This is a genomic window from Nocardiopsis sediminis, from assembly GCF_042650565.1.
GTDB lineage: Bacteria > Actinomycetota > Actinomycetes > Streptosporangiales > Streptosporangiaceae > Nocardiopsis_B > Nocardiopsis_B sediminis.
Genome location: NZ_JBHSBH010000013.1, coordinates 114718 through 170962 on the forward strand (window position 1 = coordinate 114718; position 56245 = coordinate 170962).

The 56245-nt window shown below is 72.9% G+C and carries 53 protein-coding genes and 1 pseudogene (1 of these 54 cut by a window edge); 27 read left to right on the forward strand and 27 right to left on the reverse strand.

The features are described 5' to 3' along the window. Positions 1-727 (reverse strand): YidC/Oxa1 family membrane protein insertase (locus ACFOVU_RS20700; RefSeq protein WP_378536143.1); only part of this gene is annotated, 727 nt, incomplete at its 3' end. 172 nt (positions 728-899) lie between these two features. Next, positions 900-1199: a DUF6412 domain-containing protein gene (locus ACFOVU_RS20705; protein WP_378536145.1), complete on the reverse strand. Its 300-nt coding sequence runs from the start codon at positions 1197-1199 to the stop codon at positions 900-902. A 271-nt stretch (positions 1200-1470) separates the two neighbouring features. On the opposite strand from ACFOVU_RS20705, the gene ACFOVU_RS20710 reads away from it, so the two are divergent. From ACFOVU_RS20710 to ACFOVU_RS20735, 6 genes are all read left to right on the forward strand, one after another. After that, the gene (locus ACFOVU_RS20710) at positions 1471-1785 is read left to right on the forward strand and encodes a phosphatase (RefSeq protein WP_378536147.1); all 315 of its coding nucleotides are present in this window, start codon (positions 1471-1473) and stop codon (positions 1783-1785) included. Between the two features lie 368 nt (positions 1786-2153). Beyond that, positions 2154-4064 (forward strand): methylmalonyl-CoA mutase family protein, encoded by a 1911-nt coding sequence (locus ACFOVU_RS20715; RefSeq protein WP_378536148.1) that lies wholly within the window; start codon positions 2154-2156, stop codon positions 4062-4064. Further along, positions 4061-6310, forward strand: coding sequence for a methylmalonyl-CoA mutase (scpA, locus tag ACFOVU_RS20720; RefSeq protein WP_378536150.1), 2250 nt, complete (start codon positions 4061-4063; stop codon positions 6308-6310). The genes ACFOVU_RS20715 and scpA overlap by 4 nt, the downstream gene beginning before the upstream one ends. A 73-nt stretch (positions 6311-6383) precedes the next feature. Further along, positions 6384-7403 carry a methylmalonyl Co-A mutase-associated GTPase MeaB gene (gene meaB / locus ACFOVU_RS20725; RefSeq protein WP_378536152.1) on the forward strand — a complete coding sequence of 340 codons (1020 nt, stop codon included), beginning with the start codon at positions 6384-6386 and terminating at the stop codon, positions 7401-7403. 338 nt (positions 7404-7741) lie between these two features. Next, positions 7742-8113, forward strand: a complete 372-nt coding sequence (locus ACFOVU_RS20730; RefSeq protein ID WP_378536153.1) for an STAS domain-containing protein — start codon at positions 7742-7744, stop codon at positions 8111-8113. 99 nt (positions 8114-8212) lie between these two features. Continuing rightward, a complete protein-coding gene (locus ACFOVU_RS20735) occupies positions 8213-8845 on the forward strand; it encodes a class I SAM-dependent methyltransferase (RefSeq protein ID WP_378536155.1) in 633 nt (210 codons plus the stop codon). Positions 8846-8868: 23 nt separating this feature from the next. On the opposite strand, the gene ACFOVU_RS20740 is transcribed toward ACFOVU_RS20735, so the two are convergent. After that, positions 8869-9318 (reverse strand): GNAT family N-acetyltransferase, encoded by a 450-nt coding sequence (locus ACFOVU_RS20740; protein ID WP_378536157.1) that lies wholly within the window; start codon positions 9316-9318, stop codon positions 8869-8871. A gap of 71 nt (positions 9319-9389) precedes the next feature. Between ACFOVU_RS20740 and ACFOVU_RS20745 the strand changes: the two are divergent. Continuing rightward, positions 9390-9851, forward strand: a pseudogene (locus ACFOVU_RS20745) (NUDIX hydrolase); the annotation flags it as partial. A gap of 214 nt (positions 9852-10065) precedes the next feature. On the opposite strand, the gene ACFOVU_RS20750 reads toward ACFOVU_RS20745, so the two are convergent. The 3 genes from ACFOVU_RS20750 to ACFOVU_RS20760 all read right to left on the reverse strand — a co-directional run bounded on the left by ACFOVU_RS20750 (position 10066) and on the right by ACFOVU_RS20760 (position 12751). Continuing rightward, positions 10066-10659, reverse strand: coding sequence for a snapalysin family zinc-dependent metalloprotease (locus ACFOVU_RS20750; RefSeq protein ID WP_378536159.1), 594 nt, complete (start codon positions 10657-10659; stop codon positions 10066-10068). Between the two features lie 227 nt (positions 10660-10886). Beyond that, positions 10887-12365: a C4-dicarboxylate transporter DctA gene (gene dctA, locus ACFOVU_RS20755; protein ID WP_378536161.1), complete on the reverse strand. Its 1479-nt coding sequence runs from the start codon at positions 12363-12365 to the stop codon at positions 10887-10889. A gap of 215 nt (positions 12366-12580) precedes the next feature. Further along, positions 12581-12751, reverse strand: coding sequence for an LPXTG cell wall anchor domain-containing protein (locus ACFOVU_RS20760; protein ID WP_378536163.1), 171 nt, complete (start codon positions 12749-12751; stop codon positions 12581-12583). A 191-nt stretch (positions 12752-12942) separates the two neighbouring features. On the opposite strand from ACFOVU_RS20760, the gene ACFOVU_RS20765 reads away from it, so the two are divergent. After that, the gene (locus ACFOVU_RS20765) at positions 12943-13875 is read left to right on the forward strand and encodes a TAXI family TRAP transporter solute-binding subunit (protein WP_378536164.1); all 933 of its coding nucleotides are present in this window, start codon (positions 12943-12945) and stop codon (positions 13873-13875) included. A gap of 28 nt (positions 13876-13903) precedes the next feature. Here the strand turns inward: ACFOVU_RS20765 and ACFOVU_RS20770 are convergent, their stop codons facing one another. From ACFOVU_RS20770 to ACFOVU_RS20780, 3 genes are all read right to left on the reverse strand, one after another. Beyond that, a complete protein-coding gene (locus ACFOVU_RS20770) occupies positions 13904-15313 on the reverse strand; it encodes a sensor histidine kinase (protein WP_378536166.1) in 1410 nt (469 codons plus the stop codon). Between the two features lie 3 nt (positions 15314-15316). Beyond that, entirely contained in the window at positions 15317-15997 is a 681-nt protein-coding gene (locus ACFOVU_RS20775) for a response regulator transcription factor (protein ID WP_378536168.1), read from the reverse strand. Between the two features lie 99 nt (positions 15998-16096). Further along, entirely contained in the window at positions 16097-16366 is a 270-nt protein-coding gene (locus ACFOVU_RS20780) for a DUF6504 family protein (protein WP_378536170.1), read from the reverse strand. Positions 16367-16647: 281 nt separating this feature from the next. Here ACFOVU_RS20780 and ACFOVU_RS20785 point away from each other — a divergent pair, with 281 nt between their 5' ends. Continuing rightward, positions 16648-17271 carry a TetR/AcrR family transcriptional regulator gene (locus ACFOVU_RS20785; protein WP_378536172.1) on the forward strand — a complete coding sequence of 208 codons (624 nt, stop codon included), beginning with the start codon at positions 16648-16650 and terminating at the stop codon, positions 17269-17271. Between the two features lie 90 nt (positions 17272-17361). Here the strand turns inward: ACFOVU_RS20785 and ACFOVU_RS20790 are convergent, their stop codons facing one another. From ACFOVU_RS20790 to ACFOVU_RS20805, 4 genes are all read right to left on the reverse strand, one after another. After that, entirely contained in the window at positions 17362-18150 is a 789-nt protein-coding gene (locus ACFOVU_RS20790) for a DivIVA domain-containing protein (protein WP_378536173.1), read from the reverse strand. A 4-nt stretch (positions 18151-18154) separates the two neighbouring features. Continuing rightward, on the reverse strand, positions 18155-18835 hold the full coding sequence (locus ACFOVU_RS20795; RefSeq protein WP_378536175.1) for a DivIVA domain-containing protein: 681 nt from the start codon (positions 18833-18835) through the stop codon (positions 18155-18157). An 88-nt stretch (positions 18836-18923) separates the two neighbouring features. Continuing rightward, positions 18924-19121, reverse strand: a complete 198-nt coding sequence (locus tag ACFOVU_RS20800) for a hypothetical protein (protein WP_378536177.1) — start codon at positions 19119-19121, stop codon at positions 18924-18926. Between the two features lie 106 nt (positions 19122-19227). Then, a complete protein-coding gene (locus ACFOVU_RS20805; protein WP_378536179.1) occupies positions 19228-20133 on the reverse strand; it encodes an N-acetylmuramoyl-L-alanine amidase in 906 nt (301 codons plus the stop codon). Positions 20134-20268: 135 nt separating this feature from the next. Here ACFOVU_RS20805 and ACFOVU_RS20810 point away from each other — a divergent pair, with 135 nt between their 5' ends. From ACFOVU_RS20810 to ACFOVU_RS20825, 4 genes are all read left to right on the forward strand, one after another. Continuing rightward, complete coding sequence (locus tag ACFOVU_RS20810) at positions 20269-20628, forward strand: YkvA family protein (protein ID WP_378536180.1); 360 nt, start codon at positions 20269-20271, stop codon at positions 20626-20628. 169 nt (positions 20629-20797) lie between these two features. Continuing rightward, on the forward strand, positions 20798-22381 hold the full coding sequence (locus tag ACFOVU_RS20815; RefSeq protein ID WP_378536182.1) for an ABC transporter substrate-binding protein: 1584 nt from the start codon (positions 20798-20800) through the stop codon (positions 22379-22381). A 23-nt stretch (positions 22382-22404) separates the two neighbouring features. Then, positions 22405-22794 carry a VOC family protein gene (locus ACFOVU_RS20820; RefSeq protein WP_378536184.1) on the forward strand — a complete coding sequence of 130 codons (390 nt, stop codon included), beginning with the start codon at positions 22405-22407 and terminating at the stop codon, positions 22792-22794. 109 nt (positions 22795-22903) lie between these two features. Beyond that, on the forward strand, positions 22904-23902 hold the full coding sequence (locus tag ACFOVU_RS20825; RefSeq protein WP_378536185.1) for an ABC transporter permease: 999 nt from the start codon (positions 22904-22906) through the stop codon (positions 23900-23902). A gap of 24 nt (positions 23903-23926) precedes the next feature. Here the strand turns inward: ACFOVU_RS20825 and ACFOVU_RS20830 are convergent, their stop codons facing one another. Continuing rightward, entirely contained in the window at positions 23927-24628 is a 702-nt protein-coding gene (locus ACFOVU_RS20830; protein WP_378536187.1) for a S1 family peptidase, read from the reverse strand. A 636-nt stretch (positions 24629-25264) separates the two neighbouring features. Between ACFOVU_RS20830 and ACFOVU_RS20835 the strand changes: the two genes are divergently transcribed. Continuing rightward, a complete protein-coding gene (locus ACFOVU_RS20835; RefSeq protein ID WP_378536189.1) occupies positions 25265-25561 on the forward strand; it encodes a hypothetical protein in 297 nt (98 codons plus the stop codon). A gap of 74 nt (positions 25562-25635) precedes the next feature. On the opposite strand, the gene ACFOVU_RS20840 is transcribed toward ACFOVU_RS20835, so the two are convergent. Next, positions 25636-27789 (reverse strand): beta-galactosidase, encoded by a 2154-nt coding sequence (locus ACFOVU_RS20840; protein ID WP_378536190.1) that lies wholly within the window; start codon positions 27787-27789, stop codon positions 25636-25638. Positions 27790-27983: 194 nt separating this feature from the next. On the opposite strand from ACFOVU_RS20840, the gene ACFOVU_RS20845 reads away from it, so the two are divergent. After that, positions 27984-30281, forward strand: coding sequence for a glycosyl hydrolase family 95 catalytic domain-containing protein (locus tag ACFOVU_RS20845; protein ID WP_378536191.1), 2298 nt, complete (start codon positions 27984-27986; stop codon positions 30279-30281). A gap of 39 nt (positions 30282-30320) precedes the next feature. Here ACFOVU_RS20845 and ACFOVU_RS20850 read toward each other — a convergent pair whose 3' ends face one another. Beyond that, entirely contained in the window at positions 30321-31166 is an 846-nt protein-coding gene (locus ACFOVU_RS20850) for a MerR family transcriptional regulator (protein WP_378536192.1), read from the reverse strand. Positions 31167-31220: 54 nt separating this feature from the next. After that, positions 31221-31610, reverse strand: a complete 390-nt coding sequence (locus tag ACFOVU_RS20855) for a tautomerase family protein (protein ID WP_378536193.1) — start codon at positions 31608-31610, stop codon at positions 31221-31223. 140 nt (positions 31611-31750) lie between these two features. On the opposite strand from ACFOVU_RS20855, the gene ACFOVU_RS20860 reads away from it, so the two are divergent. Then, positions 31751-33307 carry an MFS transporter gene (locus tag ACFOVU_RS20860; protein ID WP_378536194.1) on the forward strand — a complete coding sequence of 519 codons (1557 nt, stop codon included), beginning with the start codon at positions 31751-31753 and terminating at the stop codon, positions 33305-33307. A gap of 4 nt (positions 33308-33311) precedes the next feature. Continuing rightward, positions 33312-33881, forward strand: a complete 570-nt coding sequence (locus tag ACFOVU_RS20865; RefSeq protein ID WP_378536195.1) for a TetR/AcrR family transcriptional regulator — start codon at positions 33312-33314, stop codon at positions 33879-33881. 101 nt (positions 33882-33982) lie between these two features. Here ACFOVU_RS20865 and ACFOVU_RS20870 read toward each other — a convergent pair whose 3' ends face one another. Further along, positions 33983-34582 (reverse strand): TetR/AcrR family transcriptional regulator, encoded by a 600-nt coding sequence (locus ACFOVU_RS20870; RefSeq protein ID WP_378536196.1) that lies wholly within the window; start codon positions 34580-34582, stop codon positions 33983-33985. An 84-nt stretch (positions 34583-34666) separates the two neighbouring features. Here ACFOVU_RS20870 and ACFOVU_RS20875 point away from each other — a divergent pair, with 84 nt between their 5' ends. Next, on the forward strand, positions 34667-35944 hold the full coding sequence (locus ACFOVU_RS20875; protein ID WP_378536197.1) for an oxidoreductase: 1278 nt from the start codon (positions 34667-34669) through the stop codon (positions 35942-35944). Positions 35945-35969: 25 nt separating this feature from the next. Here ACFOVU_RS20875 and ACFOVU_RS20880 read toward each other — a convergent pair whose 3' ends face one another. Next, positions 35970-36371, reverse strand: a complete 402-nt coding sequence (locus ACFOVU_RS20880) for a winged helix-turn-helix transcriptional regulator (protein WP_378536198.1) — start codon at positions 36369-36371, stop codon at positions 35970-35972. Between the two features lie 116 nt (positions 36372-36487). Between ACFOVU_RS20880 and ACFOVU_RS20885 the strand changes: the two genes are divergently transcribed. From ACFOVU_RS20885 to ACFOVU_RS20900, 4 genes are all read left to right on the forward strand, one after another. Further along, positions 36488-37126 carry an NADPH-dependent F420 reductase gene (locus tag ACFOVU_RS20885; protein WP_378536199.1) on the forward strand — a complete coding sequence of 213 codons (639 nt, stop codon included), beginning with the start codon at positions 36488-36490 and terminating at the stop codon, positions 37124-37126. Between the two features lie 382 nt (positions 37127-37508). Then, positions 37509-38420, forward strand: a complete 912-nt coding sequence (locus tag ACFOVU_RS20890; protein ID WP_378536200.1) for a CPBP family intramembrane glutamic endopeptidase — start codon at positions 37509-37511, stop codon at positions 38418-38420. A gap of 5 nt (positions 38421-38425) precedes the next feature. Continuing rightward, complete coding sequence (locus tag ACFOVU_RS20895) at positions 38426-39610, forward strand: sensor histidine kinase (protein WP_378536201.1); 1185 nt, start codon at positions 38426-38428, stop codon at positions 39608-39610. Further along, positions 39607-40212: a response regulator gene (locus ACFOVU_RS20900; RefSeq protein WP_378536202.1), complete on the forward strand. Its 606-nt coding sequence runs from the start codon at positions 39607-39609 to the stop codon at positions 40210-40212. The genes ACFOVU_RS20895 and ACFOVU_RS20900 overlap by 4 nt, the downstream gene beginning before the upstream one ends. Positions 40213-40644: 432 nt before the next feature. Here the strand turns inward: ACFOVU_RS20900 and ACFOVU_RS20905 are convergent, their stop codons facing one another. The 3 genes from ACFOVU_RS20905 to ACFOVU_RS20915 all read right to left on the reverse strand — a co-directional run bounded on the left by ACFOVU_RS20905 (position 40645) and on the right by ACFOVU_RS20915 (position 43440). Further along, positions 40645-42345, reverse strand: a complete 1701-nt coding sequence (locus ACFOVU_RS20905) for a polymorphic toxin-type HINT domain-containing protein (protein ID WP_378536203.1) — start codon at positions 42343-42345, stop codon at positions 40645-40647. A gap of 80 nt (positions 42346-42425) precedes the next feature. Next, the gene (locus tag ACFOVU_RS20910) at positions 42426-42788 is read right to left on the reverse strand and encodes a hypothetical protein (protein WP_378536204.1); all 363 of its coding nucleotides are present in this window, start codon (positions 42786-42788) and stop codon (positions 42426-42428) included. Positions 42789-43014: 226 nt separating this feature from the next. Next, positions 43015-43440, reverse strand: coding sequence for an ATP-binding protein (locus ACFOVU_RS20915; protein ID WP_378536205.1), 426 nt, complete (start codon positions 43438-43440; stop codon positions 43015-43017). 272 nt (positions 43441-43712) lie between these two features. Here ACFOVU_RS20915 and ACFOVU_RS20920 point away from each other — a divergent pair, with 272 nt between their 5' ends. The 3 genes from ACFOVU_RS20920 to ACFOVU_RS20930 all read left to right on the forward strand — a co-directional run bounded on the left by ACFOVU_RS20920 (position 43713) and on the right by ACFOVU_RS20930 (position 47168). Further along, complete coding sequence (locus ACFOVU_RS20920; protein ID WP_378536206.1) at positions 43713-44537, forward strand: helix-turn-helix domain-containing protein; 825 nt, start codon at positions 43713-43715, stop codon at positions 44535-44537. Next, the gene (locus tag ACFOVU_RS20925; RefSeq protein WP_378536207.1) at positions 44518-44694 is read left to right on the forward strand and encodes a DUF397 domain-containing protein; all 177 of its coding nucleotides are present in this window, start codon (positions 44518-44520) and stop codon (positions 44692-44694) included. Before ACFOVU_RS20920 ends, ACFOVU_RS20925 begins: the two co-directional genes overlap by 20 nt. A 245-nt stretch (positions 44695-44939) precedes the next feature. Beyond that, the gene (locus ACFOVU_RS20930) at positions 44940-47168 is read left to right on the forward strand and encodes a WD40/YVTN/BNR-like repeat-containing protein (RefSeq protein ID WP_378536208.1); all 2229 of its coding nucleotides are present in this window, start codon (positions 44940-44942) and stop codon (positions 47166-47168) included. A 140-nt stretch (positions 47169-47308) separates the two neighbouring features. Here the strand turns inward: ACFOVU_RS20930 and ACFOVU_RS20935 are convergent, their stop codons facing one another. The 3 genes from ACFOVU_RS20935 to ACFOVU_RS20945 are packed head-to-tail and all read right to left on the reverse strand — an operon-like array spanning position 47309 to position 50917. Then, complete coding sequence (locus ACFOVU_RS20935) at positions 47309-48214, reverse strand: carbohydrate ABC transporter permease (protein WP_378536209.1); 906 nt, start codon at positions 48212-48214, stop codon at positions 47309-47311. Then, entirely contained in the window at positions 48211-49263 is a 1053-nt protein-coding gene (locus ACFOVU_RS20940; RefSeq protein ID WP_378536476.1) for an ABC transporter permease, read from the reverse strand. Before ACFOVU_RS20940 ends, ACFOVU_RS20935 begins: the two co-directional genes overlap by 4 nt. Continuing rightward, the gene (locus tag ACFOVU_RS20945; protein WP_378536211.1) at positions 49259-50917 is read right to left on the reverse strand and encodes an extracellular solute-binding protein; all 1659 of its coding nucleotides are present in this window, start codon (positions 50915-50917) and stop codon (positions 49259-49261) included. The genes ACFOVU_RS20940 and ACFOVU_RS20945 overlap by 5 nt, the downstream gene beginning before the upstream one ends. A gap of 200 nt (positions 50918-51117) precedes the next feature. Here ACFOVU_RS20945 and ACFOVU_RS20950 point away from each other — a divergent pair, with 200 nt between their 5' ends. Next, on the forward strand, positions 51118-52467 hold the full coding sequence (locus tag ACFOVU_RS20950; RefSeq protein WP_378536213.1) for an ROK family transcriptional regulator: 1350 nt from the start codon (positions 51118-51120) through the stop codon (positions 52465-52467). Next, a complete protein-coding gene (locus ACFOVU_RS20955; protein WP_378536215.1) occupies positions 52464-55292 on the forward strand; it encodes a glycoside hydrolase family 3 C-terminal domain-containing protein in 2829 nt (942 codons plus the stop codon). The genes ACFOVU_RS20950 and ACFOVU_RS20955 overlap by 4 nt, the downstream gene beginning before the upstream one ends. A 37-nt stretch (positions 55293-55329) precedes the next feature. Here ACFOVU_RS20955 and ACFOVU_RS20960 read toward each other — a convergent pair whose 3' ends face one another. Together ACFOVU_RS20960 and ACFOVU_RS20965 are read right to left on the reverse strand one after the other, a co-directional pair. Beyond that, positions 55330-56016 carry an alpha/beta fold hydrolase gene (locus tag ACFOVU_RS20960; RefSeq protein WP_378536217.1) on the reverse strand — a complete coding sequence of 229 codons (687 nt, stop codon included), beginning with the start codon at positions 56014-56016 and terminating at the stop codon, positions 55330-55332. 143 nt (positions 56017-56159) lie between these two features. Continuing rightward, positions 56160-56245 carry the final stretch of an ROK family protein gene (locus ACFOVU_RS20965; RefSeq protein WP_378536219.1) on the reverse strand. Its footprint extends 1177 nt past the window's final position, so 86 of the gene's 1263 nt are visible here — the last part of the coding sequence; the start codon falls outside the window, past its right edge; the stop codon is at positions 56160-56162.

Here is a 56245-nt window from a genome sequence, read left to right on the forward strand (position 1 = left end):
ATCCGGCGATGAGCCGCCGCAGGACCAGGCGCTCGGCGACGGTCCACGCCGTGCTGGTCGCCAGGTACAGCCCCGCGGCCAACGGGACGAACGCCGCCACGGCCACCGTCATGAACGACAGGTAGGTCATCACCTGCGCACCGGGCAGCGCGGGGCCGCCGCTCTCAGCGGCGGCCGCCATCGACGGCAGCACGAGCCAGCGCCGTGAGGCCCACGCCACCGCGGCGATGACGGCGAGCAGCGCCGCGAAGACCGCAACGGAGCCCGGGCCGGCCGCCGCCGCATCGCCCAGGGTGGCGCCGAGCGGCACCCCGCCCAGCGTCCAGCCGAGCAGCGCATTGGGCGCGCCGCCGATCTCGGGGGTGATGAACACCCCGTAGAGCACGATGAACACGGGCGACTGGGCGAGCATCGGCAGGCAGCCGGCCAGCGGTGAGGTCCCCTCCTCGGTGTAGAGGCGCTGCTGCTCGGCCACGAGGCGCTGCGGGTCCGCGCCGTGCTTCTTCTGGAGGGCGACCAGCCGCGGCGCCAGCCGGGCCCGGGCCTTCTCCCCACGGACCTGCGCGACGCTCAACGGCACGAGCGCGAGGCGGACGGCGGCGGTCAGGCAGACGACGGCGACGGCCGCGGCGGCCGTCCCCGCGAATGGGCTGAGCAGCGTGGTCAGCCCGGTGACGACAGAGGCGATCAGCCCGAGGGCGGTCGCGATCGGCGGAAACGTGTACATGGTGATGGTGCCCCTCGTCCGGCGGAAAGGAAGAACTAAAAACACGGCCGGGACGGCGACATGACGACACGGGCAGCGGGCGGCCCCGCGTGAAGGAGACACCCCGCAGGCCACGGCCGGGACGGCCCGTTCCAGGACCGGCCCTGCTGCGCGAGCAGCGACGACGCGTGTGTCAGGCGGCCGTCGGGGCGGCGCCCGGCGCTCGGGGGCGGGGCTTGCCGGGGGCGTCGGGGTCGCGCAGGGGAGGGGCGGCGGCGCGGTCGGAGCGGCGCCGCATGGCGTCGGCGCGGCCGCCTTCGGAGTCGGGAACGGGCCACGCGGCGACGCCGCGCACCGCGATCCAGGCGAGCGCGGCGCCCACGGCCACGAGGGCGAGCAGCGCGAACGACCCGGTGATGGGGCCGGCCGCATCGGTGAGCAGAACGTCGGCGGCCGGGAAGAGGAACTGAAGGAGGACGTACACGTGCACCACGGCGGCGCCCCTCCTTCCTCCGGCCGGACCCGGGCCGCGACCGCGGCCCCGACGCCACCCTATGCGGCCGGCCGCCCCGGTCGCCGCCGGCCGGCGGGTCCTCCCGTGGCGGGGCCGGGAAAGGGTGCCCGGAACGGCGACTCGGGGCTTAGGGACGGATCCTGCGACACACCCTCCCAGCTGTGGTGTTTCACGATCCGTTGTAGCTAAATGACAGGAAGTTCAAGATCATTCCGATCTCCGGCCCCGCTGAGAAGAGGGAACGAACGCCGTGCCGATCCGCCCCGCGAACCTCGCCACCATGTCCGCCACCATCGCCGGTGCGCTGGCCGGCATGTCCGGGCGGGACCGGACCCGGCCGGTCACGGTCACCTTCGAGAGCGGGCACCGCCAGGTGGTCGAGGGCGGGGGGTGCCGGGTGCTCGACTCCGACCAGGGCGGCGTCGTCGCCATCGAGACCGAGTCGCCCACCAAGTTCGCGCTGTACGCGGGCAACTCCTGCCAGGGCGCGCGGGCCGTCGCCTCCGGCAGCGGATCGGTCACCTTCGGCGACCCGCTGCTCGCCGGCGCCATCGTCCTGGGCTGAGGCCCCGCGGGCGGCGGAGCCCCTCGCCACCGTCGCGTCAGGGTTCCGCCTCCGTCGTCGAGCCCCTTCCTCGCGGGCGAGGCGGCGGACAGGCCGGCGGCGTCCGCCCCGCTGTAGTCGCGTCGGGCCTCCGCCCCGGCCGTCGAGCCGCGTCCCCTGCGGGGGACGCGGGACGGGCGCCGTAACGGACCGGCTGGAACACGCCAAGCGGTAGGTCCGATTCACAGGCCGCCGCCGCGCCATCGCACGGGAACGGGCGCGGACGCGGGGAAACGCCGACACCGGCGCGGCGGCGGGGGCGATCCGGGGTCGGACTGGGGCGCCCCGATTCAGCGGCCGTCCAGCGCGGTTATCTACCATCTCGGAATATGGGCACGACGGAGAGTGGCGCGGGACACCTCGCCCTGGGTGCGGAGTTCCCCCAGGCGACGCGGGAGCACTGGCGTGAACTGGTCACGGGTGTCCTGCGCAAGAGCGCCGCCGAAGCCGGCGCCCCCGCTCCCGACCCGGAGCAGGCGCTCTCCTCGGTGACCTACGACGGCATCGCGATCGCGCCGCTCTACACCGCTGCCGACGCCGCCCCGGGCGGCGGCGACCTCGACTCCGGCCACCCCGGCCTGCACCCCTTCACCCGGGGCGGGCGCCCTGAGGGGGCGGTGGCGGCCGGCTGGGACATCCGCCAGCGGCACGCCGGCCCCGGCCCCGCCGCAGCCCGCCGCGCGGTCCTCGCCGACCTGGAGAACGGGGCCACCTCCATCTGGCTCGCCGTGGGCGACGGCGGTGTGCCGGTCACCGGGATCGGCGACGTGCTCGCCGACGTCCACCTCGACCTCGCCCCCGTCACCCTCGACGCCGGCGCCGAGCACGCCGCCGCGGCCCGAGCCCTGCTGCGCGCCTGGGCCGACCGCGGCGTCCCCGACGCCGCTGTCACGGGCGGCCTGGGCATCGACCCCCTCACCGCCGCCGCCCGCACCGGCGCCCCCGCCGACCTCGCCCCCCTCAGGGAGGCCGCTGCCGCCTACGCCGCCCGCCACCCGGCGCTGCGGCTCGCCACCGCCGACGCCACCCCCTACCACGACGCCGGCGGGTCCGAGGCGCAGGAGCTCGGCGCCGCCATGGCCGCCGGCACCGCCTACCTGCGCGCGCTCACCGAGGCGGGGCTCGGCCTCGCCGACGCCGCGGCGCGGCTGGAGTTCCGGTTCGCGGCGACCGCCGACCAGTTCCTGACCATCGCCAAGCTGCGCGCCGCCCGCGCCATGTGGGCCCGGGTCACCGAGGCGTGCGGCCTGCCGCCGGAGCGACGCGCGATGCGCCAGCACGCCGTGACGTCCGCCGCGATGATGACCCGCCGCGACCCCTACGTGAACATCCTGCGCACCACCCTGGCCTGCTTCGGCGCGGGGATCGGCGGCGCCGACGCCGTGACCGTCCGCCCGTTCGACGACGCCCTCGGCGTCCCCGACGACTTCGCCCGCCGCATCGCCCGCAACACCCAGACGCTGCTGCTGGAGGAGGCGCACCTCGCCCGGGTGATCGACCCCGCGGGCGGGTCCTACTTCGTCGAGCGCGCCACCGCCGACCTCTACGCCGCCGGGTGGGCGTTCTTCCAGGAGCTGGAGGCCGCCGGCGGGATGGCGGCCGCGCTGTCGGCCGGCCTGGTCGCCGAGCGCGTGGACGAGGTGTGGCGGCGGCGCCGCGACGCCATCGCCCGCCGCACCGACCCGCTGACCGGCGTCAGCGCGTTCCCCGATCTCGACGGCCCCGTCCCCGACCGGCCCGCCGCCCCCGCTGCGGGCACCGCGCCGGGCGCCGCGCCGGCCGCGCTGCCGCGCCGCCGCTACGCCCACGACTTCGAGGCGCTGCGCGACCGCTCCGACGCCCACCTCGCCGCCACCGGCGCGCGGCCCCGCGTCTTCCTGGCGACCCTCGGCCCGGTCGCCGCGCACACGGCGCGGGCCGCCTTCGCCGGCGACCTCCTGCGCGCCGGGGGGATCGAGCCCGTCGGCGGCGACACCGCGGCCGGCGCCGGCGAGGCGGTCGCCGCGTTCCGCCGCAGCGGGGCCCGCGTCGCCTGCCTGTGCGGCTCCGACGCCGGCTACGCCGAGCAGGCGGCCGGCACGGCGGCCGGGCTGAAGGCCGCCGGGGCCGAACGCGTCCTCATGGCGGGCCCGCCCGTCCCCGCCTACCGCGACGCCGGGGTCGACGCCTTCTGCTCCACCGGGTCCGACGCGCTCGCCCTGCTGGCGGACCTCCACGACACCCTGGGAGTGGGCCAATGAACGACTCCACGGCGTCCGGCACCGCACGGGCGCACATCCCCGACTTCAGCACGGTCGCCCCGGGCGGCACGGCCGCGGCGCCGGGCGGCGCCGGCGCCTGGGCGCGCGCCCTCGAACAGGCCACCGGCAAGGGCCCCGACGCCCTGGAATGGGAGACCCCCGAGGGCATCGGCGTGCGCCCGCTGTACACGCCGGCCGACCGCGACGGCTTGGACTTCCTCGCCACCTACCCCGGGATCGCCCCGTACCTGCGCGGCCCCTACCCGACGATGTACGTGACCCGGCCGTGGACGATCCGGCAGTACGCCGGGTACTCCACCGCCGAGGAGTCCAACGCGTTCTACCGGCGCAACCTCGCCGCCGGGCAGAAGGGCCTGTCGGTCGCCTTCGACCTCGCGACCCACCGCGGCTACGACTCCGACCACCCGCGGGTGGCCGGTGACGTCGGCATGGCGGGCGTGGCGATCGACTCCATCCACGACATGCGGCGGCTCTTCGACGGCATCCCGCTGGACCGGATGACCGTGTCGATGACGATGAACGGCGCGGTGCTGCCCATCATGGCGCTCTACATCGTCGCCGCCGAGGAGCAGGGGGTCCCGCCCGAAAAGCTCGCGGGGACCATCCAGAACGACATCCTCAAAGAGTTCATGGTCCGCAACACCTACATCTACCCGCCGCAGCCCTCGATGCGGATCATCTCCGACATCTTCGCCTACACATCCCAGCGGATGCCGCGCTTCAACTCCATCTCGATCTCCGGCTACCACATGCAGGAGGCCGGGGCGACGGCCGACCTGGAGCTGGCCTACACGCTCGCCGACGGCGTCGAGTACATCCGGGCCGGCAACCGCGCGGGGCTGGCGGTCGACGCGTTCGCGCCGCGGCTGTCGTTCTTCTGGGCCATCGGGATGAACTTCTTCATGGAGGTCGCCAAGCTGCGCGCGGCCCGGCTGCTGTGGGCGAAGCTGGTCAAGGGGTTCGCGCCTGAGAACGCCAAGTCGCTGTCGCTGCGCACCCACTGCCAGACCTCCGGCTGGTCGCTGACCGCCCAGGACGTCTTCAACAACGTCGTCCGCACCTGCGTCGAGGCGATGGCCGCCACCCAGGGCCACACCCAGTCGCTGCACACCAACGCCCTCGACGAGGCGCTGGCCCTGCCCACGGACTTCTCCGCGCGCATCGCCCGCAACACCCAGCTCGTGCTCCAGCAGGAGTCGGGGACCACCCGCGTCATCGACCCGTGGGGCGGCAGCCACTACGTCGAACGCCTCACCCACGAGCTGGCCGAACGCGCGTGGGCGCACATCGGCGAGGTCGAGCGCGCCGGCGGCATGGCCGCCGCCATCGACGCCGGGATCCCCAAGATGCGCATCGAGGAGGCGGCCGCGCGCACCCAGGCCCGCATCGACTCCGGCCGCCAGCCGGTCATCGGGGTGAACAAGTACCGGCCGGAGAGCGACGAGGAGATCGAGGTCCGCAAGGTCGACAACTCGCGCGTGCGCGCCGAGCAGCTGGCGGGCCTGCGCCGGCTGCGCGCCGAGCGCGATGACGACGCCGTCCGCTCCGCCCTGGACCGGCTCACGGCCGCCGCGGCGGGCGCCTCCCACGGCACCACCCTGGAGAACAACCTGCTGGCCGCGGCGGTCGACGCCGCCCGGGCCAAGGCCACCGTGGGCGAGATCTCCGAGGCGATGGAGCGGGTCTTCGGCCGCCACTCCGGCCAGGTCCGTACCATCCAGGGTGTGTACCGCGAGGAAGCGGGCGCGTCCGGCGACGCCGCAGCGGCCATGGCCGCCGTGGCCGGCCGGGTGCGCGCGTTCGAGGAGAACGAGGGCCGGCGCCCGCGCATCCTGGTCGCCAAGATGGGCCAGGACGGCCACGACCGCGGGCAGAAGGTGATCGCCACGGCCTTCGCCGACCTCGGCTTCGACGTCGACGTCGGCCCGCTGTTCCAGACCCCCGAAGAGGTGGCGGCGCAGGCCGCGGAGGCCGACGTGCACATCGTCGGCGTGTCGTCGCTGGCCGCCGGCCACCTCACCCTGGTCCCGGCGCTGCGCGCGGCGCTCGCGGACCTCGGGCGCGAGGACATCATGATCGTGGTCGGCGGCGTCGTCCCGCCCGCCGACACCGCCGAGCTGCACGCCGCCGGGGCCGCCGCGATCTTCCCCCCGGGGACCGTCATCGCCGAGGCCGCCGCCGGGCTGCTGGACCGGCTGGCCGAAAGCCTGGGGCACGCATCCTGACCCCGCCCGACCGCCACCGCACCGGAGGGGGCCGCCGCGGGGCGCTCCCGCACCGCCGCCCGTCAGGACCCCGATGAGCCGACGCACCATCGACATCGACGCCTACGCCGAAGGCGTCCGCGCCGGGCACCGGCCGACCCTGGCCCGCGCGATCACGCTGGTCGAGTCGCGCCGGGCCGACCACGCCGAGCTGGCGCAGCGCCTGCTGGTCGAGCTGCTGCCGCACAGCGGCACGGCGCACCGCGTGGGCATCACGGGGGTGCCGGGGGTCGGCAAGTCCACCTTCATCGACGCGCTCGGCACCCGGCTGACCGGGCGCGGGCACCGGGTGGCGGTCCTGGCCGTCGACCCGTCGTCCACCCGCACGGGCGGCAGCATCCTCGGCGACAAGACGCGCATGGCGCGGCTGTCGGTCGACCCGGCCGCGTTCGTGCGCCCCTCTCCCACAGCGGGGACGCTCGGCGGTGTGGCCCGCGCCACCCGCGAGACGATGGTGCTCTTGGAGGCCGCGGGCTTCGACGTCATCCTCGTCGAGACGGTCGGGGTGGGCCAGTCGGAGGTCGCCGTGGCCGACATGGTCGACTGCTTCTGCTTCCTCGCTCTGGCCCGCACCGGCGACCAGCTTCAGGGCATCAAGAAGGGCGTGCTGGAACTCGTCGACGTCGTCGCGGTGAACAAGGCCGACGGCCCGCAGGCCGACGACGCGCGCAAGGCAGCCCGCGAGCTGTCGCGGGCGCTGCGCCTGCTCCAGCCCGTCCACCCGGCCTGGCGCCCGCCCGTGCTGACCAGCAGCGGGCTCACCGGCGAGGGCCTGGACGAGGTGTGGGAGGCGGTGCTGGCCCACCGGCGGGCTCTGGAGGAGGCCGGCGCGTTCGCCGAGCGGCGCAGCGGCCAGCAGGTGGGGTGGATGTGGTCACAGGTGCGCGACCGGCTGATGGACCGGCTCACCCGGCACCCCGGTGTGCGGGGCCTCACCCCCGGGGCCGAGGAGGCCGTGCGCGCGGGCGACCTCACCGCCACGCTCGCGGCGGAGCGGCTCTTGGCGGCGTTCTTCGCCGACCCCGGAGCATCGGGTGACCGCGACTCCGCGTGACCGGGGCCACGTCCCCCGGGGGCGCAACACCCCGATTCGGAGCGTACGTTCGGGAGATTGGGTCCGACCGCAACGAATCCTCGTCGCAAATGACGTGTGTGGGGGAAAATATCTTGCGCATCGGCATTCCCGTCGGGTGAATCGCCTAATACCGTGAGTGGTCAAAGCCCTACGGCAGCAGGCGGCCGGAGCCCGTCGGCGCGCCGGACGTCCCCGCCGTCGCCCGCCGGACGCCGCCGCACGGGGAGTGCGAGCGGACCCCCTACCGGAATCCGCCGTTTTCCGTATGGTTAGCAAGGGGAACCCCTCATCTACACGTGGGGCTGGGAGGAGTGAACGTGCACAGGCTTGGGCTGAGCACCCGGGTCGAGAACCACAGCGTGATCGTGAGCGTCGAAGGTGATCTCGACATCGCGACCGCAGGCGACCTCCAAGAGCATGTCCTGTCCGCTGTCGACGAGAACGGCCCGTGGCTGATCCTCGACTTCTCGCAGCTGGAGTTCATGGACTCCAGCGGGCTGAACGTCGTCATCAACGCCTACCGGACCGTCAAGGAGCACGGTGGCAGCCTGGCGCTCGCGGCACCGAACGAACGCGTCACCAAGGTCGTGCGCCTCGTCGGTCTGCACCGCCAGGTACCCGTGCACACCACGGTGCCGGCCGCCGTCAACGCCATGGAGGCGTTGGAGCAGAAGCAGCAGGCCGGCTGATACCGCCGCCGTCCGGCAGCCCTGCCGCGGCGATCGTCCGGGCCCGTCGTCGCGACGGGTCCGTTCGCCGTTTCCACGACCCGATGGAGGAGCACCGCCGTGCCCCTGTGGTGGAACCACAACAGCCACTACCACGACCACCTGCTGCGGCACGTGCCGCCGGGGTGCGGCCGCGCGCTCGACGTGGGCTGCGGCTCGGGGCGCTTCGCCCGGAGGCTGGCGGGGCGGGCGGCGGCCGTCGACGCGATCGACGCCGATGAGGGCATGATCCGCCGCGCCGAGGCCACCACCCCGCGGCGCCTGAACATCCGCTACACGCGGACCGCCCTGGACGACGCCGGCATCGAGCCGGGCGCCTACGACTTCATCTCGGCGATCGCCTCCATCCACCACATGCCGTTCGCGCCGGCGCTGCGCACCCTGGCCGCGGGGCTGGCGCCCGGCGGCGTGCTCGCCGTCGTCGGGCTCTACCGCGAGGAGACCCCCGCCGACCTCGCCGTCGCGGCGGCCGCCCTCCCGCCGCAGGTGGCGATCGGCGCCGGGATGCGCGTCGCCCGCGCGCTAACGGGGGTCGCCGACCCCTCCGTCCCGGACCTCTCGGCGATGCCCATGCGCGACCCCGAGATCGGCCTGCGCGAGATCAGGACCGCCGCGGCCGACACCCTCCCCGGGGCGCGCGTACGGCGCCTGCTCTTCTACCGGTACTCGCTCACCTACACGCGCCCGGCGTAGCGGACGAGGGGCGGAAGGGCCGGTCAGCCCCGGCGCTCGAACACCATGCGGTCCAGCCCGGGGCCGTCATAGTCGGCGACCGGCCCGGTGACCGCGAACCCCATCGCACGGTGGAACGCGATCGACCCGGTGTTGACCGGTGAGGTGACCGCCCGCACCACAGGGCGTCCCCTCTCGGCCGCACCGGCCAGGAACCGCCCGTACAGCCCGGCCGCCAGGCCCGATCGGCGCAGATCGGGGCGGACCGCCACCATGTGGATGTAGGCGGCGTCCGCCGCAGCGGGGGAGTCGAAACCGACCAGGAACCCGGCCGTGCCCGCGGTGTCCTCGGCGAACAGGCTCGTGGGCGCGAAGTGGTCGAGGAAGAGCCGCGGCAGGATGTGGGAGATGGGGCGGCCCCACCAGGCGTCGGCCACGGCGACGATGGCCGCGTGGTCGCCGGGGCGCGCGGTGCGGATGGCGGCGGATGTCATGGGGCCATCATCGCGCCCTCGCCGTCGTGGCACGGGGCGGGGAGGGGGTCCGGGGTGAGTAGGGTCGGACCATGCCGACACCCGACTTCGTCCTCCGGCTGCGCGACCACGTGGGCCACGGGCCCCTGTGGCTGACCGGGGTGACCGCCGTCGTGATCGACGACTCCGGCGACATCCTGCTGCACCGGCGGGCCGACGACGGCCGGTGGTCCACCCCCGGCGGGATCCTCGAACCCGGCGAGCAGCCCGCCGAGGCGCTGGTCCGCGAGGTGTGGGAGGAGACCGGGGTGCAGGTGGTGCCCGAGCGCATCGCCAGCGTGTTCACCGAGCCGCCCTTCACCTACCCCAACGGTGATCAGGTCCAGTTCCTCGACATCGCGTTCCGCTGCCGCCCGACCGGCGGCGCGCCGCGCCCCGACGCCGAGGAGTCCCTGGAGGTCCGCTGGTTCCCGCCCGGGGACCTCCCGGAGCTGGACGACCGGGTCCTGCGCCGGGTACGGCTGGCTCATGGTGAAGGGGCGGCCTGGTACGTGACCAGCGGTGCGGAGCCGCGAGCCGACGAACGAGCGGAGGCGGCGCCGCCCCAGGCCGCAGGCCCTTTCCGTGGGGCCGTTGGAGCGGAGTGAGGAAGCGGGGCGACCCGGGGGCACAGAGCCCGAACCGGAGCCGCACCCAGCCGGTCCTTGAATTCCGCGGTGCCGGGGGTGCAGGCCACGCCGCACCCCCGGCACCGGACGGACTCGCAGGTCAGGGGCCGTCGACGACCATGGTGCCGGCGGCGGGGACCTGGCCCAGGGCGCCGGTTCCGTAGTTCTGCTCGACGCGGGACCGCTCGGCCGAGTTGGGGACCGCGTTCGTGCACGACGTGCCCGCGGTCGAGCCCGACATCAGCGACGAGCACGGGCCGGGCTTGATGTCCGGCAGGCCGAGGCTGTGCCCCAGTTCGTGCGCTGCGATGCGGGTGACGTCGTGGCCTTCGTCCACCGCCTGGCTGCCCATCTCCACGCGGGCCGATCCGCCGGGGCGCACCGGGCCGAGGGTGGCCTGCGGCCACCCGTCGGTCGCGATGATCGTGATCTCGGCCCGCTGGCCCGGGGCGGCCTCTTCGATCTGGACGTTGGCGACGCTGTCGTTCCAGACCTGGACGCCGGCGGCGATCTCCGCCTCGTACTCGGTGGCCTGGTCGGCGTTGTAGGTGATCGTGGTCGCCGCCTCCGCCGCCGGAGCCGCGTCGGCGGGGGCGGTGGTGGTCGACGCCGAGGCGGCGGGCAGCCCGCCGGCCAGTGACAGCGCCGCCGCTGCGGCGGCGGCGAGGGCGCACGCGGAAGTGCGTCGCAGCATTCGTGTCTCCTTGGGGGTGGGGGAGGATCCTCAACTGCGGGGGACCCTGTGGGGTCTCGGAGAGAGTACGCGCCGCTACATATCGCTACAAGAGGGGTAAGGGGTATCTGACCCTTCCGGTCGGCACCGGGCGTGCCGGCCTTCGCTCGGCCGGCCCCGCTGCCGATAGAAACGGCACGGCACCCGCGCAAGAGGGGAGCGCGGGTGCCGTGCCGGGGTGTCCGGGATCAGCCGGCCGCGGACGGAGCGGCCTTCTTGTCACCGGAGGTGTCCGCCTCGGAGTCGTCGCCGGCCGGGTCCGCCGTATCGGCGGCGGCACCCGCGGCCTCGCCGTCGCCCTGCGGGGCGGCCTCGGCGCCGCCGTCGACGCGCATCAGCTCGTCCATGTTGATGGAGTTCGGGTTGTCGAGCACGTGCGCCAGCCGCTCACGGTCGAGGTCGCCGGTCCAGCGGGCGATCACCAGCGTGCCCACACCGTTGCCGATGAGGTTGGTCAGCGCGCGCGCCTCGGACATGAACCGGTCGATGCCGACGATCAGCGCGATGCCCGCCAGCGGGATGACGCTGTCGAACGCGGCCAGCGACGCCGCCAGCGTCACCAGCCCGGCGCCGCTCACGCCCGCCGCGCCCTTGCTCGACAGCAGCATGAACAGCAGCAGGCCGACCTGGGTCCACACGCCCACCTCGACGCCGGTCGCCTGGGCGATGAAGATGGCGCCCATGGTCATGTAGATGGCCGTGCCGTCGAGGTTGAAGGAGTAGCCGGTCGGGATGGTCAGGCCGACCACCGACTTCTTCGTGCCGGCCGCCTCCAGCTTGGTCATCATCCGCGGCAGCACCGACTCGCTGGAGGAGGTGCCCAGGACGATCAGCAGCTCGTCGCGGATCAGCCGGATGAACTTCAGCAGGCTGAACCCTGCGACGCGGGCGACCAGGCCGAGGAACCCGACGATGAACAGCACGCAGGTCGCGTAGAAGCTGAGCATGAAGTAGGCGAGGCTGCTCAGGATCTGGCCGCCGTATTCGCCGACGGTGTAGGCCATGCCGCCGAAGGCGCCGATCGGGGCGGCGTACATCACGATCTTGATGACCCCGAACATGACGTCCTGGATCGTGGTCAGGCCGCGGATGGCCCCCTCGGCTCGCTTGCCGAGCATCGTCAGCGCGCAGGCGACCAGGATGGCCACCACGAGCACCTGGATGAGCTGGCCGTCGACGAAGGCCCCGAAGAACGACTCGGGCACCAGGTGCAGGATGAACCCGGAGATGCCGTCGGCCTCGGTCGAGGTGGCCTCGCTGATGGTGTCGGCGGCGGCATCCTCGTCGAAGGACATGCCCAGGCCCACACCGGGGCGCAGGACGTTGATGGTCACCAGGCCGATCGCCAGGGCGATCAGGGTGGTGGCGATGAAGTAGGTCACGGTCCGCAGCGCCAGGCCCCCGGCCTTGGCGAGGTTGCCGAGGCCGGCGATGCCGACCACGACGGTACAGAAGATCGTCGGCGCGATGACGACCTTGACCAGCTTGATGAACAGGTCGGCCAGCCACTTCATCTGCGACGCCTGCGCCGGGAAGAGGATGCCCACCGCGATGCCGAGGGCGATGGCCACCAGGACCCAGAAGTACAGCTGTCGGGTGAAGCGCTTGCGCGGTGCTGGTGCGGCGGCGTCGCCGGCGGGCGGGTCGGTGCGTCGCAGAGACGGCACGGGGACCTCCTTCATCACGGAACTGCGGGGGATGTGCGGGGCATCACGTGATGCTCGCCACTGGCCGCCGTAACAGGCAAGCCACGGGGGTGAAACTTCAGATTCACCTGACATTTCGCGCCGGTGGGTGAACGAAGATCACCGGATGTGACCGGGAGCACGGCGGTGCGGCGGCGCCGCACCGGCCCCCGCGCAGGCTCCGCGGAGCGTCTTGATCAGACGCAGGAGTGCCGCTTGCGCGCCAGCACGAGCCCGCCGCACGACGCCAGGACCACGATGCCTGTGGCGATGTTGACGATGACCTGTGACCCGGCATCGGGGAGGAACGCGGCGATGACGTTGCCCATGACGGCGACGGCGAGCACGGTCCAGAGCAGAGCCCTCATGATGATGTCCTTCCAGGCGGAGGCGTCGACCTTCACCTGCAACGATGCCGTCCGGGGCCAGGCGGGGCCATGGCGCCCATGACCGGATCGGGGGTGTAGCCCGCTCCACCCCCGGCCGCGGCCGGCGCCGGGACGGCCCGGGGTGCGAGCGCCGGACGGGGTGCCGCGGCCTGCTGATCTAAGCTGCGGGTGTGAGTGGACACCCGGACGTGGCGCGCCGTTCCGTCCTGGTGGGCGGCATGGCCGTGCTGGCCGGATGCGGCGGGCGCGCGGTGCCCGACCTGCCCGAGCTGGTGCTCGCCACCGGCCCGCCGGGGGCGGTGTTCCGAGAGATCGGCGCCACGCTGGCCCGGCTCCTCGACCGCGCGCTCCCCGATACCCGCGTGGTCGCCCGCGAGACCGCCGCCTCGGCCGACAACATCCGGCTGCTCCACGACGGCGCGGCGCAGGTCGGGTTCTCCAGCCTGGACGCCGCCGTGGGCGCCAGCGGGCGTCCCCCCGAAGGCATGGGCGCGCTCGGCCGGCTCTACGACAGCTTCCTGCACCTGGTGGTCCCGGCGGACTCCCCGCTGCGCTCCTACGGCGACCTGGACCGGCACCGGGTCTCCTTCGGCGCCGACGGCTCCGGGACGGAGTTCATCATGACGCGGCTGGCCGACCTGACCGGCCTGGACGTCCGCGAGACGCTGCTCGACCAGGCCGACTCGGCCGACGCCCTCACGACCGGCGACCTCGACGCGATGTTCTCCCTCACCGGGGTCCCCACCCCCGCGGTCGCCCAGATCACGGCGGCCGGGGGAGCGCGGCTGATCGGGCTGCGCGGCCAGGCCGACCGGCTCGCCGACGCCTACCCGGCCCCCTACATCCCGGCGACCATCCCGGCGACCGCCTACGAGGACGTGCCCGCCACCCCGACCGTTGCGGTGCCCAACATCCTGCTCGCCCGCTCCGACCTGCCCGACGAGGTCGCCCGGATCATCACCGAGACCGTGTTCACCCAGTCCGCCGCGATCGCCGCCGACCGGCCCGAGGCCGCCCACATCAACGTCCGCACCGGCATCGCCACCGGCCCCGTCCCCCTCCACCCCGGGGCGGAACGGTGGTTCCGCGACCGGAAGTCCTGACGGCGTGCTCCCCGCTCTGCCTGCCCGCTCACTCGGGGAGGGCGGGCGGCGCCCCCGGGAGCCGGATCAGGACGTCCAGGCCGTAGCCGTCGGAGTGCGGGCGCGGCAGCCCCGGGCCCAGGCGCAGCTCGCCGCCCGCGGCCTCGACCAGCTCGGCGCAGATCGCCAGCCCCAGGCCCGTCCCCGGCACGTTCTGGTGCTTGGGCGACCGCCAGAACCGGCGCAGAGCCTCCTCGCGCTCCTCGCGGTCGAGCCCGATGCCGTCGTCGCTGACGTGCAGGTCGACCATCTCGCCCTCCGCCGCACGCAGCACGACCCGCTCTCCCCCCGACAGCCGGATCGCGTTCGCGACCAGCTCGTCGAGGACGCTGCCCAGCCCGCCGGGTGGCTCCAGCAGCCGGATCCCCGCCGGCACCCGCGCCTCCACGGCCACCCCGCGCTCCGCGCCCAGGGCGCGCCACCGCTCCAGCCGGGTGCCGAGCACGAGGTCCAGCTCGACGGGCTCGGCGTCGCTGAAGCTCTCCAGCCGCGTGGCGGCCAGCAGGTGGTTGAGCATCCGGTTCATCGCCTTGAGCTCCTCCACCGCGTCGTCGTGGACCTCGCGGGCCTCCTCGTCGCGCAGGAACGGCCGCAGGTTCTCCACCGCCAGGCGCAGGCTGGTGAGCGGGTTGCGCAGCTGGTGGGAGGCGTCGGAGACGAACGCCCGCTGCCGGTGCAGGGCCCGCTCGACCACGTCGACCATGGCGTTGAACGACGCGGCCAGGCGCCGCAGCTCCGGCGGCCCGCCGGCCTCGTCGGCGCGCACGGTGAGGTCGCCGTGGGCGACGCGCGCGGTCGCGTCGTCGAGCCGGTGCACCGGGCGCAGCACCCAGCGCGACACCGGCCAGGTCACCGCGGCCAGGCCGGTCAGCGGCACCAGGCCCAGCAGCGCCATCCACCCCCAGCTGGCGAGCACCGACGTGCGCAGGTGCCCGGTGTCCGACGCGGCCACGACCACCCCCTCGACCTCGCTGTCCCGCCCCACCGGCTCGGCGAGGATCAGCGGGCGGTCGTCCCACGGCCACAGCGCGGTCGGGGGCTCCGGGCGGAACCCGGCGAGCGCGTCGTCGACGACGCGCCGGGTCCCGGCGTCCTCCAGGTACGTGAGGAGCTCGCCCTGCCCGCTGGAGCCGATCACGACCCGGCCCGAGGGGTCGAGCAGCGCCACCGGGAAGCCGTAGAGGTCCTCGTAGCGCTCCAGCTCCATGCGCAGCGCCTCGGTCCGGCCGGTCTCCAGAGCGGTGTCGGCCAGCGACGCGAACCGGCCGATGTCGTTCAGCCGGTCGACGTAGACCTCCCCGGTCTGCTGCTGGGCCACCAGCGTCGCCAGCGGCACGCCCAGCGCGGCCACCAGCACGAACGCCAGAGGGAGCAGGATGACCAGCAGCCGCTGTTGCACGCGCTACTCCGGCCCGGTCCTGACGTGCAGCCGGTAGCCCACCCCGCGTGCGGTGTGGATGCGCAGGTCGCCGCCGAGCTTGCCGCGCAGCGCCGCGATGTGGGTGTCGAGGGTGCGTGAGGACGCCTCCCAGCCGACCCCCCACACCTGGTCCAGGATGACGTCGCGGCCGACGACCGCCGGAGCCCGCTGCGCCAGCAGCGCGAGCAGGTCGAACTCTTTGCGGGTGAGGGACAGCGGCACGCCGTCCACCTCGGCCTCCCGGGAGTTCAGGTCCATGCGCAGCGGCCCGAGCGTCAAAGGGGGCTCGCTGCGCTCGGCGGCCGACCGCGCCGCCCGGGTGCGGCGCAGCACCGCGTCGATGCGGGCGAGGAGTTCGGCGATGCCGAACGGTTTGACGACGTAGTCGTCGGCGCCGGCGCGCAGGCCGCGGACGCGTTCGCGCTCCTCGGCGCGGGCGGTCACCGCGATGATCGCGGTCTCGGAGCGCTCGCGCAGCCGGCGCAGCAGGTCGATGCCGTCGGCGTCGGGCAGCCCGAGGTCGAGCAGCACGACGTCGGGCTCCGGCGCGCGCAGGGCGTCGGCCGCCGAATTGACCCGGTTGACGTCGAAGGACGCGTTCCGAAGCGCGGTGACCAGACCTCGCGCGACCCGGTCGTCGTCTTCGACCACGAGAATGCGCATCGTCCGACATGGTAGAACGCGCCTGGTCGCATAGCCCCCACTCCGGGCCGCGCCCCTCCCGCGCGGCCCGGCCCCGCGGTCACGGGGCGGGGGCGGGCATCATCCCCATAGGCGGCGCATGGTCCAGTGCTCGGTGGCGGTGTCGAGCGTGATGTCGGCGATGCTGGGCCGGCCCTGGTCGGACTCGGCGGCGACCCGCACGAGCCGGATGTCGGTGCCGCCGGCGCCCGGGCCGCCGGGGGTGCCGTTCCCGGTGTTCCAGGTGCCGATGATCCGCCGGACGCGGTACATCCGCCCGCGCCAGGCGAAGAAGGCGGGGTGGCCGCCGGTGGTCGATCTGACGTCGATCCGTTCGTTGTAGAGACTCACCCCGGCATCCTATCGAACACAGGTTCGAATCAGGATCGGCCCCCGGGTGTCCCGGCATCGGACACCCTAGATCTTCGGGCCGGTGCGGCGCGGCACCACTTTGCGGCGCATCCTTGGTTCGACCTGGATGACCTGCGCTGATGGCCGGGATATCGGTGGACCGCGGAGCCCCGTCGGCGTGTCGCGCCCGGGGCGGCGGGCGCCCTCCGTCCGGCCGACCGGTATGCCTATTCTTGTGGGGCCGTAGGACACGGGGGCGGGGGGTGAGCGGGGAGGTGAGCGTGACCGGCGGACAAAACGCGGCGACCGGAGGGCCGGGGGCCGACGGGGAACGCGTGCCGGTGCCCGGCCGGCTGCTGGCGGCGGCCACCCGGCTCTTCGCCGAGCAGGGGTTCGAGCGCACCTCGGTGCAGGAGCTGGTCGACGCCGCCGGCGTCACCAAGGGCGCGATGTACCACTACTTCTCGTCCAAGGACGACCTGCTCTACGCCGTCTACCAGCGGCTGATGTCGCTCCAGATGCGCCGGCTCACCGAATTCGCCGCCGCACCCGGTCCCATCGCCGAGCGGGTGCGGGCCGCGGCCGCCGACCTCGTCCACACCACGGTGGACAACCTCGACGATGCGGTCATCTTCTACCGCTCCATGCACATGCTCTCCGCCGACCGCCAGGCCGCGGTGCGCAAGGAGCGCCGCCAGTACCACGAGCTCTTCCGCTCGATGATCGAGCAGGGCCGGAGCGAGGGGGTCTTCCGCTCCGACGTCCCCGCCGACATCGTCGCCACCCAGTACTTCGGCGCCGTCCACCACCTCGGCCGCTGGTACCGCCGCGACGGCGAGCTCGACGGCCCGGCGCTCGGCGAGCACTTCGCCGGCCTCCTCATGGCCGGGCTGCGCCCGGTCTGAGCCGGGCGGGGCATCGCCGGTCCGCGCGGGCTATGGCGCGGAGCCCGTCCACACCCTGTGGACGTGCCGCGGTAGCGGCATGCGCCGGCCTCAGCCGTGCTCGTAGCGGCGCAGCTCCTCGGCGAGCAGGTCCAGGAACGCGTCGACCTGCGCCGGGTCGTAGCCGGGCCGGGCGCGGGTGGTCGCGAACTGCACGCGTTCGACCTGGGTGGCGTTGAGCGGGGCGAGGTCGGGGCGCCCGTTCAGCAGCGCGCCGAGGGTGGCCTCGGCGCGGTCGAGGAACGTGTCGACCTCGTCCTCGTTGTACCCCGTGGTCAGCCGGGTGGTCGCGAACCGCTTGCGCCGCACGTCCTCCGGGGTCATGGGCGGACGGTCACCGCGCGGGACGGGCGGCGGGGGCGGGACCGCGCCGAAAGGGGGAAGGGCCGCGCCGCGGCCGGGTGGAGGCCCGCTGGGCGGAGCGGTGCGCGGGCCGGGCCCCGGGCCGGGACCAGGACCGGGGCCGCGTCCCTGGCCGGTGTGCTGGGGGCGGGGCGGGCCCGCAGGCCGGCCCGCGGGCGGAGGGCCCGGACGCGCTCCGGGCCCCGGCTCCCCGGGTTCGCCGCTCAGCCCGCGGGAGCGCAGGTCGGCCACGATGACGTCGAGGAACTCATCGACCTCGTCCTCGTTGTAGCCCGGGTTCAGCCGGGTGGTCCGGAACCGGGCCGCCTCGACCTCGGCGGCGGTGATGAGCGGGCCGGTGCGCGGGCCGCCCTGCAACGCCACGAGCGTGGCTTCGACCCGGTCCAGGAGGTGGTCGACGTCGTCCTCGTTGTAGCCCGGCCGCAGGCGCACCGTACGGAACGTCTTGTTGCTGATGTCCGAGGGAGTCAGGGGCATGCCTCTATTGTGCCGACCGAGCCGTTCCAGGGGAGGGCGTCCTCGGCAAAGTCAGCGGCCGCCCCTGGCCGCCGGGCGATCGGCGGGCATCGCCCGCGCGCTTCAGCGCCGCGCAGAGGTCGTCGACGAACGCGGTCACCTGGCCGCGGTCGAAGCCGCGCAGCACAACGGGCAGGTCCGCGCACCGCTCGCGCAGCTCCGCCGCCGTCGGGCCGGCCGCGACCCGGCCCCCTGCGCGGATGGCGGCGACCGCGTCCACCCCTTCGACCAGCAGGGCTTCGACCTCGTGCCGGTCGTAGCCGCGCAGGACGACGTCGAAGCGCGCCGCCGCGAGGTCGGGCCACGGCCCGTAGCCCGCCTCCTCCGCACCCGCTTCCGCCCCCGGGGCGCCGTCCCCGGCGGGGGATTGCAGTTCGGCGATCATCCGGGCCAGCGCGGAGTCGACCTGAGCGCGGTCGTAGCCGCGCCGGGCCACCCGCAGCGCGCCCGCTGCGGCCCGGGCGCGCCCGGCGACGGAGCCGTCGCCGGTGTCCGCGGTGCCGCGCCGGGCCGCCAGCGCGCGGGTGAGCCCTTCGACCAGGCGATCCACCTGGCGCCGGTCGTAGCCGCGCCGGGTGATCTCGAAAGAGGGCGAGCCGGGTGAGGAGCGCAGGAGGGAACCGAAAAGGGGGGATGATTCGCTCATACCGTCATTGTGCGGTATCGCCTGCGCGGCAAGGGATCCCGACCCTCCCATGTCGTGCGCGACCGGCCGGGGCCGGCCGCGCACGGGGTCACCTGGAGCCGATGTTGCGGACCGCGGCCTCGGTCCGGCCCCGGATCCCGTTGCGCACCTCGTCGCGATCGCGCTGCGCACGGGCGCGCTGGTTCGCCGGCGAGTTGCGCTCCCGGTTCCGCTTGGCCGCGGACAGCTCGCGCGGGCTCATCCGGCGGGGGGAGTCGGTGATGGGCGTCTCGGCCTCTTCGGACATGGGCGGGCCTTCCATAGGGGGCGGCGTTCGTCGGGCCCCACGATAGGGCTCCCTCCCGCAGCGGGAGGCCGCGCGCCGGGCCGGGGGAATGGACCCGGCGGCCGAGCTAGCGGCTCAGGTAGCGGGCGATCCCGGCGGCGACGGCGGCCGAGGCGGTCTCGCGCCACTCGGGGTCCGTCAGGTTCTCCGCGTCCTCCGCGTTGCGCATGTTGCCGGCCTCCAAGAACACCTTGGGGACCCGGGACATGTTCAGGCCGCCGAGGTCGGTCCGTTCGTCCAGGCCTTCGTCGGCGAGGTAGTCGGCGGGCGGCTGGCCGGCCCCCGCCTCGAACTCCGCCCGCAGGTCCTCGGCCAGGTCGCGCGAGGGCTCCACGATGTCGTCGGTGTAGCCCTCGACCCGCCCCGGCGCGATGACGTGGAAGCCCCGGCCGTCGGCGGGGCCGCCGTCGGCGTGGATGGAGACGGCGGCGTCGGCCTGCGCCTCATTGCCGATCGCCGCCCGCTCGTCGATGCAGGGGCCGACCCCGTCGTCGTCCTCGCGGGTGAGGAGCACCGTGGCGCCGTCGGCCTCGAGGTGGTCGCGCAGCCGCTGGGAGAAGTCCCAGTTGAACTCGTGCTCGGTGTAGCCGTCGTCGGTCTCGGCGCCCACGGTGTCGCACGCCTTGTCCTCGGGTCCCGCCGGGACCAGGGCGTTGATCTCGTCGCTCGCGTCGGCGTTGCCGCCGTTGTGGCCGGGGTCCACCACCACGGTCGTCCCCGCGAGAGGGCCGTCGCCCGCCCGGCCCTGCTCGGTGTCTCCTTGTTCCCCCTCCTCGTCCTGGGCGCCGTCGTCGCCGGAGCCCCCGGGCGCATCGGGGGCGGGCAGGGGCTGGGTGGCGGTGACATCGGGGTGGGGGTGGTCGTCGCCGGACACCGCCGAACAGGCGGAGATGGTCATGAGGGCCGCCGCGGCGAGGATCGCACCTCGCAGCGGCCGCCCCGGCACGGGTACGTCGCTGTCGCCGTTACGCATGATCCTGGAAGACGTCCTCGTGTCGGAAGGTGTGGGGGCCACCCAACCTAACGGGTCCCCGGGAACGCCCCACGGCTCTCTCGCGTCATATCGTGAGAGAGTACGGCACGCGCGACAACAACCGAGGTGACATCCATGCGCAAGAGCAACAGGGCCGCCGCGGGCGCTGCGGCCTGGCAGGTCGTGAACGACAAGGCGCGCCCGGACGCGCCCGGTGTCCTGGAGCGCGTCGGCGCGATCCCCCGCATGCTGGGGGCGCGGATGCGCGGCCGCTACACCGAGATCCCGGCATCGCGAGTGACGCTGTTCATCCTCGCGCTCCTCTACATCGTGTCCCCGATCGACGCCGTCCCCGAACTCTTCATCCCCTTCCTCGGCCTCGCCGACGACATCGGCGTCGCGGTGTGGCTGACGGCGGGCCTCATGTCCGAGACCGAGCGCTTCCTCAAGTGGGAACGGGGCACCTCCTACGTGCAGGGGCACGTGGTCGGCTAGCCCCGGAATCCACCCACCGATCCGCACCAGAACGGGTCCCGCGCCGCCGGCGCGGGACCCGTTCCGGTGTCCGGGGGCGCGCCCCCTGTGCCCGCCCCGCCGTCGACGCGCGTGACACGGCCGCGTAGCGTTTCCAGTTGCATGTCCTTTGCAATAAGGGAGAGGGAACGTGACGCGACGCCCCCCATCCGCGATCGCCGCGGGCGCCTGCCTGCTGCTGCTGACCACCGCCGGATGCGCCACGGCCCAGCAGGGCGGTCCGGCCGACGGCACACTCACCTACGCCCTGGGCGACGAACCCCAGGAGTTCAACCCGGCGCTCATCGACGAACACCTCGACCCCGTCACCGAGATGGTCTTCCGCGGGCTCACCGCCCACGACGCCGACAACGAGATCGTCCCCGCCCTGGCCGAGAGCTGGGAGGTCGCAGACGACGGCCGCACCTACACCTTCGCCCTGCGCGAGGGCGTCACCTGGCACGACGGTGCGGCGTTCACCGCCGCCGACGTCGTCTTCACCATCGAGGCGGTGCGCGACGGCGGGTTCGCCACCAGCAACAAGTTCGCCGACGTCGACGACGTCCGCGCCGAGGGCGACCACACCGTCGTCGTCGAGCTGAGCGACCCCGCCCCCGCTCTGCTCGACACCCTCTCCAACGGCATCCTGCCCGAGCACCTCCTGGCCGATACCGGGATCGACGACCCCGCGTTCGGCGAGCACCCCGTCGGCACGGGCCCCTTCCGGCTCGACACCTGGCGGCACGGCGAGTACGCGTCCCTGAGCGCCTTCCCCGACTACTACGGCGGCCCGCCGGGGCTCTCGGGCATCACCATCACCTACGTCCCCGACGCCGCCGCCCGCCTCATGCGGTTGCAGAACGGCGAGGTCGACGCCGCCGCCCTCGAACCGCAGCAGGCCGGCGAGGTGCAGGGCGGCGACCGGATCCGGCTGGAGGTCTCGCCCACCGCCGACTACCGGGGCATCATGTTCAACATGTCGGCGGACCACTGCTGGTCCGACGCCCACTGCGACGACCCCGCGCCCCGCCGCGCGATGAACCACGCGATCGACCGCGACGCCGTCATCGACGGCGTCCTGCACGGGTACGGCTCGCCCGCGCTCGGCCCGCTCGACCAGAGCCCGTTCGGCACCGATACCGCCGGCTACTCCTTCGACCCCGGGCGGGTCGAGGAGATCATGACCGAGGGCGGGTACCGCAGGAACGGCGACGGCGTGTGGGCCAAGGACGGGGAACCGGTCGCCTTCGACCTCACCACCTTCGCCGAGGACGGCGTCCGCGCCGCGATGGTCGAAGTGCTCGCCACCCAGCTCCGCGACCAGGGCTTCGACGTGACCGCCGACCCCCGGCCGCGCGATTCCGTGGACTGGGCGTCGCTGGACACCTTCCTCGTCGGCTGGGGCACGCCCTACGACCCCGACGGATCGCTCTACGGCCCCTTCCACTCCTCCGAGGCGCTCGCCGAGGGCGGATCCAACTACGGGAGCTACGCCGACGACGCGGTGGACGACGCGCTCGACCGCGGCCGCGGAACCGGAGACCCGGAGGCCCGCGCTGCGGCCTACGCCGACTTCCAGGAGGCCATCGCCGAGAACCCGCCCTATGTGTTCGTGTCCTACCTGGAGGCCGTCAACGCGGTGCCGGCCGGCCTCACCGGCCTCCGGCAGCGCACGCTGGCCCACCACGGCTACGGTTTCTTCTGGAACGCCGAGGAGTGGTCGTACCGCGGCTGACGCCGGGTGAAGGAGGGACCCCGTTGCCCCATCTCGGACTGGTGGCCCTCGTCGTACGCGACTACGACGAGGCGATCGACTTCTACGTCGACCGCGTCGGCTTCGACCTGCGCGAGGACACCGTTCTCGGCGACGGCAAGCGCTGGGTGGTCGTCGCCCCGCCCGGTTCCAGCGAGACCGCCGTCCTGCTGGCCCGCGCCGCGACCCCGGACCAGGCCGACCGGGTCGGCGACCAGACCGGGGGACGCGTGGGCCTCTTCCTCAACACCGACGACTTCGACCGCGACCACGCCCGGATGACCGCCGCCGGGGTGGTCTTCGAGGGGGAGCCCCGGCACGAGTCCTACGGCACGGTGGCGGTGTTCCGCGATCTCTACGGCAACCGCTGGGACCTGATCGGGCTCCGCCGGTGACCGCGGCGCGGTCGGGGAGAGCGGCGGCCGGCGGATCCCGCGCACGGCCCGCCCACCGCGGCCGGGTGCCGGGGGCGGGGCCGCCGCACTGGCGGTCGGCGGTCCGCCCGTGAGCCTCGGCTTCCTGCTGCGCCGCCTCGCCGGCGCCCTGGTGGTGTGCGCCGGGCTGTCGGTGTTCTGCTTCCTCGCCCTCGACCTGGCCCCGGGGGACCCGGCCCGCGCGGCGCTGGAGGCGCGCTCGGGCGGCCGGCCCGTCCCCGAGGCCGCGGTCGAGGTGCAGCGCGCGGCCATGGGCCTCGACGACCCGCTGCCCGTCCGCTACGCCGACTGGCTCGGCGGGGTCGTCCGCGGCGACCTCGGCGTCTCCTACCTGCACGGGCGCCCGGTGGCCGGGGAGATCGGCGCGGCCCTGCCGTGGACGCTGCTGCTGGCGGGGGCCGCCACGGTCGTCAGCCTGGTCGGCGCGGTCGCGGTCGGACTGGTCGCCGGGCTCACCCGCAGCCGGGGGCTGCGCCGCGGGATCGAGCTCACCGTATTCGCCCTGGGCGGGGTGCCGGGCTTCGTCGGCGCGCTGGTCCTGCTCTACGTGTTCTCGGTGCTCCTCGGCTGGTTCCCCGCCGGGGGCCTCGGCCGGCCGGGGCAGCAGCCGGCCCTCGCTGTCGTGGCGTCGTCGGTGACCCTGCCCGCGATCGCGCTGGCCTTCGGCCACCACTTCGGGGTCTACGTGCGGCTCGTGCAGACGGGGGTTGCGCGGGTGCGCGGGTCGGTGCACGTGGCCAACGCCGAGGCGCGCGGCCTGGGGCCCTGGACCGTGCGCCTGCGCCACGTCCTGCGCCCGGGGCTGGTCCCTTTCGCCGCGCGCTTCGGCGTGGGCGCGGCGCAGCTGCTGGCGGGCGCCTACGCGATCGAGGTCGTCTTCGCGTGGCCGGGCATGGGCCGGCTCGCGCTCGACGCCGCACAGACGCAGGACTACCCGGTGCTCCTCGCCGTTGTGCTGGTCACCGGGGTGACGGTGGTCGCGGCCGGGCTGGCCGGCGAACTCGCCACGGCCCGCCTCGACCCGCGCATCCGCCTCTCCCGAGACGGCGGCCCGCCCGCCCGGATGTGACCGCATCCGGGCGGACGGCACGGCTCACGCTGCGATCGTGTTCCGGATCCAGTCTTCGTATGCTGTGACGTCGGTCCAGATCGCCGGGCCCGTGGAGCACAACGGGTCGCTGTCGTAGTCTCCGTCGCGGCTGGTGGCGCCGATCAGTTCCCACCCGTCCGGCCCGCGCCGGATTTGCGGCCCGCCGGAGTCGCCATAGCAGGCCTGTGCGTCCTCGGTCGGATGCTGAGTGCAGATCTCGGTGGCACCGTCGAGGCCCGTGCACCGGTCGCCGGAGACGATCTCGGTGTCGAGCTCCTGGAGGACGGAGCGCGGCTCGGGGCAGTCGTCACCTTCGCATGTCGCGCCCCACCCCAGAAGGCGGGTCGGGGTCCCGGCGCCGCCCGCCTCCGGTGCGATCGCGATGGGCTCCTGCTCCACCGGCTCGGCGAGTTTCACGAGGGCGATGTCGGCGACCACCGTCAATTCATCCAGGTCATAGTCGAAGTCGGGGTGGGTGACGATCCGGGAGATCTCCGCCTCGGTGCCGCCGCTCGTGTGGTCGTTGCTGCCGATCCGAGTGGTGATCTGCTCCGGTTCGGACCCTTCCACGCAGTGGGCCGCGGTCACCACCCATTCGCTGTCGATCAGCGAGCCGCCGCAGAAGTGCTCGCCGCCCTGCTGGAGGCTCACCATGAACGAGTACTCCTCGGTGGCGTCGACGCCACCGATGATATTGGTCGACATCTCCTCATCCCCGGCGTCCGGCGCGGCTGCCGCCGGGGCCTGCGCCGCCGCGGCGAGGAACGCCGCGGCGCCCAGCGCGCCTGCCGCCGCTACCACCCGGCGCCTCGCGCCGTGCTTGCGGGTCGTTTGTCTTAGGCCATCAGCCATGTCGGGGGGCCCTTCGTGTCCGGTGTCCTGGTGGTCGTCGCAGGGCTCGGCCGCGCCGGTCCCCGCTGCCGTCTCCCGGCTGCGCCAACGCTAGGACCGCAATGGGAGCGCGCACATCCGGCCGCAGAAGGATCCCGGCCCCGTTCAAACGTCGGTGCCACTGCGGCTTCGCGAACGTCTCCGGAGCTGAGGCGCACCGACTTTCGTCGGCCGGGTCGCGGTACGGGCCGTGACGATTCCCGCCGCCCCTCCTCCGGGCCGGGCGCGGCGGGCCGGAGAGGCGTAAGCGACGGTCTCCGGAGGTCGTGATCCGGGCATCCCGGGACAGGCCAGGTGGATCGTGAGGGGTCATTGAGCAGCGTGCGGCCCGCGTGAGTGTCTGGTCGCTGGAGCGTGAGTAGGCGTACTCATGCGCGCTCCGGACGTCGCGTCCACAGTGGGGGAATGGAAGATGATGTACGAGGTACACAGGGCGGGCATCCATCGCCGATGGACTACGACCCCCGGTGGTATGTGGTCCCCCGCGCCTTCACCGTGCTGGCCGTGATCGCCGCACTTCCGACGTGGTTCATCGTGATCGGGGTGGGGTTGTACGACTGCTATAGCTTGAGCTGTGCATCAAGTGACGGGCATGTGCCGGTCTGGGCCGCGATCCTGGCGCTGCTGTGCGTGGGACTCACCTGGACATGGCCACGCCGATACGCATTTGAATCCGCGAGGTGGTTGTTCGGGATATTCGCCGTGATTCTCGTGTGCACGGCGATCGGGCGAAGCCTGTCCTCGTGAGCTCGCGCATCCCCGGGGCTCCGCGCCGTGTGTCCCTTGTGCCGACGCTGAGACCGCGAGCACAAAGGGGGACGTCAGGCCGGCGCGCCGTGGAGGACCGCGACGCCGCCTTGGGGGAGGTGGAGGACGTCGGCGGGGCGGCCCGACACGAGGTCGGTGGCGCCGGGGCGGAGGCCGAGGCGGGCCGGGGCGATCGTGTGGTCGTGTTCGGTGTGGTTGAGCACGAAGACCCAGGTGTCGTCGCCGCGCACGCGGCGGACGACCTCCACGCCGGGGGCGGGGGGTCCGGGCGCGTCGGCCGGGGGTGGGGCCGCCCGGGCGAACAGGAGTTCCAGAGCGGCGTCGGGGAGCCGGGTCGAGACGTACCAGGCGCTGCCCCGCCCGACCGCGTTCCGGGTGATCGCGGGCCGGCCGGTCAGCGGGCCGGAGGCGTAGCGGGCGACCGCCTCGGCGGTGCCGGTGTGGACGAGTTCCGACCACTGCCGGCCGGACACGGTGCCGGCGCGGCCGGTGTCGTGTCCGTCGTCGTCGCCGTCGTCGCCGGGGCCGCCGGCGTAGTCCCCGTCGCCGGGGCCGCCGGGCGTGTGTCCGGACTCGGTGCCGGCCCAGGCCACCGCGACGGTCTCGTTCGTGTCCAGTGGATGGAAGCGCTCCACGCGCACGCCGAGCAGGTCGCGCAAGGCGCCGGGGTATCCGCCCGTGATGACCGTCCCGTTCGGGTCGGCGGTCCCGCTCAGGAACGTCACCACCAGCGTGCCGCCCGCTTCGGCGTAGCGCCGGAGCGCCGTGGCGGCGGCCCCGGAGGTGAGGTAGAGCGCCGGGACCACCAGCAGCGGAACAGCGGGCGGGTCGGCGCCGGGCTCGACGAAGTCGACGGTCCGGCCCGAACGCCACAGGGCGCGGTGCGCCTGGGCGACGAGGTCGCGGTAGTCCAGCCCCCGGGCCGGGAGCGACCCGCTCTCCAGCGCCCACCAGCATTCGGGGTCCCACACGATCGCGGCGTCTGCCACCACATCGGCGTCGCCCGCCCCGGCCAGGCGGGGCAGCAGCGCCCCGAGGTCGCACATCTCCCGGAAGACCGCGGAATCCGGTCCGGCGTGCGGGACCATCCCCGAGTGCCACTGCTCGGCGCCGCCGTGCGATTCCCGCCACTGGAAGAACAGCGCCCCCTGCGACCCGCGGGCGACGTGCCCGAGGGCGTGCCGCAGCGTCTCGCCCGGGGCCTTGGGCACCGTGCGCGTCCCCGTGTAGGTGACGCCCGCCGCCTGCTCCATGGCCAGCCACGGGCGCGCCACGGGGGGCTCACCCCCGGGCGCGGGGCGCCGCCGCTGCGGCGCTGCCGCCCACGAGCGGGCGAGATCGGCGGCGAACGCGGTCTGCTCGGCGGCGCCCACGCCGACGGCGTCGGGATAGGAGTCCACCGCGACCAGGTCGAGGTCGTCCGCCCACTCCCACGGGTTCACCGGCACCCAGCTCCCGAACGCGAAGTTCGTGGTGACGGGGACGGTGGGCGTGGCGTCGCGCAGGGCGTCGCGCTGGGCGCGGTAGTTGGCGAGCATGGCGCCGGAGAGGAAGCGGCGGAAGTCGAGCACGTGGGCGGGGTTGGGCAGGTACTGGGTCGCGCGCGGGGGCTGCACCTGCTCCCAGCCGGTGTAGTGCTGGCTCCAGAAGGCGGTCGTCCACGCGTCGTTGAGCGCGTCGAGCCCGCCGTGGCGCCGCTGGAGCCAGTTCCGGAACCCGCGTGCCACGTGGTCGCAGTGGCACCAGGTCCCGTACTCGTTGTGCACGTGCCACAGGGCGAGGGCGGGGTGGCCGGCGTAGCGGGCGGCCAGGGCGCGTGCGATCCGGACGCAGGCGGCGGTGAAGGCCGGGGCGCATACGCAGTAGGTGTCGCGGCTGCCGTGCGTGAGCCGGGTGCCGTCGGCCGCGACGGGCAGGGCGTCGGGGTGGGCGAGGCCGAACCACGGGGGAGGGGAGGCCGTGGGCGTGGCCAGCGCGGCGGCGACCCCGTTGGCGTCGAGCCGGTCCAGGAGGCGGTCGAGGGGGTCGAAGTGGAACCTGCCCTCGGCGGGTTCCAGGAGCGCCCAGGAGAAGACCCCCACGGTCACCAGGGTGACCCCGGCGCGGCGCATCAGCTCCATGTCCTCGGTGACGACGGTTTCGGGCCACTGCTCGGGGTTGTAGTCGCCGCCGAACCACAGGCGGGGGGTGGGGGCTGGACCGCGCATGCGGATTCTCCTTATTTTGGATAGACAACAAACTAATTCCCTCGGTTGGAGTGCGGAAGCCCCGCGAGGCGGTGGGGCGGACGTGCAGAGGGGGAAGGGGCCGGGAATCGGCGATGGGCGAACGGCATTGCGCAGGGGCGGTCGCGAGAGCAGGGACGGCCACGGCGGCGGACCCGCCACCGGAGGCGAGAGAGGTGGTCACGCGCCATCCGGTCACCGACTGGGAGGACGCGCTGATCACCGGGAACGGCCGGCACGGGGCGCTCGTGCACGGCGGGGCGGGCGGCGCGCGCGTCACCCTGAGCCATGAACGCCTGTTCCTGCCGACCCTGGAGCCGCTGCCCGCACCCGCGACCGCGGCGATCCTGCCGGAGCTGCGCGACCTGCTGTCGAGAGGCGAGGGCCGGGCCGCGGCGCGGCGGATCACCGCGCTCGCGGCCGAGGAGCACCCGGGCTATGCGCAGACCCGATGGATCGACCCGCTGATCGCCGCGGCCGTGCTGTCCTTCGTCCCTGATCAGCCCAATGGCGGCACCCTGCTGCGCCGGTGCGACCACGCATCCGGCCTGGTCACCGAGGAGTACGGCGACGGAACCGTGCTGCGAGCGGTGGCGTCGCGCGCCGACGACACCGTCGCCGTGGAACTGTCGCGAGCGGCGGGCGGCCTCACCGACCGGGCCCCGGCCGGTGGACTGAACGGGCTGCTCCGCCTGTCCCTCATCGACGGGGAACCACCGGTGGCCTTCGAGGTCGAGAGCCGTGTCGGGCCCGACCTGCTGGCCCTGCGGGTCGGCTTCCCCGGCCGACCGGCAGGGAGCATCCCGGGGTACGCGGTGACCTGCGAGGTCACGACGGAGGACGGCGCCGTCGCCGGCGGCCCGGACGGAATCGAAGTCCGGGGAGCGGCCCGGCTCCTCGCGGTCGCCCGCGTCCGCGTCGGCGGCCCGGGAGAACAGGCACCACCGGCGATAACGCGGCTCTCTCTAGGTCACGCTCGCATCCTCGCATCCCCCTTCGACCGGCTGTTCCTCCACCACAGGGCCGTCCACGCCGAGTTGTTCGGCCGCTTCCGGCTGCGCCTGGGGCGCGCCGGCCAACAGGCCGCCGCCGCGCCGCAACCGCCCCCCACCACCGACGGACTCACCTCGTCCCCGTGCAGCCCGGAACAGGTGGAACGGCTGGTCGACGCCGGGCGCTACGCCGTGATCGGCTCCTGCGGCGATCTCCCGCCGACCCTCCAGGGCGTGTGGAGCGGGACATACGACCCGCCGTGGCGTTCGGGGTACACCCTCGACGGCAACCTCGCGTCGGCGGTCGCCGCACTGCACCCCACCGGTGTCCCCGAGCTGATGACCGGTCTGTTCGACCTGCTCGACGGTATGCACGCGGACTTCGCCGACAACGCCCGCCGACTCTACGGCTGCCGCGGCATCCTGCTCCCCGCCCACCTGTCCACACACGGCCGGCACAACCACTTCACCGAGGAATGGAGCCTGACGTGCTGGACCGCCGGAGCGGCCTGGCTCGCGCGGCTCCACTTCGACCACTACGCCTACACCGGCGACACCGCGTTCCTGCGCCGCCGCGCCCTGCCGTTCCTCACCGCGGCCGGTGAGTTCTACGAGGACTTCGTCACCGCCGACGGTTTCCGCCCGTCGTACTCACCGGAGAACACCCCGGGCGACGGCGACGCGCAGGCGTGCGTCAACGCGACGATGGACATCGCCGCGGTGCGCGACCTGGCGCGCAACCTGATCCGCACCCACCACACCCTGCGCCTCCCCGGCGCCCGCAGGTGGGCGCGGCTCGCCGCCCGGCTGCCCGGCTACCGCATCGGTGCCGACGGCGAGCTGGCGGAATGGGCCACACCGGCCGGGCCGCGGCGGCAGACCGACCACCACGGCCACCGCCACGCCTCCCACCTCTACCCGCTCTGGTACGAGCCCGACCCGGCCTTCGCCGACCCCGCCCTGCGCGCGGCCGCGGTGCGCGCCGTGCGCGCCCGGCTGGCCTGGTGGCGCGGCCAGGGGTCCGACGAGATGGCGTTCGGCCTGGTCCAGCTCGGCCTGGCCGCCGCCCGCCTGGGCCTGGCCGACGACGCGCACACGACCCTCGCGCTGATGGCCGAACGCTACTGGCGGCCCACCATGGTCTCGACCCACAACCGCGGCGCGCTGTTCAACACCGACATCTGCGGCGGCTTCCCGGCGGTCGTCACCGCCATGCTCGCGGGGTCCGCGCAGGGCCGCCTCGACCTCCTCCCCGCCCTTCCGGCCGCCTGGCCCGAGGGCGAGGTCACGGGGCTGCGCGCCCGAGGCGGACTCACGATCGACCGCCTGACGTGGGCGGACGGCCGCATGTCCGCCGACGTGACGGCGGCGGCCCCTCGCCGCAACCTGATCACCACCCCCGACGGTGCCCGCCACACCGCCGACCTCCGCCCGGGCGAACCGGCCCGCGTGGAGGCTGATCTGCCCGTTCCCCGGGGCTGACCGGTAACGGGAGGACCGGCCGGCCGGCGCAGTGCACGTTCAGGGTGCGGTGGTGTCGGCCTCGTCGAGTCCGCGGATCGGAGCGGCGGTCTCGATGCCGTCGCCGTGCACGATCTGGCGCATGCGGGAGACGTCGGCGAAGGCGGCCTCGAGGGGGTGCGCGGCCAGGCGCGAGATCGCGGTCCCGAACTTGGCCATCGAACTCGTGCCGGGGATTGAGATCGAGAGTTCGTCCCGCGCCTCGAAGGTCTGCGCCTCGACGTCGCCGGGCAGGGCCGCGAGGGCTTTCTCGTCGGCTGTGACGGGGACCTTCACCAGCCAGTGCGGGCCCTCGGCGGTGTTGCTCCGCCTCCTCTGCTCCGGTGTCTCGTTGGCCCAGGTCCGCCAGGGGGTCCCCGACACCACCCCCCCGCACGACTCCACGGCCGCGACCACCTCCGCGACCGTGGCGGTGAATGCGGCGTCGGCCGGCCCCCAGTCGCCCGGGTCGTCTCCGGCGGAGGGCCCCGGCACGGCCTTCGACACCACCGACATCTCGGGGGCGTGGCGCACGCGCGGCTCCGGCCATGCGCCGAGGAGCACGCGCGCGTCGCCGATCGCCTCGTCCTGGGCCCGGCGCTGGTGCTCCATCTCCCCGATGTGCCGCTGCAACAGGTCGGACGCCGTGTCGGGCTCGTCGAGCGCGCGCCGGACGAGCTTGACGCTCATGCCCGTTCCGCGCAGCACGGTGACCAGCATCGCCTGCTCGACCTGATCGAACGTGTACGACCGGTAGCCGGTCTGCTCATCGACCTCGGCGGGGACGAGCAGGCCCTCGGAGTGGTAGAACCGCAGCGTCTGCGGCGTCAGGTGGCACATATCGCTGAAATCGCTGATGGAGAGCATGGCACCAGGATCGGCCTTGTAGTAACCGCAAGGTCAACCCGGAGGATGCCGCCCCTACCGCCCGCGGCGGAAGTCGAGTTGCGTGATGCCGTTGTAGCCGTAGCTCTCGGGATGCATCTCGTACAGCGCCACGCCGGCGACGGACGGCAGCACCCCCAGCGTGCTGCGCAGGAGCTCGTAGGTCTGCGCGATGAACCGCGCCTTCTCGTCGGCGCTGTTGGTGCCCACCGTGATGCTGACCTCGACGTGCGCGCCCGTGGCGCCGGTGACGAGTTCGCCTCCGACGTAGTAGCGGTCGGCGGGCACCAGGTTGAGGTGGACGGTGGTCCGCTCCAGCGGCTTCTTCAGGGTGGTGACCGCCAGCTCGGTCAGCCCCGTGGCAAGCGTCTTCTGGGCCGCGGGGGAGAGGTCGGGGTCGCTGATCGTCGCGCGGATGAACGGCATGCCCCCACCCTGCCGCGATCAGGCATGACGGGTCCAACGACTTTCGCTCCGGGGCTGTGTGACTCGACTCTCCGTGCACCCATAATTGAACGATGGTACAACTAGTACGTTCGTTCAATTAGTTAGACGCCGGAGGCGCAATGAGCACGAGACGGTCGGCACCCGCGGGGCGGCGTGAGTGGGGTGGTCTTGCTCTGCTGGCGCTGCCGACCATGCTGTTGGGGCTTGACGTGACGGCGCTCTACCTCGTCGTTCCGAGCCTGGCCGAGGACTTGGACCCGACCGCGACGGAGACGTTGTGGATCATGGACGCCTACGGCTTCTTCATCGCGGGGTTCCTGATCACGATGGGGACGCTGGGCGACCGGGTCGGACGGCGCCGGCTGCTGCTGATCGGGATGGCCGCGTTCGCCGCGGCATCGGTCTTCGCGGCGTTCGCCCCCAGCGCCCTCTGGCTGATCGTGGCGCGGGCGGTGCTCGGAGTGGCCGGAGCGACGCTCATGCCCTCGACGCTCTCACTGATCAGCACCATGTTCACCGACGTCCGGCAGCGGGCGCTGGCCATCGGCGTGTGGGCCACGATGTTCGCCCTGGGAATGGCGGCCGGCCCGGTCGTGGGCGGTGTGCTCGTCGCCGGCTTCTGGTGGGGCGCGGTCTTCCTCATCGCGGTACCAGTTGCCCTGCTGGTGCTGGCCGGTGCGCCCGCGCTGCTTCCGGAGTTCCGGACGGGTGGCGGCCGGCTCGACCTGGTGAGCGTCGGGCTGTCCCTGGCCGCGCTGCTGCCGGTCATCTACGCGATCAAGCACGCGGCCTCCCACGGTCCGGACGTTCAGGCGCTGGGCGCGGTCGTTCTGGGCGGTGGCGCCGCGGTCGCCTTCGTCCGCCGCCAGCTGCACCTCGACGAGCCGCTGCTGGACATGAAGCTCTTCACCGGCCGGGCGTTCTCCGCGGCCTTGGCCGTCCTGCTGATCGGCCTGGCCGGTTTCGGCGGGGTGATGTACCTGGTCACCCAGTACCTGCAACTCGTCGCGGGCCTCTCACCGACGACGGCCGGGCTGTGGATGGGGCCACCCGCACTGGCCATGCTCATCGGGGCCATCGGCGCACCCCTCGCGGCCCGGCGCGTGTCACCCGGCGTCGTCATGGCGGCGACCCTTGCGCTGTCGCTGTGCGGATACGCCCTGCTGGCCGTCGCCGGGACCCACAGCACACCGGGCGTGGTCGCCGGATTCGCATTCGTCTACCTCGGGCTCGGGGTCATCGCCGCACTGGGCACCGACATCGTGGTGGGTGCGGCACCCCCCGAGAAGTCCGGATCGGCGGCAGCGCTCTCCGAGACCGTTCAAGAACTCGGCATCGCAGCGGGGGTGGCGCTCCTGGGCAGCCTCACCACGGTGATCTACCGGAGCACGGTCGAGGCTCCGCCCGGGCTGTCCCCATCAGCGGCCGAGACCTACGGCGACGGTCTCTCCGGGGCGGTGTCCCTCGCCGATCGGCTGCCGGCCTCGGCCCTCGACCCCGCGCGAACCGCGTTCACCAGCGGACTCAACACCGCCGCGGTCATCGCGGGTATCGCCATAGCGGCCGCTGCGCTGGCCTGCTTCACGACCCTGCGGCACGTCCGGCCCCTCGACGACGCCGCCGACCGCGAAGCGGAGCCGATAGCCTCGACCCGCGGGAGCGGCGACGACGGGTGAGGCAATGGCGGTTGAGGACGGCACTGTCGATGGGCGCACACTGCGCGGTCAACGCCGCCGGGCCCAGATCATCGAGGCGACGCTCGCGATCGTCCGCCGCGACGGCGCCACCGGCGTCAGCCACCGGGCGGTCGCCAAAGAGGCCGGGATCACGACCAGCCTGACCGTCTACTACTTCGCCACCCTGGATGATCTCCTGGTCGCCGCCCTGACCAGTGTCGCGGACGCCTACACGGACCGCATCCGCCGGATCATCGATACCGACGACGACCCGCTCGGCGGGCTCTCCCGGCTCATCGCCGAATCCGCCGGCCCCGGCCGTGAGCGGGCCCTCGCCGAACGGGAGCTGTCGACCCTGGCGGCGCGCCGGCCCGCCCTGCGGCCGGCCGCGCGCCGCTGGCGCGACAACGTCGCCGAACTCGCCCGGACACTGACCGCCGACCCCGATGCGATCGAGGCCTGCGTCGCCCTGTCCGACGGCCTGTGCACGGCGATCCTGCTCGACGACCACGGGGCCGACCCCGGCCACATCCGGGCGGTCCTCGCCAAGGCGCTCTTGGGCGGCGGCGAGTAGCCGCTCCGGACCCGGGGCCGGGGGCGGTTCACGTCTCTGCTCCGCGTCGTGGACGTCGTGCCCGCACCACCCGGTCCTCCGGCGCCCGGCGGGCCGCGGAGCTACGGGACCATGGCGCGTACCACCGACCCCACCAGGACATCGATCTGCTCGGGCGTGGGGTCTCCGAGCCGGCCGTCGAGCAGCAAGAGGCTGAGCCCGTGCACCAGGGCCCAGATGCCGATCTTGAGGGCCTCGCGGTCCTCGGGAGCGGCGAAGCCGGCGATGCGCGCCGTCACCACGGCCTGCGCCGCATCGGAGGCGGCCGTCACCTCCGGCCGGCCGACGCACGGATGCCCGAACATCAGGTGGAAGAGCCCCGGGTGGTCGAGGGCGTAGCGGACGGTCGCGCGCGCCATCGGCGCGATCGTGCTCGCCAGGTCGGCCGGGCCGGCGGTCCCGCCGTCGCGCTCGGTGTCGGCGGACGCATCGCCGATGCGGGCCGCGAGCTCCGTGAAGCCGTGCGCGGCCAACGCCGCCAGCAGCGCTTCCTTGTCCCGGTAGTGGCGGTACGGGGCGTTCGGGGAGACACCCGCGTGCCGGGCCACCGCCCGGAGGGACAGCGCATCCACACCGTCGGCGTCCAGCAGGTGCAGAGCGGACCGGAGCAGGGCGGCACGCAGATCACCGTGGTGGTAGCTCCGCCGACCGGATGTTGACACTGCCCACTTCCTTGCTTCATTGTTGACGCTGTACACATTGTGCGTCGTCGCAACGGCGCGACCCTGGTGGACGGAGTGTGCCACGTGCCCGGGATCGGTGACCGACTCGTCCTTCCCAGCGGACTGAGTCTGCCCAACAGGCTGGTGAAGGCCGCGATGGAGGAGAACCTGGCCGTCGCCGGGCAGCTGCCCGGCGAGCGGCTGGTGGAGCTGTACCGGCGGTGGGCGCTGGGTGGGGCAGGGCTGCTGATCACCGGCCACGTCATGGTCGACGGGCGCGCGCTCGCCGACCCCTCCGACATCGTCCTCCAAGAGGGCACGCCGCTCGAACCGTTCCGGCGCTGGGCCCGGGCGGTGCGCGACCACAACGGGCGGGTGCTTATGCAGATCAACCACCCCGGCCGCGTGGTCAACTCCGACATGCCGGGGCTCGCCCTGTCGGCGTCCGACGTCGCCGTCGACGCCGGGCGCTACTCCCGCATGTTCGCCCGGCCCCGGGCCATGACCGAGGCCGACATCCGGGACGTCGTCGCCCGCTTCGCCGGAACGGCCGCGCTGGCCGCCGACGCCGGGTTCCACGGCGTCGAGATCCACGCCGCACACGGGTACCTCCTCGCCCAGTTCCTCTCCCCGCTGACCAACCGGCGCACCGACCGCTGGGGCGGGGACCTCGGCGACCGGGCGCGCTTGCTGATCGACGTCGTCCACGCCGTTCGCGCCGCGGTTCCCGGCGGCTTCGCGGTGGCCGTCAAGCTGAACACGGCGGACTTCCAGCGAGGCGGGTTCGACGAGGGGGACGCCGTCCAGGTCGTGGACCGGCTGGCCGCGGCAGGCTGCGACCTGGTCGAGCTCTCCGGCGGCTCCGTCGAGAGCCTGGCGACGCACGGGCACACCGCCGACGGCCGCACCCTGGCGCGGGAAGCCTACTTCCTCGACCTGGCCGCCGGCATCATCCGCACCGCGCCGCTGCCGGTCATGGTGACCGGCGGGGTCCTGCGGGCCCCGGTGGCCCGGCGGGTCCTCGACCAGGGCGGCTCGCTGGTCGGTATGGCGACGGCTCTGGCCTATGCACCCGATCTCCCGCACCGGTGGCTGCGCGGCGAGGAGGCCGTCGTCACGCCGGTGCGGTCGCGGTGGACGGACAAGGCGCTGGCCGCCACTGCGACCCAGGCGGCGGTGCGCGACCGGCTCGCCCGGCTCGGCGGCGGATGCGGCACGCACCGGGACCCCTCACCCGCCGCGGCGCTCGTGCGCGAGCGGCTCCACCGCCGCCGAGCGCTGCGCCGCTACCGCCGCTGGTACTCCCGGCAGGTGCAGGGCGGCGCGCCGGCGGCGCAGTGCGTTTCCGACGGCTCGCGGTAGCCCGCGCCCGGGCAGCGGGGACCGGTCACCCCTGCCGGGTGTCGTACTCCTCGCGGGCGTCGTCGATGCGGGCGATGTTCTGCTCGGCCCAGTCGTGCACGGCGTCCATGACGGGCAGCAGGCTGCGCCCGAGCGGGGTGAGCGCGTAGTCGACGCGCACCGGGACGGCCGGGGTGACGGTCCGGGCGACCAGTCCGTCGCGTTCGAGGCCGCGGAGCGTCTCGGTCAGCATCTTCTGGCTGGCCCCGGCGATCGCCCGCGCGAGTTCGCCGTAACGGCGCGGGCCGCCGGCCAGCTCTTTCACGACGACGGCCACCCACTTGTCGCCGATGCGGTCGAGCAGGCGGTTGGCCGGGCAGGCGGCGAAGCGCTCCTGATACGAGATCCGGGCGTCGGCCCGCCGCTGGGCTGCGGTGCGTGTGCCCATGGCATCCCTCCGCGTGCGTTGGCCACTGTGAAGTGCGTACTCCCCTTCCAACGGTAGCGCCGACTAGCGTCGCCGGTCAGAAGCCGGATCACTGCACGACAAGGAGCATGCGCACCATGACGACCACCGCCATCCTCGGTTCCGGGAACGTGGCGCGCGCCCTGGCCGAGGGGCTGCGCCGAGCGGGGCACGAGGTCATCGTCGGGTCCCGTCGCCCGCACGAGATCGCCGCCGAATGGGCCGGGCCGGGGGTGCGCGTCGCCTCGCTCGCGGATGCGGCGGGAGCGGGCGAACCCGTCATCAACGCGCTGCCCGGCTCGGTGTCGGTGGACGTGCTCACCGGCGTGGCGGAGAAGTTGGCGGGCAAGGTCGTCATCGACGTCGCCAACGCCGTGGAGCTCGATGCCGGCGGCTTCGCGTCGGCGCTGCGCTACCCGGAGACGAGCCTCGCCGAGGAGCTCCAGCGGGCGCTCCCGGACGCGCGCGTGGTGAAGACCCTCAACACGATGCACGAATCCGCGATGGCCGACCCGGCCGGGCTGTCCACCCCGCCCACCGCCTTCGTGTCCGGGGACGACTCCGAAGCCAGGAGGACCACCGCCGGCCTCCTCACCGACCTGGGCTGGCGGCCGGAGTGGATCATCGACCTCGGCGGGATCGGGACCGCCCGCGGCCCCGAGGCGTTCGTCCTGATGATCGGCGACCTGGTCCGCGCACTGGGCCCGGTGCCGTTCGGCCTGTCCATCGCCCGGTGACATCCATCCGAAGGGCCGCTCGCCCACGCGAAGGGGGAGCGGCCCTTCGCCGTGTCCGGGGCAGAGCGCTCCGGGGCAGGATCGTGCCGCGGACTCCGCCGATGCATGACATCTGTCATGCCCGACCCGTGCGGGGCAGGGAGAAAACCCATGATCCGTGACACTCTGTCACGGATCTGCTCCGGCTTAGGTTCGGAGCATGCACCCCGATCACGACAACCGATTCCCTCCGCCTCCGCCCTACGGGCCGGCCGGCGCGTACGCCGCCGCCCCGGATCCGGGAGCCGCGCAGACGCCTTCATACGCACCAACCGATCCGGCCGTGCCGAACCGGCGCCGCCGCGCTCCGCGGCCGATCCCGCCGGGCCTGGAGTACCATCGCATGCTCGCCGGTGAGAAGCGCCGCATCGTGCGCGGCATCCTCGCCATCGTGCTCCTGCTGGCCGGGCTGTACGTGTTCAGCTTCGCCAGCGTCGGGGCCGCCGTCTTCATCGACACGCAGATGGGCCGGGTCAACCCGGCGAACGGTGGCACCGACTACACGCCGGTGTACCACGGTTTCTCCATGTTCGGGCTCGCCCTGCTCGTCCCGTGGAGCATGTGCATCCAGCGGTGGCTCTACGGAGTGAAGGGCCCCGCGCTGCACTCCGTGGTGTCGGGCTTCCGGTTCGACGTGTTCGGCCGGGCGCTCCTGATCATCGGCCCCGTCTGGCTGATCGCCGTCGTCGTCATGAACGCCGCGACGCCGACCGAGCAGACCTACTGGCCGATCGCCGACCTGGTCGGCATCATCGTCACCACCCTCCTGCTGGTGCCTCTACAGGCGGCCGGCGAGGAGTACGGCATCCGCGGACTCGTCTTCCGGGCCGCCGGGAGTTGGAGCCGCGGGCCGCGCCTGTCGGTGTTCGTCGGTGTCCTCGTCTCCAGCCTGGTGTTCATGGTCATCCACGGCGCGGACGATCCGTGGATCAACATCTGGTACTTCACGCTCGCCGTCAGCCTGGCCGTCATCACCTGGCGCACCGGTGGCATCGAGACCGCGATCGTCATCCACGCGCTGCTCAACACGGTCACCTTCCTCTACGCCACCGCCATACACTCCGACATCGGGGGCAGCATCATGGACCGGTCGGCGGGCACCGGGTCGCCCATCCTGCTCGTGCCCATCATCACCGTTGTCGTGATCGCGGCGGTGGTGTGGCTGCGCACGCGGCGGACCGGGCCCGCCCTGACCCCCGCGCCCGTCCCGCCCCATCCGTACGCGCACCCCGCGCAGGTCGCAACGGCACAATGAGGGGCATGAACGATGCGCCGCTGGTCGGCGCACGCAGGTTCGAGGCCTACGTGCGCGGGTCCGCCTACCTCGCCGTCTCGGTCCCCGCGGGCAACGTGCTCGGGACCGTGCGGTGGGCCGATCGGCTCGCCGGAGCCGACCTCGCCCTGTGGGTCGCGGCGGCCGTGCTGTCCCTCGCCCTGACCGCCGGGAACATCTTCGTCACCAAACGCTGTATCGACACCGTCGTCGGGCGCCCTCGGCGGCTGCCCGCCGGCGTGGTCGTGGTGTGGGCGGTGGCGCTCGTGGCCCTGGTCGGCGTGGCCTTCCTGATCCCCCTGTCCACGATGGGCATCACGGTCGCGGCGGCGATCGGTTCGGTGGCCGCGAGCTTCGTGCCCGTCCTGGACGCGCGCCGCACGCTGCTGCTCAACGCGGCGGTCGTCGTCCTCATCGTCCCGCTCGTGGGCATCGCCGACATCGCGCTCCTGCTGGTCGGGGCGGCCGTGACCAGCAGTGTTCTGTGGGTGTGCTGGTCGAGCGTGTGGCTGCTGCGGGTGCTGCTGGAGTTGCAGGCGGCGCACGCCGACCGGGCCGCGCTCGCGCTCGCCAACGAGCGCCTGCGTATCGCGCGCGACCTGCACGATGTGTTCGGCCGGACCCTGGCCACCATGGCGGTCAAGAGTTCGCTGGCGTCCGAGCTCGTCGAGCGGGGGCGCGCCGAGCAGGCAGGCGAGGAGATCGCCGGGGTCCGGCGGCTGGCCGAGGAGGCCGGGACGGAGGTCCGCCGCGTGGTGCGGGGCGAGTTGCGCACGACCTGGGAGGGGGAGGTGGCGGGCGCGCGGTCGCTGCTGGCCTCCGCCGGGATCCGCTGTACCGTGGCCGGTGACCCCGTGCCCGAGGAGTGCGCGCAGGCCCTGGCGTGGGTCGTGCGCGAGGGCGTCACCAATGTGCTGCGCCACTCGGCGGCCACCCAGGTCACCATCGCGACCGCCAAGGAGGACGGAGGGGTGCTCCTCACCGTCGCCAACGACGGGGCCGGATCCGCGCAGGCCGCCGCCGCGGACGGACGTGCCGCCGACGCCGGGACGGGGCTGCGCTCGATGTCGGAGCGGATCGGCGCACTCGGCGGGCGCCTGGCCGTGCGCCGCGACGGCACCTGGTTCCTGCTCGACGCCACCATCCCGTTCCCGAAGGAAGCCCCCGCATGACCCGCATCCTCGTCGCCGACGACGAACACCTCATCCGCGACGCCATCGCCGGGCTGCTCGACCTGGAGGACGGCTTGGAGGTCGTGGGCCGGGCGGCTTCCGGCGACGAGGCGCTGGCCACGGCGCTGCGGGTCCGTCCCGACGTGGCCCTGCTCGACCTCCAGCTGCCCGGGCCCGACGGCATCGAGGTGGCCCGCCGCCTCGCGGTGGAGCTGCCGGAGTGCCGCTGCATCATCGTGACCTCCCACGGCCGGCCCGGCTACCTGAAGTCGGCACTGGCCGCGGGGGTGCGGGGCTTCCTGCCCAAGACCGTGTCCTCGCGCACCTTCGCCCAGGTCGTACGCGACGTCGCGGCCGGCGGACGCTACGTCGACCCCGAACTCGCGGCCGAGGCTATCAGCGCGGGCGACTCCCCGCTCAGCCCACGCGAGAGCGACATCCTCGCGTTGGCCCGCGACGGCGCCCCGGTCGAGGAGATCGCCCGCCGCGTCTCACTGTCCCGGGGGACCGTCCGCAACCACCTCGCGGCCGCCATCGCCAAACTCGACGCCGCCAACCGCCACGAGGCCGCACGTATCGCGGCTGAGCACGGGTGGATCTGAAGCATCCGGCCGTTGTGAACTGTGGAGGGGGATTGGGCGACGGCTTAGTCCTCCTGCTTCGTCCTGACGCTTATTTCATTGACGGACGGAAGCTCGGTGGGAGGCTCATCGGTGACCCAGGCATATTCGAGCCCCGAAATCTTTCCGTCTGAAATCCAAAGGATAAGTTCGCCTAAGTACTCGCCACTGGAATCATACACAAGAGCTTCGATTGGTGCGGGTCCATTGGCCAATTCTGCTGGAGTGGATCCCGGAGGGATGTAGACATCAAAGCTTGCTGAGTCCCGCCCCCACGTCCTCGACATACGAGCCAGCGAAGCCTGGTCGTGGAGCTCCTTGGCGCCTTGGAATTGGGCGGAGGTGAGGTGCTTGAGTACTGTCCTCTTGTGATTGTCGAGAGGGATCGTTTCTCTTGTCATTATTCTGGATGCCTTAATTTCCTCTTTCTGGAAATGCGGACGGGATGAATGCCGTGCCAATTCGGGGGACTCCGTTTACCATGGCTCCTCGAATGGTGACCTGCTCGCCTTCTATGATTCGGGAGACCTCGAACCTTCCTGACTGGGGTAGATCAGCGGCATCCCCGAGGCTGTTGACAATCATCCTCATCGCCTCAGACCTCCCTCCTGCTGCTTCGACCAGGTTTCCAAATCCGTGCTTTTCAGGGTCGATCACGTGCTCTAGCTTGGCTTCTGTGTTCGCCGACGCGAACGTCTGCTGGAGGGTGTCAGGACCGACTTGGCATGATGCGTTGGAGTTGTGAACCAGGAGCGACCGGGCTCCTGCGAGCACATAGTAGGTGCGTACGTTGGCGATGGTGAGGTTGTGGACCCGCTGGTCCCTGGTCGTGTCGACCTCGACTGAGGTGATCTGGGCCCAGGTGCCGGTGGAGGTGCGGAGCCAGGTTCCTGGTTGCAGGTCGATGGCGTCGACCCACTCGGCCGCCTTTGGCGCCCAGAAGGGGTGTTCGTCGGTGGCGGTGATGGTGTCGGTCGTGCCGTCGCCTGAGTCGATGGTGAGGGTGACCAGGGTCTTGAGGCCGTCTCCGGTGATGGTGTCGGTGACCTCGCGCGGGCCCTCCTCACCGGTCAGGGGGTCGAAGGCCAGGACCTCGTCGCCCACGACGACGTCCTCGATGGGCACGCTCGTGCCATCGGCCAGCAACACCCCGGTCCCGGGCACGAAGCTGTTGCCCGTGGGGCAGGCGGTGCCATCCCGGTCGTTGTCCTCATCGCGGTCCTGGTTGTTCCCATCCCTGTCGGTGTCGGTGTCGGGGCGTTGGGGTGGGCCGTCGGCGAGGTTGGGAGCGTCGGGGTCGGTGCGGACGTTGGGGATGTCGGGCAGGCCGCGGGGCAGGGGGATCTTGATGCCGGGCATCGCCGACAGCCCGACGTCCAGGAAGGATTCGGTGATGGCCTCGGTCCACTGTCCGTCGGCGTACTGCTCGCGGCGGTCGTCGTTGGCCAGCAGCGCGGGCAGCGACTGCGCGCCGGGGGCGTCGAGGTAGGCGTAGGTGGCCGCGTCCCAGGCGAGGCCGGCTCCGGCTCCCAGCCAGTCACCGTTGTTCCAGGCCTCGCCGTGGGTCGCCCAGGACTGGGCCACATCCTCCTGGATGTCGGCGGCGATTCCGTTCACCATGTTGGCGGCGGTCTCATTGACCGGGGTGGTGAACAGGTCGACGGCGCCGTTGACGGCGTCCTCGCCGCGCTGCACCACCACGTCCCCGGCGCGCGAGCCGATACCGGCGGCCTCGTCGGCGAGGTCGCGCAGGCCCTGGGTGAAGTCGAGGTCGGGCATGCTGCCACCGGGCAGGGCGCTGGTGAACCCCGCCGGGGTGACGCCGAGTCCATCGCCGTTGTTGAACGCCGGGGTGAAGCCGGTGTCCTCCGACCCGGGATCGGGACCGGTGTCCTGGACGCCCTCGGCCGCTTCTTCGTCCCCTTCGCCGGCTGCCTCGACTCCGTCGTCGCCTTCGGCGCTGACGGAGTCGAGGGCGCCCTCGATGAGGCCGTTGACGCGGCCGGGGATACCGGCGGTCAGCACGACCGCGGCGATCGCGGCCACGAGCAGGATGACCGCGCCGTACTCGACGAAGCCGGCACCGCGCTCGGGGTCGTGAATCCTGCGCAACACGGAGGCATCACCTGGGGGGAGGGAAACGGGGCGGGGGATCAGCGTGTGGGGGTGACCCGCAAAGGCGGGCCGGGTCGGGGTCAGCCGCGCAGGTAGGCGCGGGATCCGGGGCGCAGGGTCAGGTAGCAGATCAGCGCGGGCAGGATCAGCTGGGTCAGGGCGCCGAAGTCCCCGCCGAGGATCGTGGTCAGGGTCGCCAGCATGGCCACCGCCGCGTAGGCCGGGACGGCGTAGATGAGCCAGGCGCGGCCCGGGGCGAGCAGGAAGCCCAGGATGAGGGTGAGGACGGCTTGGAGGACGTAGGCGACGTAGGCGATCAGCAGCGTCGCCTGGTCGGCGGTGCGGACGATGGCCACCGCGAACAACGACAGCCCGATGCCGCTGATCACGAACAAGAGGACCCGGACGGTCTTGAGCTCGGTCGGCATGGCGGCGGTGGACACAGGACGGGCTTCCTCAAGTGGGGGGATACGGGCATCTGGGGAGATGATTCGTTGTCACGACCGTAGCACCCAGGGTGGACATTCCATGGTGAGAGGGTGTGTGCGGGTCCGGTTGTGGACAGATCACGATATGCAGGAGCACCGTGTCCAGCCAGTGAATTTCAACGAGCGGCGCGGCCCTGCCTCCCCCTCCGGAGGCAGGGCCGCGGGTCATGGCCGGGCGTCGTCAGGCCGCTCGGGTGTCCTTAGTGGACCAGGTGAGGGTGAAGGTGACACCGGTGCGGGGGTGGGGGAGCGCGTCCCAGGTGTCGGCCAGGTAGTCGATGAGGGTGATTCCTCTGCCGTGCTGCGCCATGGGGGTGATGGGGCGCTGGAAGGGCAGTGTCCCGCCGGCGGGACGGCCCTCGTCGTCGACCTCGATGGTGATGGTGCCCTGGCGGAAGTACAGCCAGACGGTGAAGGTGCCGCCGCGGCCGCTGGCGGTGTAGCGGACGGCGTTGGTCACGGCCTCCGAGACCAGCAGCACGGCGGAGGCGATGGTGTCCTCGGGGATCGAGAACCCGTCGTGGGTGGTGAGGAGGTCTTCGGTCCAGATGCGGGCCTCGCGCACCTGCTCGGCCCAGCCCGGGAAGCGGCGGGAATAGGTCACCATTCTCACCACCCCTGCACAGCGGCGAGCCACCCGAAACGGAACAGATACGGACGAATTCGGGTGCTTCGGTTCCTGGAGATAGACTGGTTCATTGTCATCAGCTCCTTGGGTTTTAGCTGGTGTCCATGCCCCGGGCGGGTCCGATCCGTCGCGGGGCGCCTTGATGCTCAGCGTCCACCACGGGAAACGGTGAACTCCAGCGATTGACCGGCTTTGGGATCTATCTGGGAAGGCATGGAAAAGAATGGAGGTGTCTGGTAGAACCAAGTACCATGCCTGAAAAAGAGCTGCCGGATTGGACGAAGTTCGGTCGTGAAGTTCGCCGACTGCGCTCGCAAGCTGGGCTTTCGCTCAGCGACGTATCATCGAGGATGAACATCTCGATCGGCATGCTAAGCAAGATCGAAAGAGCCACCCGGGCGCCCAAAAGGGATACGGTGGGCGAACTCGATCGGGTCCTTTGTACAAACGGATCGTTGATGCGGCGCTGGTCAGACGTGAACCGAAAGGTCGCCGACCCAGACTGGTACCGGCGAGTTGAAGACGCCGAGGCCGCGGCCGTAGAGATCCGTCTGCACAACCCGACGCTTATCCCGGGGCCTTTGCAGGCTCCGGAGTACACCCGCGAAGTCCTCAACTACGGTCGCCCTCTGGACAGCGATGCCGACATCAACGCCTTGCTTGAGTTGAAGGCCAAGCGAGCTGAGCGGGCGCTATCCGGTGGTGACCCGCGATTGACCGCGTTGGTACCGGAGATGGTCATCAGAGACTGCGTCGGATCCCCCAAGACGGCATCCGCTCAACTGCGCCACCTGGTGGATCTGCAAGAATCAGGCAAGGTCACCATGTACGTCATCCCCCGGGGTGTACCAACGCACATCAGTTTGTCCACCGGCAGCTTCTCCCTCATCTCGTTCGTAGACAGGATGCCGACGGTCTTCGTTGAGTCCGCTAGCGGTGGCGAGCTGATCGACCATCCACCCCGGGAGATCCAGCGCTTCGTGTCAGTGTTCGGACTGCTACAAGGGTGGGCCCTATCGCCTGCGGATACCCTTGGCTTGATCAGAGAGGCATGTCATGGATTCTCAGTGGAGTAAGTCCAGCTACAGCAACGCGGGATCGGACTGCGTCGAAGCACGCGTCGATTTCCGCGAGGGTGTACAAGTCCGTGACACGCAGTACCCGGCGCACGGTCACCTGGCGTTCCCTTCGTCTGAGTGGCGCGCCCTGCTGGCTGATATCGACTCCCTGTAGTCCCCTCGTCCTCCCCGGCCTCCGCCCCCTCGGTGGAGGCCGTTGTCATGTCCGCTGGTGGGCGGATTGGCGGTTGACGTTTTGTTGGTTGTGTGTCCAAACTAAATCACGAGGCCGTTAGCAGCAGCATTCCCCCCAAGGAGTCTGATGTGACACCGGCACCCCCGCCATCCCCCGCTGATCCCCATCGCCCGGCCCGGCGGTGCCCCCCAGGCGTCACGGTCGCTGCCGCCGCAGCTGTCGCGTTGGCCGCCTCGCTCGTCTCCGTCTCGTCGGCTCCGGCCGCCGCGGAGGACGCCTACACCTGGGACAACGTCGAAGTGGTCGGCGGCGGCTTCATCCCCGGCGTCGTCTTCAACGAGTCCGAGCCCGACCTCATCTACGCCCGCACCGACATCGGCGGCGCCTACCGGTGGGACCCCGCCGCCGAGGAGTGGGTCCCGCTGCTCGACTGGGTCGGCTGGGACGACTGGGGCTACTCCGGCGTCGCCGCCCTTGCCACCGACGCCGTCGACCCCGACCGCGTCTACGCCGCCGTCGGCACCTACACCAACGACTGGGACCCCAACAACGGCGCCGTCCTGCGCTCCGCGGACCGCGGCGAGACCTGGGAGACCACCGAGCTGCCGTTCAAGATCGGCGGCAACATGCCCGGCCGCGGCATCGAGCGGCTGTCCATCGACCCCAACGACAACAGCGTCCTCTACCTCGGCGCCCCCAGCGGCGAGGGCCTGTGGCGCAGCACCGACTACGGCGCCACCTGGGCCGAGGTCACCGCCTTCCCCAACGCGGGCAACTATGTGCAGGACCCCTCCGACACCTCCGGCTACCTCAGCGACAACCTCGGCGTGACCTGGGTGGCGTTCGACCCCGCCAGCGGCGGCGCCGGGCAGCGCACCCAGGACATCTACGTCGGGGTCGCCGACAAGGAGAACACCGTCTACCGCAGCACCGACGCCGGCGAGACCTGGGAGCGCGTGCCGGGCCAGCCCACCGGGCACCTGGCCATCGAGGGCGTGCTCGACCACGAGAACGGCCACCTCTACATCTCCACCAGCGACACCGGCGGCCCCTACGACGGCGCCGAAGGCGACGTCTGGCGCCTGGACACCGCCACCGACGAGTGGACCCGCATCAGCCCCGTCCCCTCGGAGTCGGAGGACAGCCACTACGGCTACGGCGGCCTGGCCATCGACCGCCAGAACCCCGGCACCCTCATGGTGGCCACGCAGATCTCCTGGTGGCCCGACATCCAGATCTTCCGCACCACCGACGGCGGCGCCACCTGGACCCAGGCGTGGGAGTACACGAACTACCCCGAGCGCGCCAACCGCTACGAGATGGACATCTCCGCGTCCCCGTGGCTGACCTTCGGCACGGACCCGGAGCCCCCGGAGATGACCCCCAAGCTCGGCTGGATGACCCAGGCGCTGGAGATCGACCCCTTCGACTCCGACCGGATGCTGTACGGCACCGGCGCCACCCTCTACGGCACCGACGACCTCACCGCCTGGGACCGCGACGAGACCTTCACCATCGAGGTCAAGGCCCGCGGCATCGAGGAGACCGCGGTGCTCGACCTCGCCGCCCCGCCCGATGGCGCCCCCTTGCTGTCGGCGCTGGGCGACGTCGGCGGGTTCCGCCACGACGACCTCGCCGCCGCCCCCGACCTCATGTACACCCAGCCCACCCACGGCAGCACGAACTCCCTGGACTTCGCCGAGCTGGCGCCGGAGCGGGTCGTCCGGGCCGGCAGCGGCGACGAGGGGGTCGCCCGCATCGGCCTGTCGTCCGACGGCGGCGATACGTGGCGGGCCGGCCAGGAGCCGGGCGGGGTGACCGGCCCCGGGACGGTCGCCATGGGCGCCGACGGCTCCCGCGTCGTGTGGAGCCCGGACGGCGCGGGCGTGCACGTCTCCACGGACTCCGGCTCGTCCTGGACCGCCTCCTCCGGCGTCCCGGCCGGTGCCCGGGTGGAGGCCGACCGCGTGAACCCGCAGGTCTTCTACGCCTTCTCCGGCGGCGCGTTCTACACCAGCACCGACGGCGGAGCGACCTTCACCGAGTCGGCGGCCGCCGGCCTGCCCGCCCAGGGCGACGTGCGCTTCGCCGCCGTCCCCGGCCAGGAGGGCGGCGTGTGGCTCGCGGGCTCCGGCGACGGCTCCGGCATGTGGCGCTCGACCGACGCGGGAGCGACGTTCACGCCGGTGGAGGAGGTCGACGAGGGCGGCTCGGTCGGGTTCGGCGCCCCGGCGCCCGGGGCCGACCACCCCGCCGTCTACACCAGTTCGATGATCGACGGGGTGCGCGGCATCTTCCGCTCCGACGACGCCGGCGCCACGTGGACCAGGATCAACGACGATCAGCACCAGTGGGCGTGGACGGGCGCCGCCATCACCGGCGACCCCGACGTCTACGGCCGGGTCTACGTCAGCACCAACGGACGCGGCATCGTCTACGGCGACCCCGCCTGACCGCCGCCGTCCGCGCAGGAGTGCACGCCCGGGTGCCCCACGGCCATCCCCCGCCTGGGCGCGCACCGCACAAAGACGGCGGGCCGGGAACGCCCGGCGTTCCCGGCCCGCCGTCCGTCCGGGCGAGGGTGCGGAGCGGGTCAGCCCTTGACCGCGCCGATGATGACTCCCTTGGTGAAGTGCCGCTGCACCAGCGGGTAGATGACGGTGACCGGCACCAGCGCCACCACCACGATCGCCATCTGGATGGCGAGGTTGGGCGGCAGTACGGTGCTGGCGGAGGTGTCCACCACCGACGCGCTGGTCAGCGAGCCGCCCTGCTGGACGTACTGGCGCAGGATGAGCTGGAGCGGCCACATGCGGTTGTCGTTGATGTAGAGGATGGCGTTGAAGAAGGCGTTCCAGTAGCCGACCGCGTAGAACAGCCCGATCACCGCCGTGACGCCCTTGGACATCGGCAGCACCAGCCGGGTGAGGATCCGCCATTCGCTCGCCCCGTCGACCCGCGCGCTGTCGCCGATCTCGGCGGGGATGTTCATGAAGAACGCCCGCATGACGACCAGGTTGAACGCGCTGACCGCGGTCGGCAGGATCAGCGCCCAGTAGGAGTCGATCAGCCCCAGCGAGCCGACCAGCAGGTACTGCGGGATCATGCCCGGGGTGAACAGGAAGGTCAGCAGGACGGTGAACAGCAGCGGCCGGTGCCACAGAGACGCCGGCCGCGACAGCCCGTAGGCCGCCAGCACCGTGGCCGACAGGCTGACCAGGGTGCCCGCGGCGGTGACGCCGAGGCTGACCAGGACGGCGCGGGTGACCACCCCGCCGGCGAACAGCTCGGTGTAGGCGGCGAAGGAGATCCCCTGCGGGACGAGCACCAGCCCGCCGGCGTCGTTGACCGCTGATGCGGGCGACAGGCTGGTGAGGACGACGACGTAGATGGGCAGGGCCACGACCGCCGCGATCGCGGCGAGTGCCAGGTTCTTGCCGGCGCGGCCGGCAACGCCGGGGGGTTCGGCCCACACGGGGCGCGGATGCGTGGTGGTCATGAGCGTCGGTAGATCCCGTCCTCGCCCAGGCGGTGGGCGACCTTGTTGGCCACCAGGATGAGCAGCAGCCCGATCACGCCCTTCACCAGCCCGGCCGCGGCACCGTAGCTGTAGGCGGCGGTGGTCAGCGTCCGGTGGTAGATGAACGTGTCGAGGACTTCGGCGGCGTTGGCGCCGAACGCGTCGCGTTGCAGGAAGAACTGTTCGAAGCCGACGTTGAGCGCGTCGCCGAGCCGCATGATGAGCAGCAGCACGATCACGGGGCGCAGCGCGGGCAGGGTGATGTGCCACATCCGCCGCCACCGGCTCGCGCCGTCGACGGCCGCGGCCTCGTAGAGGTTCTGGTTGATCGCGGCCAGCGCGGCGAGGAAGATGATCGTCCCCCAGCCGGCGTCCTTCCACACCACCTGCGAGGTCACCACGAGCAGGAACACGTCGGGGTTGCTCATGACGTCCAGCGCCTCGTAGCCGTTCTGCCGCAGCAGCTGCGAGATCAGCCCGGCCCCGCCGATGATCTGCTGGAACAGGGTGACCACGAGGACCCAGGAGAAGAAGTGCGGCAGGTAGACGATGCTCTGGAGCAGCAGCCGCAGCCGCGGTGACATGACGCTGTCCAGCAGGATCGCCAGCCCGATCGGGATCGGGAAGTAGAACACCAGCTGGAAGGTGGTGATCAGCACCGTGTTGCCCACGGCGTGCCAGAACGAGGAGTCGGTGAACAGCCAGTAGAAGTTGGTGAACCCGACCCAGGGGCTGCCCAGGATGCCGTCGTAGACGTTGTAGTCCTGGAAGGCGATGATGTTGCCGGCCGTGGGCGTGTAGTGGAAGACCGCGAGCAGGCCGAGCGCCGGGACCGCCATCAGCAGCAGCTGCCAGTCGCGCCGGAGGCGGGCGAGCAGGGGGACGCGTGCGCGCCGGCCGGGGCGGGGGGAGGTCCGCGGGCGGGCGCCGCGACGGGGACGCGGGGTGTCGCTCGCGGAGGCGGGGCCGGGGCCCGTGCGGCCCGCTGGGGAGGGCGCCTGCGGGGCGTCGCCGGTCCGGGGGTCAATCACGGCCGTGGTCCTGGAGGACCTGCTGGTAGAACTCGCGCCCTTCGTCGCCGCCGTCGCGCCGCCATTCGGCGATGACGTCCTCCAGCTCGCGCACCTCGCGGCGGCCGCGGATGATGTCCATGACCTTGTCGGTGGTGGGGGTCTCGACGCTGCTGTAGTTGTTGGGCCGCTGGATGCGGATGCCCTCGAAGGGGTCGTCGCCGGAGTACCGGATGGCGTCGTTGAACCACTGGCTGCGCGGCTCGACGTAGTCGGGGTACTGGCTCTCCACGATGGGGGAGGGGCGCCCGCTCAGGAACAGGTAGCCGTTGCCGACCTCCTGCCGGCCCAGCTCGGTGAGCTGCGGGGCGCCGTCGACGTACTCGAAGTGCTCGCCCTCGGCGCCGAAGCGGTAGGTCAGGTACTCCTCGGTGCCGAACGGGGCGGCGCAGTAGTTGAGGATCTGCAACACCTCCTCGACCTGCTCGGGCTCGAACCCCTTGCGGACGAAGACGCAGTGCTCGGCGGGGGTGTTGCGGTGCATGTCCGGGTCGTCGCCGTCGCTGCCGAAGACAGGAAGCAGCGCCAGGCGGAAGTCGGGGTTGTCGGGCAGGACGCCCTGGTAGGCCTCGATGATGGCGCTGGTGGCGTCCTGGTCGACGAGGATCCGCCCGGAGTTCAGCAGCTCCTTGTTGTTGGTGCCGCCCCCGGCGATGTCGGGGTGGACCAGGCCGGCGTCGTAGACGCGGCGCAGGAACTCCACGCTGGCCGCGAACTCGGGGGTCTCGACCTGGTGGACCAGTTCGCCCCCGGTGTAGCGCCATTCGCGCGGCGCCCCGAACACCTGGCGCATCACGCGGTAGAAGTCACCGAAGGCCCACCGGTTGCCGTCGGGGTCATTGATCTCCTCGCCCAGCTCGAAGAACTCCTCGGGGGAGGTGGGCAGGGGCAGGTCCAGCTCCTCGAACAGGTCCGCCCGGTACAGGAACCATTCGGCGAAGGGGCTGGCGGGCAGGGGCACCCCGTACAGGTGCTCGTCGAAGATGCCCCACTTCCAGGCGTCGCTGCTGAGGTTGGCGAGCATCGGGTAGGGCTCGACCGCGTCGCCGGCCAGGAACGGGGTGAGGTCCTCGAACAGCTCGCCGGCGGCCCGGTTGAACTGCGGGATCAGGTTGATGAGCCAGTCGGGGACCATCGTGATGTCGGCGACGTCGCCGCCGGCGATGACCGCGTTCATCTTGTCGATGATCGTGTTGCCGTCCTGGAAGTTGAACTCGACGGTGGCGCCGAGCTCCCGGTTGACCAGGTCGTAGTGGGAGTTGTCGCCCAGCCCCGGCGGTACCGGCCCCCACAGCGGGGGCATGGCGGTGTAGGAGCCGCCCGAGCCCGGGGGAGCGGTGATCGCGTCGACCGCCCGGGGGTAGGAGGTGAAGGCGTCGGGGGCGCCGTCGGTTCCGGGCAGGTCGGGGGCGGGCCCGTCGAAGGGGATGAAGGTGGGGATGAGGCCGTTCAGCCGGTCCGCGCCGGCCGCCGAGCCCGCCCCCGGTCGCGGTCCGTTGGGCGCGCAGGCCGAGAGCAGGCCGCCGGAGAACGCGGCGGCGGTTCCGGCCCCGGCGAGGCCGAGGAAGCGGCGGCGGTCGAGCGTCATGCGGGGTCGGGGATGAGGGGGCATGGCACGTCCTTCGCTGAACTCGGACAGGGGGTCCGTGGGGGGTAGGAAAGTCGCGTTCGCATCGCCTAGAATTAGTTTGCGGTCTAGACAAACAAATTACTCGACGGTGACCTACCCCACAAGATCCGGCCTCCAGGGGTGGCCGGATACCCACGGGAGCGGGACGGACAGTGATCACACCCTCCAGGGATCCACATCGTGTGGACGCGGCCGACGTCCGCAGCACCAACCTCGCCGTGGTCCTGCGCTGCGTGCGCGAACTGGCCCCCTGCTCGCGGGCCGACATCGCCGCGGCCACCGGACTCAACAAGACGACCGTCTCCAGCCTCGTATCCGAACTCCTCAAACGCCGGCTGCTGCGCGAGGTCGGCACGGCCGGCAACAGGGTCGGGCGCCCCGCCGTCCTGCTCACCCTCGACGGCGCCTCCTACGCCGCCATCGGCATCGAGGTCAGCGCCGACTACCTCTCCGCCGTCGCCGTCGACATCGCCGGGCGCACCGTGCTGTCGTGGCGGCGCGCCCTGCCCGGCGCCACCGGCTCGCCCGCCCGCGCCCTCACCGCCGTCGCCTCCCTCACCCGCCGCGTCGTCGCCCGCGCCGAACGCGACGGCCGCCGGGTCCTGGGGCTGGCCGTCGCCCTGCCCGGCACCCTCGGCCCCCAGCCCACCGGCCCCGGCGTCTCCCCCGACCCCACCACCACCGCCGCCCGCGACTGGCGCGACGCCGACTTCGCCGCCGACCTCGCCGCGGCGCTGCGCCTGCCCGGCCTGCACGTGGAGACCGGCAACGACGCCGACTTCGGCGTGCTCGCCGAACACCGCTACGGCCAGCACGCCGGCACCGCCGACCTCGTCTACCTCACCGGCGGCGGCGCCCTGGGCGCCGGCCTGGTCATCGACGGCGCGCTGCGCGCCGGCAGCGCGGGCTACAGCGGGGAGATCGGGCACATCCCGGTGGACCCCGGCGGCCCCGCCTGCCACTGCGGGCGCCGCGGCTGCATGGAGGCCGTCGCCGGGATCGCCGCCGTCATCCGCCGCGCCGCCGCCGACCCCCAGACCCCCGACATCGGCGGCCGGCCACCGATCGCCGAGATGGAACCGCTCATCGACGAGATCACCGCCCGCGCCCGCGCGGGCGATCCCGCGACCCTCGATGCGCTCACCGGCGCCGGCCGCGACCTCGGGGCGGGCATCGCGATCCTGGCCAACGTGCTCGACCCGCGGATCGTGGTCCTCGGCGGCCACTACGCCGAGCTGGCCCCCTGGCTGCTGCCCGCCGTCGCCGCCGAACTCCGCGACCGCGCGATCGCCGCCGAGCACGGCGGCTGCCGCGTCGTCGCCTCCACCCTGGGCCTGGACGCCCCCGCTCTGGGCGCCACCGCACGCATCCTCGACGCCGTGGAGACCGGCCGGCTGCCCGGCGACCCGCACACCCCCGCACGGATCCGCGGCGGCCGCGCCCCGCTCGACCCCTCACGCGCGGCCCCCGTAGCCGGGCGCCCCGCGCTCCAACCCCCCGTGCCCACCGCGACAGACGGGACAGCCCGATGAACGCACCCGCGGACGCCCCCTTCCGCGACCCCGGCCGCCCGCTGAACGAGCGCGTGGCCGACCTGCTCGCCCGGCTCACCCTCGACGAGCGGATCGGCCTGCTCCACCAGTACCAGGCGCCGGTCGAGCGCCTGGGCATCGGCGCGTTCCGCACCGGCACCGAGGCGCTGCACGGCCTGGCCTGGCTCGGCCCGGCCACGGTGTTCCCCCAGGCCATCGGGCTCGCCAGCACCTGGGACCCCGGCCTGGTGCGGCGGGTGGGGGCGGCCACCGCCGACGAGGTCCTGGCCTTCCACGCGAAGGACCCCTCAGGGGCCGGCCGCAATGTGTGGGCGCCCGTGGTCAACCCCCTGCGCGACCCCCGCTGGGGCCGCAACGAAGAGGGTTACTCCGAGGACCCCTGGCTCACCGGCGTGCTGGCCACCGCGTACGCGCGCGGCCTGGCCGGCGACGACCCCCGGTGGCTGAAGACCGCACCCACCCTCAAGCACTTCCTCGGCTACAACAACGAGACCGGGCGCTGCACCACCTCCAGCAACCTGCCGCCGCGCGTGCTGCACGAGTACGAGCTCCCCGCCCACCTGCCCGCCCTGCGCTCCGGTGCCGCCGTGGCGATCATGCCCTCCTACAACCTGGTCAACGGCCGCCCCGCCCACCTCAGCCCGCTCATCAACGACGTCCTGCGCGCCGCCGCCCCCGGCGACATCCTGGTGGTCAGCGACGCCTACGCGCCCGCCAACCTCGTCAACGAGCAGGGCTACCACGACGACCTCGCCCACGCCTACGCCCACGCGCTGCGGGCCGGGGTCGACAGCTTCACCCAGGACGACGACCGGCCCGGCCCCACCCTGGGCCACCTGCGCCGCGCCCTCGACGAGGGCCTGGCCGACCCCGCCGTGGTCGACGACGCCGTCCGCCACATCCTCGGCCTCCGCTTCCGCCTGGGCGAGTTCGACCCCGAACCCCCCTACGCCGGGATCGGCTCCTATGAGGACACCGTGAACAGCGCGGCCCACCGGGAGCTGGCCCGCGAGGCGGCGCGCCGCTCGATCGTCCTGCTGAAGAACGACGGCCTGCTCCCACTGTGCGCCCCGCGGCGGGTCGCCGTCATCGGCCAGCTCGCCGACGACGTCCAGGAGGATTGGTACAGCGGGACGCTGCCCTACGCCGTCACCGCCCGCGACGGCATCGCCGCGCGCACCGAGACCGTGTTCTGCGAGGGCGTCGACCGCATCGCCCTGCGCAGCGGCGGCGGCCACGTGACAGCGGGCGACGACGGCGGCCCGCTGCGCCTGGCGGCAGCGCCGGGCACCGGGCCCGCCGCCGCCTCGGCGGCCTTCGACCTCTTCGACTGGGGCGGCAGCGCCTACGCGCTGCGCGCCGCCGCCGACGGCCGCTACGTCTCGGAGAGCGACGACGGCACCCTCGTCAACGACGCGCCCGGCCCCAACGGCTGGGAGGTCCGCCAGACCTTCCGCTTCCAGGAGCGGCCCGACGGCTCGGTCGTGCTGTTCCACATCGCCACCGGGCACTACGTCACCGTCGCCGACGACGCCGTGCTGCGGCTGACCGCCGATGCCGACGCCGCCGCGGCCTTCACCGTCGACGTGCTGCGCGACGGCGCCGCCGAGGCGGCGGCCCTCGCCGCCGACGCCGACGTCGCGGTGGTGGTCGCGGGCGACCACCCGCTGGTCAACGGCCGCGAGACCGAGGACCGCCGCGACCTGGACCTGCCCGCCGCCCAAGAGGCGGTGCTGCGCGCGGTGCACGCCGCCAACCCCGCGACCGTGCTCGTGCTCACCAGCGGCTACCCGTTCGGCATCACCTGGGCCGACGAGCACGTCGGCGCGATCGTCTGGTCCGCACACGGCGGCCAGGAGTACGGCAATGCGCTGGCCGACGTCCTCTTCGGCGACGCCGAGCCCGCCGGCCGGCTCACCCAGACCTGGTACCGGTCGGTCACCGACCTGCCCGACCTGCTCGACTACGACATCATCGCCGTCGACGCCACCTACCTGTACTACCTGGGGACGCCGCTCTACCCCTTCGGCCACGGGCTGGGCTACGGCACGGTGGACTATCGCGACCCGCGGGTGGACGTGGCCGAGGGACGGGTCACGGTGCACGTCACCGTCACCAACACCGGGGAGCGGCCGGCCGAGGAGGTCGTGCAGTGCTACACGCGGCAGCGGCGGTCGCGGGTGAAGCAGCCGCTGCGCCGGCTGCGCGGGTTCGGCCGCGTCCGCCTGGAGCCGGGGGAGAGCCGCACGGTCGAGATCGCCTTTGACGTCGCCGACCTCGCCACCTACGACGTCGCGCGCGACCGGTTCGTGGTGGAGGACGCCCCGCGCAAGGTCCAGATCGGGCGCTCGGCCAAGGACATCCGGGTATGCGCCCCGCTCGATGTTCCGGGGGAGCCCATCCCGCCGCGCGACCCGTTCACGGCCGCGCCCTGGCGGGCGACCGCGCACGACGAGTACCACGGCGTGGTGCTGTGCCCCTCGGGGCGGGAGCGGGGCGAGGCGGTGCGCTCCGTCGAACCCGCGGCGTGGGCGGCGTTCCGCGACGTCGACTTCGGCGACGGCGCGGCGGCCTGCCGGCTGGCGGTCAACGCCCTGGCGGGCGGCACGGTCGTGCTGCGCCTGGACGACCCGATCAGTGGGCCGGTCGCCGGCTCCTGCACGGTCCCGCCCGAGGCCGACCGCTACACGTTCACCGAGGTCGAGACCGCCCTCACCGGCGCGCGGGGAACCCGCGACCTCCACCTCGTCTTCGAGGGCCCGGACATCGCTGTCGCCACGCTCGGCTTCACCCGCGCGGTCTGACCGGGGAGGGCGGGCCCGGCGGGGACGGGGCTCGGGGTCACTCTCCGGAAAGGGCGGTGCGGTAGGACTCCAGCCGTTCGGCCAGCTCGGCAGGGCGGGAGAGCATGGGCATGTGCCCCGCGGGGATCTCGTCGGGGGTGATGCCCAGGCGCTCGCGCGCCACCCGGCGCATGAACCCGGCCGGGAAGAGCCGGTCGTCGCTACCGATCAGGACCCGGGTGGGCACGTCCGGCCAGGCATCGAGCGGCCACGGCTGGTGGGAGGGACCGTCCGACTGCTCGCGGTCGCGCTCGCGCAACCCGGCGGCGAGGTCGGGCGGGACGTCGTGCAGGAAGTCGTCCCAGAGGTCGCCGACCGTGCGGCCGTCGCGCTCGGCCTGTTCGCGGCGGGCCTGCGCCTGGCCGGTGGCCGCCCACCAGTCGGCCAGGGTCTCCCCGGGCTTGGGGATCATGGCCTCCAGCAGCACCAGAAGGTCGACCGGTATCCGCGCGCACACCAGCGGGGCGGTGAATCCGCCGAGGGAGTGGGCCACCACGACCAGGTCCGTCCGGTCCCCGATGGCGTCGACGACGGTGTCGGTGTATTCGGCGAGCCCGGCAGCAGGGTCCTCACACGGCAGGTCGACGGCGACGACCTCGTGCCCGCGCCCCCTCAGGTCGTCGGCGACCGGATGCCAGTACCAGGGATCGCACCCGGCACCCGGGATCAGTACGTATGTGGCCATCGAGCGGAACCCCCCGCATCGCCATCGCCGGCGCCGCAACACCGGGCCTACCTGCCCCCGCACCTTAGGGTCTGCTTGCGACAGTTCTCATGAGCGCCGCGTGCTCGGAATCGGCGACTCCCCCGACCCGTTCCCGGCCTCGGTCAGGTGCGGGCGGGTTCCGGGGCCGGGGCGGGGAGGGGGAGGCGGCCGCTGTCGAGGGCGTCGACCAGGGCCGTCGCGGCGCCGA

What these genes read in the sequence shown, in the direction of transcription:
- ACFOVU_RS20795 (WP_378536175.1), bottom strand. Translation starts at nt 18,835, where the DNA reads ATGAGCGAATCATCCCCCCTTTTCGGTTCCCTCCTGCGCTCCTCACCC.
- ACFOVU_RS20895 (WP_378536201.1), top strand. Translation starts at nt 38,426, where the DNA reads ATGAACGATGCGCCGCTGGTCGGCGCACGCAGGTTCGAGGCCTACGTG.
- ACFOVU_RS20920 (WP_378536206.1), top strand. Translation starts at nt 43,713, where the DNA reads ATGCCTGAAAAAGAGCTGCCGGATTGGACGAAGTTCGGTCGTGAAGTT.
- ACFOVU_RS20945 (WP_378536211.1), bottom strand. Translation starts at nt 50,917, where the DNA reads ATGCCCCCTCATCCCCGACCCCGCATGACGCTCGACCGCCGCCGCTTC.
- ACFOVU_RS20865 (WP_378536195.1), top strand. Translation starts at nt 33,312, where the DNA reads ATGGCGGTTGAGGACGGCACTGTCGATGGGCGCACACTGCGCGGTCAA.
- ACFOVU_RS20810 (WP_378536180.1), top strand. Translation starts at nt 20,269, where the DNA reads ATGCGCAAGAGCAACAGGGCCGCCGCGGGCGCTGCGGCCTGGCAGGTC.
- ACFOVU_RS20860 (WP_378536194.1), top strand. Translation starts at nt 31,751, where the DNA reads ATGAGCACGAGACGGTCGGCACCCGCGGGGCGGCGTGAGTGGGGTGGT.
- ACFOVU_RS20850 (WP_378536192.1), bottom strand. Translation starts at nt 31,166, where the DNA reads ATGCTCTCCATCAGCGATTTCAGCGATATGTGCCACCTGACGCCGCAG.
- ACFOVU_RS20715 (WP_378536148.1), top strand. Translation starts at nt 2,154, where the DNA reads ATGGGCACGACGGAGAGTGGCGCGGGACACCTCGCCCTGGGTGCGGAG.
- ACFOVU_RS20960 (WP_378536217.1), bottom strand. Translation starts at nt 56,016, where the DNA reads ATGGCCACATACGTACTGATCCCGGGTGCCGGGTGCGATCCCTGGTAC.
- ACFOVU_RS20790 (WP_378536173.1), bottom strand. Translation starts at nt 18,150, where the DNA reads ATGCCCCTGACTCCCTCGGACATCAGCAACAAGACGTTCCGTACGGTG.
- ACFOVU_RS20855 (WP_378536193.1), bottom strand. Translation starts at nt 31,610, where the DNA reads ATGCCGTTCATCCGCGCGACGATCAGCGACCCCGACCTCTCCCCCGCG.
- ACFOVU_RS20935 (WP_378536209.1), bottom strand. Translation starts at nt 48,214, where the DNA reads ATGACCACCACGCATCCGCGCCCCGTGTGGGCCGAACCCCCCGGCGTT.
- ACFOVU_RS20805 (WP_378536179.1), bottom strand. Translation starts at nt 20,133, where the DNA reads ATGCGTAACGGCGACAGCGACGTACCCGTGCCGGGGCGGCCGCTGCGA.
- ACFOVU_RS20830 (WP_378536187.1), bottom strand. Translation starts at nt 24,628, where the DNA reads ATGTCGACCAATATCATCGGTGGCGTCGACGCCACCGAGGAGTACTCG.
- ACFOVU_RS20800 (WP_378536177.1), bottom strand. Translation starts at nt 19,121, where the DNA reads ATGTCCGAAGAGGCCGAGACGCCCATCACCGACTCCCCCCGCCGGATG.
- ACFOVU_RS20750 (WP_378536159.1), bottom strand. Translation starts at nt 10,659, where the DNA reads ATGCTGCGACGCACTTCCGCGTGCGCCCTCGCCGCCGCCGCAGCGGCG.
- ACFOVU_RS20925 (WP_378536207.1), top strand. Translation starts at nt 44,518, where the DNA reads ATGGATTCTCAGTGGAGTAAGTCCAGCTACAGCAACGCGGGATCGGAC.
- ACFOVU_RS20880 (WP_378536198.1), bottom strand. Translation starts at nt 36,371, where the DNA reads ATGGGCACACGCACCGCAGCCCAGCGGCGGGCCGACGCCCGGATCTCG.
- ACFOVU_RS20900 (WP_378536202.1), top strand. Translation starts at nt 39,607, where the DNA reads ATGACCCGCATCCTCGTCGCCGACGACGAACACCTCATCCGCGACGCC.
- ACFOVU_RS20835 (WP_378536189.1), top strand. Translation starts at nt 25,265, where the DNA reads ATGGACTACGACCCCCGGTGGTATGTGGTCCCCCGCGCCTTCACCGTG.
- ACFOVU_RS20775 (WP_378536168.1), bottom strand. Translation starts at nt 15,997, where the DNA reads ATGCGCATTCTCGTGGTCGAAGACGACGACCGGGTCGCGCGAGGTCTG.
- ACFOVU_RS20840 (WP_378536190.1), bottom strand. Translation starts at nt 27,789, where the DNA reads ATGCGCGGTCCAGCCCCCACCCCCCGCCTGTGGTTCGGCGGCGACTAC.
- meaB (WP_378536152.1), top strand. Translation starts at nt 6,384, where the DNA reads ATGAGCCGACGCACCATCGACATCGACGCCTACGCCGAAGGCGTCCGC.
- ACFOVU_RS20915 (WP_378536205.1), bottom strand. Translation starts at nt 43,440, where the DNA reads ATGGTGACCTATTCCCGCCGCTTCCCGGGCTGGGCCGAGCAGGTGCGC.
- ACFOVU_RS20955 (WP_378536215.1), top strand. Translation starts at nt 52,464, where the DNA reads ATGAACGCACCCGCGGACGCCCCCTTCCGCGACCCCGGCCGCCCGCTG.
- ACFOVU_RS20740 (WP_378536157.1), bottom strand. Translation starts at nt 9,318, where the DNA reads ATGACATCCGCCGCCATCCGCACCGCGCGCCCCGGCGACCACGCGGCC.
- ACFOVU_RS20885 (WP_378536199.1), top strand. Translation starts at nt 36,488, where the DNA reads ATGACGACCACCGCCATCCTCGGTTCCGGGAACGTGGCGCGCGCCCTG.
- ACFOVU_RS20890 (WP_378536200.1), top strand. Translation starts at nt 37,509, where the DNA reads ATGCTCGCCGGTGAGAAGCGCCGCATCGTGCGCGGCATCCTCGCCATC.
- ACFOVU_RS20760 (WP_378536163.1), bottom strand. Translation starts at nt 12,751, where the DNA reads ATGAGGGCTCTGCTCTGGACCGTGCTCGCCGTCGCCGTCATGGGCAAC.
- scpA (WP_378536150.1), top strand. Translation starts at nt 4,061, where the DNA reads ATGAACGACTCCACGGCGTCCGGCACCGCACGGGCGCACATCCCCGAC.